The organism is Burkholderia sp. BCC0405 (assembly GCF_902833075.1).
In the GTDB taxonomy this organism is placed as follows: domain Bacteria; phylum Pseudomonadota; class Gammaproteobacteria; order Burkholderiales; family Burkholderiaceae; genus Burkholderia.
This window is the reverse complement of the sequence record NZ_CADFEO010000018.1, coordinates 10,823-68,493: the sequence shown is the minus strand read 5'-3', so window position 1 is coordinate 68,493 and position 57,671 is coordinate 10,823. Positions and strand designations below refer to the sequence as shown.

Below are 57,671 nucleotides of genomic sequence, written 5' to 3'. Positions count from 1 at the left end.
AGTTCGGGCGGGACGTGCTCGCGCGGCTGCTGTACGGGTTCCGGCTGTCGGTGCTGATGGCGTTCGCGCTGACCGTGTCGGGCGTGCTGGTGGGCGTGCTGACGGGCGCGCTGCAGGGCTTCTACGGCGGCCGCACCGATCTGGTCGGGCAGCGCCTGATCGAGATCTGGAGCGCGTTGCCCGACCTGTACCTGCTGATCATCTTCGCGTCGATCTTCACGCCGTCGCTGTGGCTGCTGTTCATCCTGCTGTCGATGTTCGGCTGGCTCGTGCTGTCCGACTACGTGCGCGCCGAATTCCTGCGCAATCGCGCGCTCGACTACGTGAAAGCGGCGCGCACGATGGGGCTGAGCAATGCGCAGATCATGTGGCGCCACGTGCTGCCGAACAGCCTCACGCCGGTGATCACGTTCCTGCCGTTCCGGATGAGCGCGGCGATCCTGTCGCTGACGAGCCTCGACTTCCTGGGCCTCGGCGTGCCGCCGCCGACGCCGAGCCTCGGCGAACTGCTGCAGGAGGGCAAGAACAACCTGGATGCATGGTGGATCTCGATCGCGGCGTTCGCGGCGCTGGTGGTGACGCTGCTGCTGCTCACCTTCATGGGCGATGCGCTGCGCAACGCGCTCGACACGCGCACGCGCGGTTCGGCATTCGGCGGAGGGCGGTGATGACGCGACCGTTGCTGCAGATCGACGGGTTTTCCGCGCATTTCGGCGCGAACGCGGCCGTCCAGGACCTGAGCCTGTCGATCGGCCGCGGCGAGCGCGTGGCGCTCGTCGGCGAGTCGGGGTCGGGAAAGAGCGTGACTGCGCTGGCGATCCTGCGGCTCGCGCAGCAGGCGACGCTGTCGGGGCGGATGCTGTTCGACGGCGAGGATCTGCTCGCGAAGACCGAGCAGCAGATGCGCGGGATTCGCGGCGCCGATATCGCGATGGTGTTCCAGGAGCCGATGACGGCGCTCAATCCGCTGTATACGATCGGCAAACAGATCGCCGAGAGCCTGCGGCTGCACGAAGGGTTGCGCCCCGGCGACGCGCGCGAGCGCGGGATCGCGCTGCTGCGGCGCACCGGGATTCCGGAGCCGGAGCGCCGCATCGACAGCTTCCCGCATCAACTGTCGGGCGGGCAGCGGCAACGCGCGATGATCGCGATGGCGCTGGCGTGCCGGCCGCGCTTGCTGCTGGCCGACGAGCCGACCACCGCGCTCGACGTGACGGTGCGCCAGCAGATCGTCGACCTGCTGATCGAACTGCAGGAGCAGGAGGCCGCCGCGCGCGGGATGGCGGTGCTGCTGATCACGCACGACCTGAACCTCGTGCGGCGCTTCGCGCAGCGCGTGGCCGTGATGGAGAAGGGCGTGCTGGTGGAGACCAACACGACCGCCGAGCTGTTCGCGGCGCCGCAGCACCCGTATACGCGCCGGCTGCTCGACAGCGCGCCGCAACGGGCGCTCGAGCCGGTCGCCGCCGGCGCGCAGACGATCCTCGACGTGCGGCATCTCGCCGTCGACTACCGGATCGCGGCAAAGGGCTGGCGCTCGGTGCTCGGCAAGACGACGTTTCGCGCCGTGCACGACGTGCAGCTGAGCCTGAAGCGCGGCGAAACGCTCGGGATCGTCGGCGAGTCGGGCTCGGGGAAATCGACGCTTGCGGCCGCCGTGCTCGGCCTGCAGCGGCCGGCGTCGGGCGGGATCGAGATCGACGGCATGCCGCTGGCGTCGCTGCGCACGACGCAGGGCCGGCGCACGCTGTACGGCCGCATGCAGGTGGTGTTCCAGGATCCGTTCGGCTCGCTGTCGCCGCGCATGACGGTCGAGCAGATCGTCGGCGAAGGGCTGGGCGTGCACCGGCCGCAGGTGGCCGGCGACGCGCGGCGGGCGCGGATCGCCGCGCTGCTGCAGGAGGTCGGCCTGCCGGCCGAGGCGATGCTGCGCTATCCGCACGAGTTTTCCGGCGGGCAGCGGCAGCGGATCGCGATCGCGCGGGCGCTGGCGGTGGAGCCGGAGCTGCTGGTGCTCGACGAGCCGACGAGCGCGCTCGACGTATCGATCCAGAAGCAGGTGCTGAATCTGCTGACGAATCTTCAAAAGAAGTACAAACTCAGCTACCTGTTCATCACGCACGATCTGGCGGTGATGCGCGCGATGGCCCACCGGGTCGTCGTGATGAAGGCGGGGCGCGTGGTCGAGGCGGGCGAGACGCTCGACGTGCTGCACGCGCCGTCCCATCCGTATACGCGGGCGTTGCTCGCGTCGTCCATGCTGGCGCCCGAGCGCGGCCCGCAGCAGAGGCAAGAGAGAACCGATGATTGACGAGAACCGGGCGCCGGGCGCCCGAGCCGTGCAGGCGGCGCAGGCGTTGCGCAGCGACGCCGATTTCTGGTCGCTGCGCATCGTCGACGAGACGATCGACGAACATGCGGTGCGCAACGACGTCGCGCAGCCGTTTTCTCGGACCCGCGAGCGCGGCGCGATGCTGACGGCCTGGGCCGGCGCGGGCGCGGGCTATGCGGCGACGCCCGACCTGTCCGCGGCCGGGCTGCAGGCGGCGCTCGACATCGCCACCGCGCGGGCGCGGGCCAGCGCGCCGTGGGCGCTGGTCGATCATCGTCAGGCTGCGCGCCCGCAGGCGAGCGGCACGTATGCGTCGCCGGATGTCGACGCGGCGCTGCCGTCGCGCGCGGAATGGATCGAGCGTCTCGCGCACGAATGCGCGGCGGCGAACCTCGGCGCACGCATCGTCGAGCGCGCGGCGAGCGTGATGATCGTGCACACCGAGCAGTGCTACGTGACGAGCGACGGCGTGCGGATCGACCAGCGCTTCCGCTTCCTGATGCCCGAACTGCAGGCCGTTGCCCATGGCGACGGCGACACGCAGACGCGCTCGCTCGGCCAATCGGGCACGCTCGCGCAGGGCGGCATCGACGTGCTGGCGCGCTACGGCTTCGACGGCGCCGGCGCTCGTGTTGCCGACGAGGCGCTGCAGTTGCTCGCCGCGCCGAACTGCCCGACCGGCCGGCGCGACCTGCTGCTGATGCCGGACCAGATGATGCTGCAGATCCACGAGTCGATCGGCCATCCGCTCGAGCTCGACCGGATTCTCGGCGACGAACGCAACTTCGCCGGATCGAGCTTCGTCAGGCCGGAGATGGTCGGCCACTATCAATACGGCTCGCCGCTGCTGAACGTCACGTTCGATCCGGAGCCGACGACCGAAGCCGCGTCGTACGCGTTCGACGACGACGGCACGCCGGCGCGCAAGCAATACCTGATCCGCAACGGCGTGCTCGAACGGCTGCTCGGCGGGGCGCTGTCGCAGCAGCGTGCGGGCCTGCCGGGCGTGGCCAACTCGCGCGCGTCGAGCTGGAACCGCGCGCCGATCGACCGGATGGCGAACCTGAACGTCGAGCCCGGCGACCAGTCGCTCGATGCGCTGGTCGCGGGCACCGAGCACGGGATCCTGATGCGGACCAACACGTCCTGGTCGATCGACGACCACCGCAACAAATTCCAGTTCGGCTGCGAATTCGGGCAACTGATCGAGAACGGCCGGCTCACGCAGGTCGTCAAGCGCCCGAACTACCGCGGCATCTCCGCCCAGTTCTGGCGCAGCCTGCGCGCGGTCGGCGATGCGAGCACGTTCGGCATCTACGGCACGCCGTACTGCGGGAAGGGCGAGCCTGCGCAGATCATCCGCGTCGGCCACGCCGCGCCGGCCTGCGTGTTCGCCGGCGTCGACGTATTCGGAGGCGCGTGATGACGGGATTCGATCCGATGGCACGCCGTGGCGGAATCGACTGGTACGCGTATTTCACGCGGCTCGCCGAGGACGCGCAACGGCTGACGACGCCGGCCGAAACCGTGCTGCTCGGCTTCTCCGGCGAAACGTCCGATTTCATCCGCTTCAATGGCGGCAGGATTCGCCAGACCGGGCGCGTCACGCAGGGGCGGCTGTCCGTGCGGCTCGTCGACGGGGCGCGACAGGCGCACTCGACGCTGACCGTCTGCGGCGATCCGGCGGCCGACCTGCGCGAACTGGCGGACGCGGTTGCCGTGTTGCGCGACGGCCTGCGCGATGCGCAGGACGACCCGCACCTGCTGTTCGATACCGCGTCGTGGGTGCAGGAAACGCGCCGCACCGGGCGCCTGCCGGATGCGGACGGGCTCGCGCGAATCGTGGCCGAATGCGCGCGCGGGCTCGACTTCGTCGGCTTTTACGCGGGCGGCACGCTGGCGCGCGGCTTCGCATCGTCGACCGGCAGCCGCGGCTGGTACGAGGTCGAGAATTTCAACTTCAGCTGGTCGCTGTACGACCCGAGCGGCCGCGCGATCAAGACTGTCTATGCGGGCGACGACTGGAGCGATGCGGCGTTCGCGGCCCGGGTCGAGGCGGCCGCCGCGCGGCTGCCCGTACTCGGCCGCACGCCGAAGGCGCTTGCGCCCGGGCGCTACCGCGCATATTTCGCGCCGGACGCCGTTCACGAGATGACGAGCCTGCTCGGCTGGAGCGGCTTCTCGGCGCGCGCCGTGGCGAGCGCCCGCAGCCCGCTGCATCGCCTGTACGCCGGCGAGGTCGCGCTCGATCCGCGCGTGTCGATCACCGAGGATTTCTCGCTGGGCATCGCGCCGGCGTTCAACGCGGACGGCTACCGGCGCGACAGCGTGCCGCTCGTCGTCGAAGGGCGGGGCGCCGGGCAGCTCGTATGCGCACGCACCGCGCGCGAGCACGGGCGCACGCCGAACGGCGCGGACAACGCCGAATCGCCGCAGTCGCTGACGATCGCGGGCGGCACGCTCGCCGATGCCGACGTGCTGGCCGCGCTCGATACGGGGCTCTACGTCGGCAACCTCTGGTACCTGAACTTCTCGGACCCGATCGCCTGCCGGATGACGGGGATGACGCGCTTCGCGACGTTCTGGGTCGAAGGCGGGCGCATCGTCGCGCCGGTCGACGCGATGCGGTTCGACGACAGCTTCTACCGGCTGTTCGGGTCGGCGCTCGAGCAGCTCGGCGCGGCGCCGGCGCTGCTCGCGAACGACGACACGTACGGCGAGCGGGCCACCGGAGGCGCGCAGCTGCCGGGGCTGCTCGCGCGTTCGTTCGAGCTCACGCTGTAGCGCGTTCGCCGACACTCGCCGATGCCGTCATTCTTCATCGACCGTCCGGTATTTGCGTGGATCGTCGCGCTCGCGATCGTCGTCGCGGGCGTGCTGGCCATTCCGCAGCTGCCGATCGCGCAGTATCCGCGCCTGGCGCCGCCGCGGGTCGTGATCACCGCGTCCTACCCGGGCGCGTCGACCGAGACGGTCGATGCGGACGTCGGCAGCATCATCGAGGAAAGCCTCGACGGCGCCGACGGCCTGCTGTACTACGAGACGAGCAGCGACGGCCACGGCAACCTCGAGATCGACGTGACGTTTTCGCCGGGCACCGATCCGAACATCGCGCTCGTCGACGTCAACAACCGGTTGAAGCAGGTCGAGCCGCGGCTGCCGCAGCAGGTCGTCCAGCAGGGGATCGGCGTGTTCAAGGCGGCGAACACGTTCCTGATGCTCGTCACGCTGACGTCGACCGACGGCACGCGCGATTCCGCGCAGCTCGGCGATTACCTGAACCGTTACGTCCTGCGCGAGCTCAAGCGTGCGCCGGGTGTCGGTGCGGCCGAGCTGTGGGATGCCGACGAGGCGCTGCGGGTCTGGCTCGATCCGGTCAAGTTGCGCGAGTACGCTCTCGGCGCCGATGACGTGATCGCGGCAATCGGCGCGCAGAACGCGACGGTCACGGCCGGCGCGATCGGCGACGCGCCGTTCGTGCGCGGCCAGCAGCTCACCGCGACAGTCGTGGTCAAGGGCCAGCTTACGTCGCCCGAGGAGTTCGGCCGGATCGTGCTGAAGTCGAAACAGGACGGCTCGGTGGTGCGCGTGGCCGACGTCGCGCGCGTCGAGATCGGCCGCGACGACTATTCGTTCTATTCGCGGCTGAACGGCCGGCCAGCCGCGACGGTCGGCATCCAGCTCGGCCCGCGCGGTAATGCGCTCGAAACGTCGAATGCGATCCGCGCGCGGCTCGCGGAACTTTCGCGGACGCTGCCGCCGGGCGTGGCGGTCGAGATTCCGTTCGACGGCGCGCACTTCGTCAAGATCGCGATCCACGAAGTCGTGCTGACGCTCGTCGAGGCCGTCGTGCTGGTGTTCTGCGTGATGTGGCTGTTCCTGCGCGACCTGCGCTACACGTTGGTGCCGACCGTCGTGATTCCGGTCACGCTGATGGGCGCGTTCGTCGCGATGTGGGCGTTCGGGCTGTCGATCAACGTGTTCACGATGTTCGGCCTCGTGCTGGCGATCGGCATCCTGGTCGACGATGCGATCGTCGTCGTCGAGAGCGTGCACCGGGTGATGGAGGGGGGCGTGCCACCGCGTGACGCCACGCGCCGGGCCATGAAGCGGATCGGCGGGGCGATCGTCGGCGTGACCGCGGTGCTGACCGCCGTGTTCGTGCCGATGGCGTTTTTCCCGGGCAGCGTGGGCGGCATCTACCGGCAGTTCGCGGTCGCGATGATCGCGTCGATGCTGGTGTCGTCGTTCATGGCGCTGTCGCTCACGCCCGCGCTGTGCGCGAACCTGCTGAAGCCGGTCGCACGACACGATGGCGGCGCCGGCCGTACGCGGCGACGCGGCATCGGCGCGCGCCTGGCCGACCGGTTCGGTGCGGCCTTCGCGCGTGCCGAAACCGGTTATCGCCGTGTCGCCGTGTTTGCCGTGCGCCGCACCGGCGTGGTCGTAGCCGTCTATGCGGCGCTCGTGATCGGATGCGGGCTGCTGTACTGGATGATGCCGGGCGGCTTCCTGCCGACCGAGGACCAGGGCCAACTGCAGGTGATGATCCAGTTGCCGGCGGGCGCCACGCAGGCGCGCACGCTCGCGGTCGTCGAGCGTGTGGAGGCCATCCTGCACGGGGAGCCGGCGATCGCGAACGTGACGAGCGTGATCGGCTGGAGTTTCGCGGGCAGCGGGCAGAACGTCGGGATGGCGTTCGTGGAACTGAAGGACTGGGCGAAGCGCGACGTCGACGCGACGGCGTTGCGCGACCGGCTCAACGCGCGTTTCGGTGCGATCCTCGACGGCGATGTCGAAGCGGCGCTGCCGCCTTCGGTGCGCGGCATCGGGCATTCGGACGGCTTCACGTTCCGGCTCGAGGATCGCGGCGGAGTCGGGCTCGACGCGTTGAAGGCGGCCCGCGAGCAGCTTGCCGAGCGCGCGAAGGCCGATCCGTTGCTGTCCGCCGTGCATTTCGAGGACCTGCCGGACGCGCCGCGCATCGAGCTCGATGTCGATCGTGCGAAGGCGTATGCGCTCGGCGTGCCGTTCGAGCGGATCGCGGGGCTGCTCGGCGGCACGTTCGGCTCGAACTACATCAACGACTTTCCGGCGTCGGGCCGGATGCGGCGGGTGATCATCGAGGCCGATCCGGAAGCGCGTGCGACCGATACGCAGCTGATGGCGCTGACCGTGCCGAACCGCACCGGCGACATGGTGCCGCTGTCGGCCATTGCCGCGCCGCACTGGACGATCGGGCCGGTGATGCTGAACCGGTACAACGGTTATCCGTCGCTCGACATCAGCGGCCGGGCGGCGACCGGCACGAGTTCCGGCGCGGCGATGGCGGAGATGGAGCGGCTTGCCGGTGCGCTGCCGGCCGGGATCGGCTTCGACTGGGTCGATGCGGCGCGCGAGGAGCAGATCGCCGCGCGGCAGACGCCGCTGCTCGTCGGGCTCTCCGTGCTCGCGGTTTTCATGGCGCTGGCCGCGCTGTACGAAAGCTGGACGATTCCGCTGTCCGTGCTGACGATCGTGCCGCTCGGCATGATCGGCGCGATCGCGGCGGCGCTCGCGCGCGGCATGCCGAACGACGTGTATTTCAAGGTCGGGATGATCACCGTGGTCGGGCTGGCGGCGAAGAACGCGATCCTGATCGTGCAGTACGCGCGTGACCTGGCCGGGCGCGGCGTGCCGTTGCGACAGGCGGTGGTCGATGCGGCCGCGGCGCGCTTCCGGCCGATCGTGATGACGTCGATGGCGTTCCTGCTCGGGGTCGTGCCGCTCGTGCTGGCGACGGGCGCGGGCGCGGAAAGCCGGCGGTCGATCGGCACGGGCGCCTTCGGGGGCGTGCTGGCGGCGACGATGTTCGGGCTCGTGTTCGCGCCGGTGGCGTTTCGGGTTGTCGCATCGGTGGGCCGACGTGGTCGGCGCGCGGGGACGGCCACGCACGATGCGCGTCGGGTGGAGACGGTTCGGGAGTGAGCGGGCGCGGTGGCGGCCGCGCTCCGTTAGTCTGCAGGAGGCTGCTTACGATCCAGCTTCGATGGATCGAGGTTCTCCGGCGTGCCGGAAACCGACCGCTGCAAACCAACGGAAGCACTGCGACGAAGTGTGGCGATCGTTGCGCGATCAGCGCCAGTATTGCTCGACCCACTGGCAAACCTGTTGCCACTCGGCGGATTTCATGTACGCCAGGGTTTCCTGCTCCAGCTCCGGCACCTTTTGCCAGTCGTCCAGCCCGATCGATTGACCGAGAACGAAATTGCCTCGCCGGTAGTGCGTATTCAGTATCTGCTCGGCCTGTCGTGCCGCGATCGTTGCCGTCGTATCCATCGTCATCCCGAGCAGCGCCGCTGCCGGCACGCCCCGGTATTCGAGCGGCCACAGCCAGGTCGAAATGCCCCAGTTCAACGGATTGCCGACCGCGTTCGGGAGAATGCCCTCGGGGCTGGTTCCGGTGCCGAGGGACAGCAGGCGCGCATCATCCAGATTGCTTGTGCGGCCGCTGGCCAGCGCCTCGGCAATGGCGGAGATGGAAGGATTGTTTGCAAATACGCCACCGTCGGCGAAATAGCCGAGCCCGGCGATTTCGTAAGGCGGGAAATACGTCGGCGCGGCCGATGTCGCCAGTGCGGCGTCGACGCCGCCGATGTTGCGATAGGCGTTGCCATTTCCGTTGGAGAAGGTACACGGAGCCCAGCTCTTGGTCTGCGGATCCCACAGGCGCGCCGAATTGATCGCGACGAAGCGGGACAGATCGGTCAGCTTGCGGTTTCCGAGCAGCGACCTGGCTATCTCCAGCAGCCCGGTGTTGACATACTGGCATGCGGTCAGGCCGGGTCCAGCCAGGACGGCAGTTTGTTCGAGCGCTTGCTGTTGCGCCAGCCACGCCGGGTTTTTCCGAAAGATCACCGGACCCTTCGTCCTGTAGATATCGACGATTTCGGAAATGGACGCGCCGCGCGCCAGCCCCAGGGCGATCAGGCCACCCGTGGAGGTACCGGCAAAGCCGTCCGCTCGCTCGATGATCCGGCTGCGCCGATCGAGGTCCTGGATGAGCAGGGCGGTGATCAATCCCCGGATACCGCCGCCATCGCAACTGAGAATCTTGAAAGTCATCGTGCTTCCCCTTTTGTGGTGGGATTGAAGATGAAAGCTCAGCCCGGCAGGCATCCCGCCCGGGCGGCGGAAAATGGCGCGGTATTGGCGAATTCGGAAAAGGTCCCGTGCGGCGTGTTTTCAATTGGATTGCGATTCATTTTTTCACCTTAACCTTGAAGAGGCTGGATGTTTCCCCGTGCCTTCGAATAACAGTCGCATGCGCTTCGGACGCATGGAGCACCGGCATCGTCAAAGGCCGCGATGCCGGCGAATTCCGTCGTTCTCCGATCCGGTCGGGCGATCGCAGATCGGCCGCGATGGTGCCTAGGCCGGACGCCGCCGCGTCGGCCGGGGCATGCCGGAACGTTGGTTCGTCGAATACCCGGTTTTTAATGGTTTACCGGAAACCGGGAGGCGTGAAATGTGCTGTCCGTGAAAAATTTCACCGTTTTTGATTTTTCGGGTTGGTCATGGGATTCCCGTCGAAGAATCAAAGGTCTTGCGTATCTTTTTTATTATCAATCGTTTTGACACTAGTGATTTATAGGAAATGGAATGGCGGATGACAAGGGATTTGAAGAAGGTTAAGTGAATGGCGCGTTGGCAACGCCGTGACAAATTTCACCGACCGGCTGCCGCCTCCGCAGCCGGTTCTCGCCCGCGATGCGCTCAAGGCCCCTTATATTTTTGACTTCCTTGGTCCGACCGAGAATGCCCAGGAGCGCGACGTCGAACGTGCGCTCACTCAGCACATTACAAGTTTCCTTCTTGAACTGGGCGCCGGGTTCGCATTCGTTGGACGTCAGTACGGGCTTGAGGTCGGCGGCGATGAGTTTTCATCGATCTGCTCTTCTGCCATCTAAAGCTTCGCTGCTATGTCGTCGAGCTGAAAACGACGCCGTTCCACCAAACATTACGCGGCCGAATTTCAGCGCAAACTGCACAGCTTGCTCGGCCATGAGCAGATCGTCACACAAGGCTACGGTCGGTACCTGCTGATCAAACGCCTCGATGATGAGGAATAGACTGTTGTGGCGCGCTTTGCCGAACTCGCCCGCAATCGTTATAGTGCCGCCTTTCGCAGCCACACTGGACGATGGGAGCCGCTGCCGGGCACAGGTTCGCTCGACGAGATGGCCGACGTCGTCGTCACGCTCCTGCAGCCTTATTTGCAGCCGGATAACTATTAAAGCTATTTGACGGATGTTGTACTAGCTCCGATACCAGATGGAGACGCGCCGAGCTGTCGCAAGCAACTCGTCGGTAGGGGGCGACGTTGGCCAGTCAAAATAGCACTTGACGTTCACTTTTTACGTTATATGCTTTCCAGTCGATGCGAGTAATTTGCATGGAAATAAGCAATCAGTTTGTCGATGATTTCTCGTATTGTTTCAGTTTTTGCGGGGCATACCTCGCGACGCTGCCTGCGATTAAATCGGTAGCATGATTTTTTATGAAATTTCACTTGAAAATCTCAGAAACTGCCCGAACAAGCGAGGCCGCCTCTCAGCTCGTTACTTTTCAACCTTTGGAGAGCCGACATGCCATCTATTGCCAAGATCCTCTTTCTGACTTTAATGGCCTGCCTTGTTTTTAACGGAGAAGCTGGCGCCGCTCAAAAGTCTTTCTGCTATTTCCACCACAATTGCCCCGCTGACGGAAAGCTGCCGAAAGGTCAACCGCCGGGGCAATACACCAAACAGCAGTGCAAGAATGGTGGAGGTAAGAGCTGGGGCGATGGCCCAACGAGCTGCGAGAACGTGAACAAATGAGAAGGTCGGAGCCCGGTGTCAATGAACAATGCGAGGGGTGGTTCTCGCTGCCGGATCTCCCTCTTGATTTTGCTGCGTTCTACCGGGGTAGACGGATCCCGGGCGGCAACGCTTGCCGCTCGCCCAAAACAGAGACTGTGCGATGTCGATCGCAACGGGGGTAAGCTTCATATGGGCCTTCGGCGTTGTCAGGTTGCATGACCCGCCGGATAAGATGGCGCGACGAAGAAATCGAAATCGCTCCATCACGGTCATCGTTTCCCGGCGGGTGTCATCGGCTGCGCTGTTCGATGGTATTTCCGCTTCTCGTTGAGCCCGCGCGACATCGAGGAATTGCTTTTCGAGCGCCGCGTGATCGTGACATACGAAACGATCCGATGCCGGTGCGACAAGTTTGGTACGAGTTCTGCTCATCGAGCGAAAGCGGTGCGACGCAAACCGGGAAGTACGTGGCAGCTCGACAAGTTGACGCTGCCGCCAGCGCTGCGTTAGCGGCTCAAGTGCCTACGCGCCAATGACGAGGCGCTGGCGTTCTATCGCGCGTACCTGCTCAGCGGCGTCAGCGCGCCTTCGCCGCCGAGGATGATCCACTTGACGAGATCCGGCAGCGATTGCGGAATCGAATCGGAGAACGGGTAGTTGTACGGCTGCGTGACGGGGCGTGACGGGGCGGGACAGCAGGGGCTTGCTGGGTGTCGAGGTCCAGACCTTGGGCCATGGGCACGTCGTGAACGGGAACCAGAGCGCTTCGAGCCGGCCCGCCCGATCGAGAAACGATGCGACGGTGCGCCGCTGCCCGGCGTTGGCCGAGAACAGTTCGGAGGCCAGAATGTCGATGTGGCTCTGGCAGCGCAGCCGCTGGATCGGTCCGGCCATCAGCGTGACCTCGACGACGAACGCCCGGCCGATGTGCGTGAGGAATGCACCAATGTCCGGATCGTTGCGCTGAGCACGTATTGCCGGCTGGCGGGATCGAACACGACTGCGGTCAGCGCGAGCACCAGGTTGCTCAGCGAACCGTAGGTGTGGCCGGGCTTCAGGGTTTCGCCGACCGCGGGCACGGGGTGCCGTGCGCGTCGATCGCGTGCGCGTCGCCAAGCGTAATGTCACCCGGCGCGGGCACGGCGACGAAGCCGAGCCCGTAATCCTCGAGCTTCGCGAGCAGCGTGTCCAGCGAGATGCCCGTTTGTGCGGTGACCCGCGCCGGGCGCGTCGACGTATCGACGGACACCGCGGTCAACGACTGCGCCGTGTCGGGCAGCACGACGTTGGCGGGGGCGGCGCCCGGATCGGGCGTCAGCGGCGACCCGTTGTGCATGTGGCCGCGCGGGCGTACCCGATAGCCGTTGGCGCGCGCCCAGTTGACCGTCGCAACGACATCGTTGGCGGAGCGGGGCGCGGCGGTCCACACGTCCTGCACGACGATCTCGCCGCTCCAGTTCCGGAATGCCTGCCTGTAGAGCGGGATGTCGGCGGGGAAGCCGGGCGGCGTTGCGCCGGCCGACGCCGCGTGCGCCGCAACCTGATAGATCGGCGTCCAGCCGGCAACGCCGCCGGCTGCCGCGAGCTTGGCTATGTCGGCGAGGAACGCACGACGCGGCGTGGTTTCGTCTCGGAAATGGTGATTCATGCTCTGCTCCAACGCTTGAAATGGTTCGAAGATCGAAGGCAATGCGTGGCGACCGCGAATGGCGCCGGTTCGGCGGAATGGATGCGCATGACGAATCGCGCGTTGACTGGCCGGGATTGAAAACAATGCATCCGTGAATATCTCGCGGCGCGTCGCCATGGTTGCCAATCCATAACCGGACGGTTGCCGTGACGTTTGGCTGGCGCGGGCGTGACGGTGCCATTTCCGGCGTTCGCCGGATAATGAAGTGTTGAAAATTCCTGGTTTCAGATTTTTGGATAATTAAATAAATTTCGAGCTATTTTCAAATAATCCAATGATTCCATGATTGCGGCGAGCAAAGGTTGGCAACTTGCATTCGTTGCAGCAAGCAATCTGGAGGCGGAATAAGGTCTCTCGTCGGTGGCGGATTGAAGTATCTACGATCGTGATTGTTGCGATTCCAGGAATATCCTGAGCAACCGTTTTCGATGCGCGCCATGAAATGGCGGTGTCATATTCATCGGAAATGCTGTCCACGTCGTCTCCTCGAGCTGGGGCGAGTGAGCGAATCCGCGCCGCTAGCCGTCTGGAATGCACATCCGGCGGCATGATGGATTGAAACGATCATTGAATGATGCGAAACAGTTGACCGAAAAACCCTGATTTTCCACGTTTCAGATAGTGCGCGGAAATGACGGCATTCGGCGATTACCGTGTCGAACCGCTCACTGTGGCGCGGATGGTCGCTCATCTGAGCTGCCGGATTTTACCGAATTCAATCGCGGGAAACGGAGGGTTTTCAAGTCCGAACGCAGTCAGGGCGCGCGCACGGCTTTCGGATTCTCGGAATTCGCCGGCCGGGTAGTTCCGTTGTATAAGGCTGGCGATTTGCCAAATGCAAAAATTAAAATTTTCGCTATCATGACCGACTGAGATGTGCGCAATTAAAATTTAATGAGAATAATTGTTTCGTTTTGCGGAGGCGATTTCCCCCTGGCTTGCCAGGTAGCGGCCGATCGGCAAAGCCCGGTGATGGAAGCGGTCGCGCCGGATTTTCGCGGCATTTGCCAGTAACGATCGTTGATCAATGCGACGCCATCTCCATGGCGTCGCCGAATACGGAGGAAACATCGTGTCTGCTTCACGCTTGTCATCGGGCTTGTCGATCGTCGATGACGGGGCCGCGGTCGCCGCGCCTGAAGATCGGTCGTACGCGCACGGCGTATTCTGGATCGCCGGATATGCACGCTTGAGCGACGGCGCTCGGCACGTCTCCGAGCATCTCGGCGCGGGCTGGCGCGTATGCGAGCTGGACGCCGATCCTGCGGGCAATCCATCGCTCGATATGCCGCCAACTGTCGAATGGCTCGCCACGCGCCTGCTCGAACGCATCGTCGCGCTCCAGCCGCGCGGGCCGTACCGGCTCGCGGGATGGGCCTCCGGCGGCCTGCTCGCCTACGAAGTGGCGACCCAGCTGACCGGGCGGGACGAGACCGTCGAGTTTCTCGGCATCGCCGATGCGTCGCTGGCTGCGGCGGCCGCGGCCGCCCGGCCAGGGCAGGCCGCCGATGCGGCGCCCGGCGTGCGTCTCGTCGAACTGGTGGCAAGCGGCTGCGGTGCGGCGCATGCGCGCGACCTGCGCCGGGCCGAATGGCTGCGGCTGTTCGACGGCGAAGCGGGCGCCGCCGCCGGCGCGCGCGCGATCGATCCGCGTGACCTGTTCGAGGACGCTGCCACGTCGGACTTTGCCGGGATCGCATCCCGGTGCCGCGACGCGGGGCTGCTGCCGGCCGGGTTGCGCGGCCTGAGCGATGCGCAGTTGCAGCGCTGGCTCGACCGCTGGGCGGCGCTCGATCACGCATTCGCGCACTACGAGCCGTTTTCGCTGCCCCTACCCGTTCACTGGTTCGAGCTGCGCAACGCCGGCGCGGACGCCGCGACGTTGCCGGATCGCGCGGACGGCTGGGCGGCGCGGCTCGAGCCCGGCATGTGCCGCGTCGTTGATGTGCCGGCACGGCACGTGGCGGCGGGCGGCGTCGCGCCGGCGCTCGGCCGTGCGATCGCGCATGCGCTGCAGTGCGAGCGCCACGCACAGCCGCTGCAGACGAGCTATCTCCCGCACCTGCCGATCCAGCGGGGGACGCCCGGTTACCCGCCCGTCGTGCTGATTCCGGGCGCGGGCGACAACGTCGCGACGTTCCTGCCGTTCGCGATCGCGGTGGAGCGGGGCTGGCCGATGCACGGCCTTCAGCCGCGCGGCCTCGACGGCGTGCTTGCGCCGCATGCGAGCGTCGCCGCGGCGGCGGCGGCGTACCTGCCGGTCGTCGAACGGCTGGCGGCCGACGCGCGCGAGCCGGTGCATCTGATCGGCCATTCGTTCGGCGGCTGGGTCGCGATGGAAATCGCGTGCCGGCTGCAGGCGGGCGGCCGCCCGCCCGCGTCGCTGACGATCGTCGACACCGAGGCGCCGGCGTCCGCCGGCCGGTTGGGTCGCCAGTACACGTTCGCGAGCGTCGTGTGGAATCTCGTGCATGCGCTCGAACAGGCCACCGGCCGCTCGCTCGGCATCGAGCGCGACGCGCTGTTTCGCGCGGACCGACGCGGGCAATGGGCGATGCTCCATCGCGGGATGGTCGACGCCCGCATCATCCGCGGCGGCTCCGGGCCGCGCGACGTGCAAGGCATCGTGCGCACCTACGGGACGGCGCTGCGCACCGCGTACCGTCCGGCCGGCGTCTATGCCGGGCGCGCGACGCTGGTTCTCGCCGCCGACTGCGACGACCCGGCGCGCAGTTTCGCGCCCGACGACGTGCTGTCCGGCTGGCGGCGCTTCGCGCCGCGGATGGCCCTGTGGCGCTGTCCCGGCAATCACTACACGATGATTCGGCCGCCGTATGTCGAGCGCTTCGCGCAGTGGTGGCAACAGGCGGTGCGCGGCGGCGCAACGGGTGCGGCTTGAGCTGCACCGGTGGCGCGCCGCTGCCTTCAGCATGCAATACAAGGAGGGCGTCAGATGGTCGAAGTCTTCGCGAACCTCGGCAAGGTGATTTCGAGCGCCGGCAGCGAGCGGTTCGCATCCGACATGCCGTGCTGCTGGCCGAGTCGATTCCGCTCGCGATCACCGGGATCACCGAATGGACGCTAAACGAGCCGGCGGGCAAGGTCGTCGACGTGCAATCGCTCGGCGCGTCCGGCGCGCCCCGCGACGACCTGCGGATGGTGCCGCCCGCGGAGCAGGTCGAGCGGGATCCGGCCGGGCATCCGCCGGTGAGCTGGATCGTGTCCGCCAGCGACCGTCAGTTGATTCACATCAACCCGCGCGCGCGGCGCGGCAACGTGTTGCCGCTGCGGCGGGGCGGGCGCGGGATTCCAGTGTCATCTCGTGTCGCGCAAGGCCAATCGCCGCTACGTGATCTCGCTGCATCGCACGTCGTCGCATCGCGACTTCTCGTTGCAGGAAATGTCGTTCCTGAAGAACTTCGCCGATACGCTGCTGCCGCTCGTCGAGTGGCATGCGTCGACGTGGCGGCATGGCGCGCTGGCATGCGTGGCGCCGCGCGATCCGGCGACAGGCGCGCCGGGGGGGGGCGAGACGCTGCGCCGCGAGTTCGAAGCGCGGCTCGCGCGCGTCGGTCGTGCTGTCGGCGCGCGAAAGCGAAGTGTGCCTCGGGCTCCTGACGGGCAAGATGCTGCGCGAGATGGCGGACGAGCTCGGCGTGAAGGAAGGCCCGGTCGAAACCTGCATCAAGCGCGCGGCGGTCAAGCTCGGCATCAGCGGGCGGCACGGGCTCACGAAATGGATGATCGACGATAGCGCGCCGTGCGCGTCGGCCGCCTGACGGACAACGGCGGCGCAAGCGCGCCGACGCGGCCAACGCCGCTCGGGGCGCGCGTTTTTGTCCCGGCTTTCCGTTGCAGACATCGCGGCGCAGCGGTGCTTCAATCGACTTGCCGGGCTGAGCGCCGGCATGCCTCTTCCATCATCGACCGCCTGGAATCCCTTCATGCACGACTCGACCGCTGCCGTACTGGACGACTCGACCCTCGACTTGCGCGTGTTCGGCACGATCCGCGCGTTCCGGCACCTCGCCACGAGCCTGCCGGGGCCTGTTTGCCTGTGTCTGTTCGACGATAGCGCGGATCGCCCGGCGTCGGGCGCGCACGACGCGCAGCGCATCGTCGCGCAGGCGTTCGCGCGCATCGGCGCGAGCGATGTGCGGTTCGATCCCGACGGCGCCGCGCGTCTTTCGTCGTTCGAACTGCTGATGAGCCGGCGCATCAGCGCGGCGTTCGATTACCGGTACGACCACTTCGGCACGCCGGAACGGCTGGCCGGCGCGCAGCGCGCCGCGGACGACTTCGATTTCGATGCGCTGAGCGCCGGTGTCGAGCGCGTGCGGATCGCACGCGAACCGGGCGTTGCGCTGTCCGCGTATGCGGGCTCGCGGCGCGACCGGTCCGCGGTCGTGCTCGCGTTGCCGTGCGGGATGCCGCTCGACCTGTGCCAGCGCTGGTTCGATGTGCTCGCCGAGCGCCACTTCGTGCTGACCTGGGAGACGCGCGCGCTGTTCGGCGCGTGCGACGCGTTCGACGCGGCCCGCACCGGCGTCGATGCACAGGTCGACGACCTGTTCGCGGTGATGGATCGCTTCGACGTCGACCGGGCGCACCTGATGGGCATCTGCGGCGGCGCCGTCGTCGCCCTGCAGGCGGCGCTCGCGCAGCCGGCGCGGACGGCGTCGCTGAGCCTGTGGTACGGCGACTACAACCTGTCGGACGACGCGCTGCGCACGAAACATCAGCGCAACTACGCGTGGCTGATGGAAGCCGCCGCGCAAGGGCGCGCCGTCGCACAGGATCTGCAACGCATGTTCGCCGATTCGTCGACGCTCGTGACCGTGGCCGCCGAGATCGCGCACGCGGCGCTCTATCCGTATACGAATGCGGAACTGATGTACCGGTATGCGAAGCTGAGCGATGCGCTCAACAAGGTCGACGCGCGTGCGCTGCTGCCGCGCGTCAGCGTGCCGACCCTCGTCGTCGCGGGTGAGGACGACGAGGTCGCGCATTGCGGCGGATCGGTGTTCGTCGCCGGCAGGATTCCGGGCGCGCGACTCGAGGTCGAGGTAGGCGGCAGCCATCCGAAGCTGTTCCGCGCGACGGCGCTGTCGGCGTCGCGCGCGCTGCAGTTTCTCGCGGACCACGCGTGACGCGCGAAGCGCGGCCCGTGGGCCGCATCGGTCGAAGCTGACAGGCACGACTCCGGGGTAACAGCCCCATAGCGCCTTTTGAACATCCTCTCAGGCGTCGATCAGCGGCGACGCGCGGTCGAGCCGGAGCAGGCCGTCGCCTGCCTCGTCGGGCATCCAGCGGGCGAGCCCGTGACGCCCGCCGAAGCCGAGCTTGACCGCCGCGCGCTTCAGGTAGGTCTCGACGGCGCTTTCGCGTAGCGCGAAGCGCCTGGCGATGGCGGCCGCCGAGTCGCCGGAGAGAAGCGCCGTGCAGCCTCGATCTCCCGCGTCGACAGCTTGACGCCGGCTTGCCGCAGGCGCTCGGCGAACCGTCGCGCGAGCCGCTCCCGGCCGGTTTGCGTCGCCGCGGGCGCGTCGGCGGTGGCGTGGGCGGCCGGCACGTCCGAATCGAGCGCCGCGACGTGGCTCGCGACGATCGGAAACCGCAACGAGCATGACGCGGCACCCGGCTCTGCCGGCGGCCTGCCGCACGACGGATGGGATGGATGGTCGGGCGAACGTGCGTGGCCAACGTGAACGGGCCCCGGCTGCCGATGTGATTCAAACACCCGGCCGCATCGGCGTCTGTAACGGATAGCCGGGACAGGCGCTGAATGACCGCCGGGCCGCCGGCACCCCGGCGACGGTTCCGCCGCGCGGGCAACTGTCCCAGTTTTCTGCGACAGACAGCGCGATGCTTCGATGTTCCAATCGACGCATCCGGTGCCTGATGCGGTCGCCCGTCCGGGCGATCCGCCGTTCGTTGAAAAGGGGGATCGCAGTGCAAGTTTCCGAATCGACCCGAGGCGACCATCGCGTTGCGGAGCGCCATTGTCCGGACGGCCGCTCGCTGCATCACGCATTCGGCCAGCGTGCGCGCGAATTCCCAACGCGCATCGCGGCGTCCGACGAGACGCGGCGGCTGACCTATGCGGAGCTGGACCATCTGGCGTCGGCGTTCGCGCGCGAGCTGCGTGAACGGGGCGTCGCGCGCGGCGCGCTCGTCGGCCTCTACATGACGCGCGGCGTCGACATGCTCGTCGCGCTGCTCGGCATCCTGAAGGCGGGCGGCGCATATCTGCCGATCGATCCGGCCTATCCGCGCGAACGTGTCGCGCACGTCGTCGCGGACAGCGGCGTGGAAGTCGTCGTCTGCACGTCCGATACGCTCGAGCCGCTGCCCGGCGAGCACCAGGCGAACGTGCGCGCGCTCGCGATCGACGCGATGCTGCCCGCGCTCGCGGCGACGGCGCCCGAGGACGGCTACGTCGAACCGGAGTCGAGCCCGGACGATCTCGCCTATGTGATCTACACGTCGGGTTCGACCGGCAAGCCGAAGGGCGTGATGGTCGAGCATCGCAACGTGCTGCACCTGATCGAGCAAGCCCGCGCGTGGTTCGAATTCGACGCGTCCGACGTGTGGTCGCTGTTCCACTCGATCGGCTTCGACTTCTCGGTATGGGAAGTGTGGGGGGCGTGGCTAACCGGCGCGCAAGTCGCCGTCGTGCCGTTCCCGGTGTCGCGGGAACCGGCCGCGTTCCACCGCTGGCTCGCGCACCACCGCGTGACGATCCTCAACCAGACCCCGTCGGCGTTTCGGCAACTCGAAGCGGTCGATCGCGGCGCGTCGCTCCCGCTCGCGCTGCGCTACGTGATCTTCGGCGGCGAAGCGCTGCCGCCGTCGCTGGTCGCGCCGTGGATCGCGCGCCATGGCGACGCGCGTCCGCGGCTCATCAACATGTACGGCATCACCGAGACGACCGTGCACGTGTCGTTCAAGCGGATCACGCAACGCGACACGCAGGCGGCGGCGAGCCCGATCGGCGTGCCGCTGCCGCACCTGCGGCTGCACCTGCTCGACGAGCATGGGCGGCACGTTGCCGACGGCGCGACGGGCGAGATCTATGTCGCGGGCAAGGGCGTCGCGCGCGGCTATCGGAACCGGCCCGAACTGACCGCGGCGCGCTTTGTGCAGTTGCGCTGCCCGCAAACGGGCGAATCGGTGCGTGCGTACCGGACGGGCGACCTCGCGCGTCGTGGAGAGGACGGCGAATACGTGTACGTCGGCCGCGCCGACGAGCAGCTGAAGATTCGCGGCTTCCGGATCGAGCCCGGCGAGATCGAGGCGACGCTGATGCAGGACGGGTGGCTGGACGCGTGCCACGTGTGCGGCCACGACTATGGCGAAGGCGATTGCCGGCTCGTCGCGTACGTCGTGCCGGCGCACGACGCGCGGCGCGCGACCGACGCGACGATCGCCGGCCTGAAGGCGCGCGCGGCCGCGCATCTGCCGGATCACATGCGGCCGTCGGCCTACGTCGTGCTTGCCGCGCTGCCGCTGACCGCGCACGGCAAGACCGACAAGCGCGCGCTGCCCGCGCCGGAAACGGCGGCGTGGGCGCCGGCCGCGGAACCGGACGCAGGCGCGCCGCGCACCGACGAGCTGGCCGCCGTGCTGCAGGTGTGGCGCGAGCGGCTCGGGCTCAAGGGCATCGGGCCGGATGACGATTTCTTCGCGTTCGGCGGCACGTCGCTCGCGCTGATTCGTTCGTTCGTCGAACTGAAATCGACGTATGGCGTCGAGTTCGAGCTCGGCGCGCTCAAGCGCGGCGCGACGGCGGCGGCGCTCGCGGGCTTCATCCGGTCGCGTCGCGCCGATGCGCCTGCTCAAGCTTGCTGACGTGCGCGCGGCGTCGCGTGCGCCGCTCGTTGCGCTGCTCGTCGTCCTGCCCGGCTGCATGCTCGGGCCGGCCTACCGGCCGCCCGACGCAGCGTCGCTGAAGATCCCTGCCGCGTGGCGCGCGACGCTGCCGCACGACGGCAGCGTCGTCGCGCTCGCGCGCTGGTGGGGGCAGTTCGACGATCCGGCGCTGTCGTCGCTGATCGACGCGGCGCAGGCGGACAGCCCGACGATCGACGCGGCGCTCGCGCGGATGCGGCAGGCGCGGGCGAGCCGCGCGACCAGCGTGGCCGGCCTGCTGCCGAAACTCGACGGCATCGCGTCGTTCAACCGGTCGAACGCGAACACGCAGGCGGTGACGTCGAACGACGTGAGCCAGTCGACGTCGGTTCAGAGCGGCGAGCTCGACACGTCGCGCGCGGGCCTGCAGGCGTCGTGGGAACTCGATCTGTTCGGCAAGGCGCGGCGCGCTTTGCAGGCCGACGATGCGCGCGTCGAATCGCGCGTCGACGAATGGCATGACGCGCGCGTGAGCGTCGCGGCCGACGTGGCCGACGCGTATTTCCGCACGCGCGCATGCGAATCGCTCGTCACCGCGCAGGAGGACGAGCAGCGCTCGCGGAACGCGACGGACACGGTGACGCGGCAGCGCGTCGCGGCGGGCTTCCTGTCTCCGTCGGACGCGACGCTGCCGCAGGCGTCGCTGGCGGAAGGCGAAGACGTGCTGGCGCGCCAGCGCGCCGAGTGCGAGGCGGACCGCAACGAGCTCGTCGCGTTGACCGGCCTGGCACGCGATGCGCTCGACACGCGGCTCGCGGCGGGCTACGCGCGGGTGCCCGAGCCGCACGGCGGCGCGCTCGACGCGCTACCGGCGCGCACGATCGAGCAACGGCCCGACGTGCGCGCGTCGGAGCGCACGCTCGCCGCAGCCAATGCGGAGATCGGCGCGGCGATCGCGGCGCGCCTGCCGTCGGTGTCGCTGTCCGGCTCGATCGAGATCGACCGGTACCAGGCCGGCGGCGGGCAGTCCTTGACGCTGCGGCCGTGGATGTTCGGCCCGACGCTCACGGTGCCGCTGTTCGACGGCGGCAGCGGCGCGGCGCGCGTCGAAGGTGCGCGCGGGCGTTACGACGAGGCGCTCGCGAACTACAAACGAATGGTCAGGCAGGCGGTGATGGAAGTCGAAAACGCGTTGGTACGGGTCGATGCATCGGTCGGGCGGGAACGGGCCGCGCTCGTCGCGCAGGAGAACTACAAGCGCTACGCGCAGACCGTCGAGCGGCGGTTTCGCGTGGGCTCGAGCGACGTGCTCGAGGTCGAGACCGCGCGCCGGCAGTACGTGACGAGCCGGCAGTCGGTCGCGTCCGCGCGGCTCGAGCGCGCGCAGGCCTGGGTGGCGCTGTACCGCGCGGTCGGCGGCGGCTGGCAGGAGGGGAGCGCGGCGGGCGACGGGCAGGCCCGGACGGATGCGGCAAGCGGTGCGCAGGCGGCGACGGATATGCACGCTGCGAACGACGCGCCGGCGGCGAGCGGCACGCGGATCGTGAGCGAGGCGGCGCGATGAACGGCGGGCACACCACGCGCACGGCGCGGTGCGCGGCGGGACTGGCCATCGTTGCCGCGATGCTCGCGGGCGGGTGCGGGCCGTCGCAGCCGTCCGCGCCGTCGGCCGATTCGGCCGCGAACCCGCGCACGAGTCAGACCGCGAACGCGACCACGAACCCGGCCGCGCCCCGCACCGGCGATGCCGCCACCGCCGGCCACGCCGCGCTCGGCGTGACCGTCGTCGCGCCCGAAGTACGGGACTGGGAGACGCGCGAGCAGGCGAGCGGCGCCATTGCCGCCTATGACGAGATCGAACTGACGGCGCCTGGCGAGCTGCCGCTCGCGACCGTCGACGCGCGTGTCGGCGACCGGGTCCGCAAAGGGCAGGTGCTGGCGCGGTTCGACACGGCCGGCCTCGCGGTGAAGCGTGCCGACGCCGACGCGGCCGTCGCCGAGGCGAATGCGCGGCTCGCGCAGGCGAGCGCGCAGCTCGACGGCGCCAGGACGCTCGACGAAACCGGCTCGATCAGCCGGCAGGAACTGATCAAGGCGCAAACGCAGCAGAAGGTGAGCGTCGCCCAGATGGCCGGCGCACGCGCGCGTCTCGCGGGCGTCGAGCTGCAGCTGCGCCGCGCGATCGTGCGGGCGCCCGACGATGGCGTGATCGCGGCCAGCAAGGCGATCGAGGGCGCGGTGCCCGCCGCCGGCGCGACGCTGTTCACGCTGATCCGCGGCGGCCGGCTCGAATGGCGTGCGCAGCTGGGCGCGAGCGCGCTCGTCGCGGTCCGCCCGGGGCAGGCCGTCGAACTCGCACGCGCGGACGGCGGCACCGCGCGCGGCGTCGTGCGCCAGGTGGCGCCCGTGCTCGACAAGGCGACGCTCGCGGGCATCGTCTACGTCGACCTGCCGGCGGACGCCGGCTTGCAGGCGGGCGGCTTCGCGTCCGGCGCGATCGTGACGGGGCGCACGCGCGCGCTCACGCTGCCCGAGGCGGCGGTGGTCGCGCGCGACGGCTTTCATTACGCGTGGACGGTCGACGCGCGCCAGCGCGTCCACCCGGTCAAGCTGGTGCGCGGCCGCGCGCAGGACGGGCGCGTCGAGGTGCTCGCGGGCTTGCGGCCGGATGCGCGCGTCGTCGCGTCGGGTGCGGGCCTGCTCGACGAAGGCGACGCGGTGACGATCGTCGCGGGGGGCGACGCCGCCGCGCATGGCGCGCCGGTCGCCGCAAGCGCGCCCGCATCCGCATCAGCATCCGTGCGCGTCGCGGGAAACGAGGGCACGCCGTGAACTTTCTTGAATGGTCGGTGCGCCGGCCGCTGCCGACGATCCTGCTGTTCGCGCTGCTGTGCATCGGCGGCGCGCTCGGCTTTCGCGCGTTGCCGGTCGCCGAGCTGCCGAGCGTCGATGCGCCCGTCATCGCGATCGACGCGAGCCTGCCCAGCGCGACGCCGTCGCAGCTCGAGCGCGACGTGACGCGACCGATCGAGCAGGGTGTGGCCGGGCTCGGCGCGGTCAAGCGCGTGCTGTCGCGCGTGACGGATGGCCGCTCGCACACGACGGTCCAGTTCGCGCTCGAGGCCGATCCGCGCGACGCGCTCGAGCGCGTGCGCGCTGCCGTCGGCCGCGTGCGCGGCCGGCTGCCGCCGGACCTGCCGGAGCCGATCGTCGCGCAAGAGCGCATCGAGCGCGTGCTGCTCGTCTATGCGGTGTCGTCGACGCGGCTCGATCCGGTGGATCTGTCGTGGTTCGTCGATTCGACGCTCGCCAAGGCGCTGCTCGCGGTGCCGGGCGTTGCTCGGGTCGTGCGGCAGGGCGGCGTGGACCGGCAGATCGACGTCGCGTTGAATCCCGTCGCGCTGCAGGGGTTGCGCATCGATGCGGGCGACGTCGCGAAGCAGGTGCGTGCGCGGCTCGCGGATGCGCCTGCCGCGCGCGTCGATATCGACGGCCGCGCGCAGTCGGTGCGGATGGCGCAGGCGGCCGCGGGCGTCGCGGCGCTCGGCGCGTTCGACCTGGCGCTGGGCGACGGCCGGCGCGCGACGCTCGCCGATCTCGCGACGATCCGCGACGCGACCGCGAGCCCGACGCAGGACGCGCGCCTCGACGGCCGGCCGGTGGTCGGCGTGCAGGTGATGCAGGCACCGGGCGCGGACGAAGTGCGTGTCGCGCAGGGCGTGCGCGACGCGATCGAACGGCTGCGGCGCGCGCACCCGGGCGTCGAGGTGCGCGGCGTGGCGGACTACGTCGAGCCGATCCAGCGCGTGTTCGACGGCGCGATGTCCGCGCTGTACGAAGGCTGCGTGCTCGCCGTCGTGATCGTGTGGCTGTTCCTGCGTGACTGGCGCGCGACGCTCGTGTCGGCGTCGGCGCTGCCGCTGTCGATTCTGCCCGCGTTTCTCGCGATGGCGTGGTTCGGCTTCTCGCTCAACCAGCTCACGATGCTCGCGCTGATTCTCGTGATCGGCGTGCTCGTCGACGACGCGATCGTCGAAGTCGAGAACATCGCGCGCCACCTCGGCGACGGCAAGCCGCCGCGCGTCGCCGCGCTCGACGGCGCGCGCGAAATCGGCGTCGCGGTGATCGCGACGTCGCTCACGCTCGTCGCGGTGTTCCTGCCGACCGCGTTCATGAACGGCGCGATCGGCCGCTACTTCAAGCAGTTCGGCTGGACCGCGGCGGCGGCCGTGCTCGCGTCGCTGGCGGTTGCGCGGATGCTCACGCCGATGATGGCCGCGTACTGGCTGCGCCGCGCCGCGCCGCCGCACGACGACGGTCGGGTGATGCGCGGCTATCTCGCGTGCGTGCGGTGGTGCGTCGCGCGGCCGTGGCGCTGCCTGCTGGTCGGCGCGGCGTTCGTCTGCGCGTCGGTAGTGGCGCTCGCGGCGCTGCCGAAGGCGTTCCTGCCGGCGCAAGATCGCGCGGAGATCGTCGTCGGCGTGCAGGCGCCGCCCGGCAGCGATCTCGATGCGACGCGCGTCGCCGTTGAGGCCGCACGGCGCGCAGCCGTGGGCGTGGCCGAGATCGCGTCGGTGTACGCGACGATCGGCGAGCGCGGCGCGGCGGGCGACGCGACCGATTCGGCCGTGCTGACGTTCGCGCTGACGCCGCCCGCGTCGCGCGCGCGCTCGCAGGCGCAGGTCGAGGCCGAGCTGGCGCGCCGCTTCGCCGCGGTGCCGGGCGTGCGCTTCACGGTCGGCGACAAGCAGACGGACAAGGTGGTGTCGATCGTGCTGTCGAGCCGCGACGGCGGCCTGCTCGACGACATCGCGCGCCGCGTCGAGCGGGCGCTGCGCGCGGCGCCCGGGCTCGGCGCGGTCGCATCGACGGCGGCTTCGCGCCGGCCGGCGCTCGCGGTCGTGCTCGACGGGCCGCGCGCCGCCGCGCTCGGGGTCACGCGCGAAGCGGCGGCGGACGCGCTGCGGGTGGCGACCGCGGGCGATGCGCCCGAGCGCCTGCCGCGGCTCGACGTCGGCGGCAGGCAGGTGCCGGTGCGCGTGCATGCGGCGGACGGCGCCGGCGACTGGCTGTCCCGGCTGCCGGTGCCGGGGCGCGACGGCAGCGTGCCGCTGGCGAGCGTCGCGCGGCTCGTCGAAGACAGCGAGCCCGCGCAGATCGATCGTCGCGACGGCGAGCGCTATGTGACGCTCGACGTCGGGATCGCCGACCGCCCGCTCGGCGACGTGATCGCGCAGGTCGACCGGCTGCCGGCGCTGCGCGACCTGCCGGCCGGCGTGCGGCGCAGCGCAAGCGGCGACGCGGAATCGCTCGACGAGCTGTTCGGCGGCTTCTATTACGCGATGCTGTTCGGCCTCGCGTGCGTGTACGGCATCCTCGTGCTGCTGTTCGGCGGCTTCGTGCTGCCGGCGACGGTGCTGGTCGCGCTGCCGCTGTCGCTCGGCGGCGCGGCCGCGATGCTCGCGCTGAGCGGGCTCAGCCTGTCGCTGGCGTCGCTCGTCGGCCTGCTGATGCTGATGGGCCTGTGCACGAAGAACTCGATCCTGCTCGTGCAGTACGTGCTCGTCGCGCGCGAACGGCAGCGGCTGTCGCGCGTCGACGCGATCGTCGACGCCTGCCGCAAGCGCGCGCGGCCGATCGCGATGACGACGTTCGCGATGATGGGCGGGCTGCTGCCGCTCGCGTTCGATGCGCAGGGCGACGTGTTCCGTTCCGCGATGGCGATCACCGTGATCGGCGGCCTCGTTACGTCGACCGCGCTGAGCCTGCTGCTCGTGCCCGTCGCGTTCGTACTGCTCGATGCGCTGCAGGCGCGGCTCGCACGGCGGCTTGCGTCGCGCGCGGGCGACACGGCGCATGACGAGGGTCGCGAGGGCCCGGACGAGCGCGGCGCGGCCGCCGAACGCGCCCGCGAGGCGGTCGATTGCTGAATCGCTGTTTCTGCGTGGCGGAATCATTCAATCCAGCGGCGAGGACATCGTGAACCATCCGATCCCGAAAACGCTTCATCAGATCTGGTATCAAGGCGAGCATCTGCTGCCGGGCAAGTACCGTCGCTACCGCGCGTCGTGGCAACGGCATCATCCGGACTGGACGCTGCGCGTGTGGGATGCGGGCACGCTGCGCGCGCACGTCGCCCGCCACCAGCGCTGGTTCCTGCCGCGCTACGATGCGTTCGCGCACGACATCCAGCGCATCGACAGCGCGCGCTACTGCGTGCTCGACACGTTCGGCGGCGTATATGCCGACATGGATATCGAAAGCCTGCGGCCCGTCGATGCGCTGCTCGACGGCCGTGCCCTCGTGCTGTCGGCCACGCGCGGCTTTAACAACGCGCTGATCGGCAGCGCGCCCGGCCATCCGCTGTGGCACACCGTGCTCGACGCGCTGCGCGACGGCGCGACCGCGCAGCTCGACGACCTGCCGGCGCGCCTGCGCGCGAGCGCGGCGGCGCAGATCGCGGCGACGACGGGGCCGCGCTTCTTCACGATGTGCATCGAGCGCAGCGGCGTGGCCGCCTGGCCGTCGACGCTGTGCTGCCCCGGCCACGTGTTCGAGCCCGATGGGCCGTCCGCGCAGGCGGCGGCCGACGCGGGCGCGTACGCCCGTCACGACATGGACCTGAACTGGCAGCCGCCGCACGTGCGACTGCTGTCGCGGTTGACGCGCGCGCTGTTCGCCGCGCAGGCCAGGGTGCGCGGCGCGCGGCGCTGACCGCGCGGACGCGGCCGGCGGCGCGCCGCCGCGGGTTCGCTCAGTAGGTATGGACCTCGGCGGGGAACGTGACGGTGCGCGACGGATCGCGCTTGAAATCGAACAGCAGCACGACCCGCGTTTTCGTGCCGCGATTCCATGCTTCGTGCTCGGTGGTGTCGTCGAACACGAGACACGATCCCGCGCTCCAGCCGCGCACGTCCGGGCCGACGCGGATCGCGCAGTTCTCGGACGGCTTCAGGCCGATATGGCAGCGCAGCACCTCGTTCGTGTAGCCGTAGTGCGGGCCGATGTAGGTGCCCGGCGCGAGCGACGAGAAGCCGGCGTTCACTAGGCCGGGCACCGTTTCGAGCAGGCGCGCCGTCTCCGGGCACAGCAGGCAGTTCTGCTCGACGCGCTGCTCGAGCTTGAACAGCGGAAAGACTGTCCAGTTGCCATCGTAGATGTTCGTCTCGGGCCACTTCATGAAGGCGGCCTGCGCGAGCCCGTCGAGCTCGTGCAGGATGGTTTCCCAGCCCTGTGCGACAGCTTGAAGCGCAGGGAACCGCTCGGGCGGAAAGAACATGGGCGTTGCTCCTCGGCGTTGAAAAATGCGTGAAAGGATCAGCTTGCGTCGTTGCGTGGCGCGGGGCATACGCGGGCGGCGTCGAGCGCCGCGTCGATGCGCGCGGCGATCGCGGCGGCGAGCGGGGCCAGGTGCGCGTCGCGCACCATGCTCAGGTGGTCGCCCGCCGCGCGATGGAGCGAGACGCCCGCCGCCGTGTGCGCCGCCCAGCCGAGATCCGCGCCGCCGCCGGCCGGGTGCGCGCCGCCGTCGCTGACCCAGACGGCGACCGGCACGCCGATCGGCGTGGGCGCCGGGAGGTTCGCGAGCGCCTTGTCGGCGGCGAGGTTCGCGCGGTACACGTCGATCATCCGCGCGATCCGGCTCGCGAGCACGTCGGGCGGCACGACGCCGCTCGCCTTGAGCCGTTCGGCGAATGCGCCGATCCGCTCGGCGTGCGTGAGCGGCGCGAGCGCGGCCGCGTCGATCCGCAGGTCGCGGCCGAGCGATTCGGCGAGCGCGGTCGTCATGTATTCGAGCAGGCCCGGCTCGTCGGCGGGCAGCTGCGCGGCGAAGGCGGTGTCGCTCGCGGGCGGCGCGTCGAGCGCGATGACGAGGCACGGCGGCGTGCCGTCGCGTTCGAGCTCGCGCGCGACCCACGCGGCGACGCTCGCTCCCCACGAATAGCCGACGAGGACGAGCGGCGCCTGGGTCGCGCCCGCATCGGCGAGCGTGCGTGCATGCGCGGCGGCGATCGCGCCGACGTCGGCGAGCGGCGTCGTGTGTTCGTCGAGCCCGGCCGCCTGCAACCCGAGCACGCGATAGCGCGCGCCGAGCGCGGCGGCGAGCGGCACGAGCGACACGACGAGCCCGGAAATGTCGGGCAGCAGTGCAATCGTCGCGCGGTGTGCATGCGTGTCGCCGCCGAGCGGGATCACCGCGGCGCCGGACGCGATGTCCGCGCGCACGGGCGTCGCGTGCGACGCATGCACGGCGCGATCGACGGCCGCGGCGAGCGCCGCGACGCCCGCGTGCGAAAACAGCGTGGCGAGCGGCAGCGCGACGCCGAAGCGGCGCTCGATCTGCGCGGCCAGCTTGACGGCGAGCAGCGAATCGCCGCCGAGCGTGAAGAAGTCCGCGTGCAGCGAGTCGACCGGGCGGCCGAGCATGTCCTCCCACAGCGCGCGCAGCGCGGCCTCGGTCGGGTTGCCGGCTTCGTCCCGGGCAGCGGCGCGCGACTGCTCGGGCGCGGGCAGGCGGTCGCGGTCGAGCTTGCCGTTCGCGTTGACGGGCAGTGCGTCGATCGCGAGCACCCGCGCCGGCACGATGGCGGCGGGCAGGTGCGCGGCGAGATGCGCACGCAATATTTCAGTTGCGTCGTGCGTGCCGGCGTCGTCCGTCAGCACCGCATAGGCGATCAGCTCCTGGCGGTCGTCGTCGTGCGCGACGACGCGCGCGGCCGCCTGCCGGACCCACGGATGCGACGCGAGGCATGCGTCGATCTCGGTCAGCTCGACGCGGATGCCGCGCAGCTTGACCTGGGCATCGCGCCGGCCGACGAAGTCGAGCGTGCCGTCGCGCCGCCAGCGGACCCGGTCGCCGGTGCGGTACAGCCGTTCGCCGTGCGCGAACGGGTCCGGCACGAAGCGCGCGGCGGTGAGCCCGGGGCGGCCGAGGTAGCCGCGCGCGACGCCGGCGCCGCCGATGTAGAGCTCGCCTTCGACGCCGACGGGCACGAGTTCGCCGCGCGCGTCGAGCACGACGAGGCGGCTGCCGGCGATCGGCGCGCCGATCGGCGCGGCGCCGGCCGGCGTGCGGCTCACGAACTGCACGCTGGCCCAGACGGTCGCCTCGGTCGGGCCGTATTCGTTCGCGAGCAGGCACGCGGGGCCGTGCCGGTAGTGTGCGTCGACGACGTTCGCGGTCAGCGTCTCGCCCGCGAGCACCACGACTTCGAGCGGCGCGAGCGCCGCCGCGCACAGGTCCACCGCGAGCTTGTACAGCGACGGCACGCCGAGCCAGCCCGCGACGCGGCCGCGCTCGACCACGGCGGCGAGCGCACGCGGGTCGCGCGCGCCGTCGGCATCGGGAAGGTGCAGCGTGCCGCCGCTCGCGAGCATCCAGAACAGCGTCGCGATCGAGCTGTCGAACGCGAGCGACGGCACGAGCAGCATGCTCGCCACGCGCGGGTATGCGGCGAGCCGCGCCGCCGTCGACGCGGCGAGGCTGCGATGGCTGATCGCGACGCCCTTCGGCACGCCGGTCGAGCCGGATGTGAAGAGGGCGTAGGCCAGCGCGTCCGGATGCACCGGCGCATCGACGGGCGATGCGTCGCGCATGGCGATGTCGGCCGCGTCGCGATCGACGAGCACCACCGCGCGGGCCGCGTCGGCAAAGCGTGGCGCGAGCGCGGCGCGCGTGATCACGAGCGCGGGCCGCGCCTCGCCGAGGATCGTCGCCGCGCGTGCGAGCGGCTGCTCCGGATCGACCGGCACGTACACGCCGCCCGCGCGCAGGATCGCGACGAGCGCGACGATGGCGTCGATCGAGCGTTCGAGCGCGACGGCGACGACGGTCTCCGCGCCGACGCCCAGCGCGCGCAACTGGCGCGCGAGCCGGTTCGCGGCGGCGTCGAGTTCGGCGTAGCCGAGCGTGCGATCGGCGGCGACGAGCGCCGGATGGTCGGGCGTGGCGCGCGCGTGGCGCGCGATGGCGTCGTGCACGAGCGGCGCGTCGAGCCGCGCCGCGCGCCGGTCGCCGAACGCGAGCAGTCGTGCGCGCGCCGCGTCGTCGAGGCCGTCGAGCCGTGCGAGCGGCGCGTCGGGCACGCGCGCGATCTCGGCGTACAGCCGGCGCAGCCGCGCGCCCAGCGCGTCGATCGTGTCGCGATCGAACAGGTCCGCATCGTATTGCCAGTCGAGCCGCAGTTGCCCGGACGACGTGTCCTCGTGCGCGAACAGGGTCAACTCGAACTGCGCGGCTGTCTCGTCGTCGTCGAACGCGTCGATCGCGAGCCCCGGCAGCCGCATCGCGTGCTGCGGCGCGCTCTGCAGCACCAGCATCGCCTGGAACAGCGGCGTGCGATCGAGCGTGCGCGCGTGGCCCGACGCAGCGACGATCGTCTCGAACGGCACGTCCTGCCATTCGAACGCGTCGAGCACGACATCGCGCAGCCGGGCGAGCGCATCGCGCGCGCTCGGCCCGCCGCGGAAGTCGCAGCGCAGCGGCAGCGTGTTCAGGAAGCAGCCGATCATGCGCTCGGCGTCGCGCGACGGCCGCTGCGCGATCGGGCTGCCGATCACGACTTCATCCTGGCCCGCGTCGCGCGCGAGCAGCCACGCGTAGCCCGCGAGCAACACGACGAACAGCGTCGTGTCGGCCTGCCGCGCGAGCGCGCGCAGCGCGGCCGTTTCGGTAGCGTCCAGCGTGAACGACACCTTGCCGCCCGCGTGGCTGCGCTGCACGCGCCGCGGGCGGTCGGTCGGGAGCGCGAGCGCTTCGGGCGCACCCGCGAGCCGCTGCCGCCAGCGCTCGAGCGCCGCGTCGAGGCGTGCGCCGGACGCCGCTGCGCGCTGGCGCGACGCGTAGTCGGCATAGCCGAACGGCAGCGGGTCGAGCGGCGCGTCGTGCGCATAGCCGTGCGCGAACTCGCGTGCGAACAGGCCGAGCGACCAGCCGTCGCAGACGATGTGATGCATCGCGACGACGAGCAGCGCGTCGTGCGCGCCGAGCGTCAGCAGGCCGACGCGCAGCGGCGGCGCGGCGGCGAGATCGAAGCGCTCGCGGGCGAAGCGCCGGGCGGCGTCGCGCACGGCCGCGTCGTCCGCGCCGGCGAGATCGACGACGCGCAGTTCGGGGCGCCAGTCGGCATGCACGCGCTGGCGCGGCGCGTCGTCTTCCAGCGCGAACGTCGTGCGCAGGCTGTCGTGGCGCGCGACGATCGCGTCGATCGCGCGCCGCGCGGCGGCGACGTCGAGCGGCCCGCGCAGGCGCAGCGCGGACGCGATGTGGTAGAGCGCGCTGTCGCCGCCCGCGAGGCGGTCGAGGAACCAGAAGCGTTGCTGCGCGAACGACAGCGGCGCGGCGGGGCCGGTGGTGGCGGGCGTTGCCGCGTTCGTGTTCGCGTTCGCGCGCGCAGGCGACGGTGAGGCGGCGCGCGCGCTTGCCGGTGACGCGCTCGGCCGTTCACCCGGCGGCTCGCTGCCCGGGGCGGCCGGCCGTTGCGCGCCGTCCGCTTCGACCGCATGCGCGGCCGCATCGATGGCCGCTGCAAGGCCCTGCACGGTCGGATGGTCGAAGATCGTCCGCAGCCGCAGGTCGATGCCGTGTTCGTCGCGCAGCCGCGCGGCCACCTGCGTCGCGAGCAGCGAATGGCCGCCGAGTTCGAAGAAGTGGCCGGCGCGGCCCACGCGCACGATGCCGAGCACTTCCGCATAGACCGATGCGACCACCCGCTCGGTCGCGGTCGCCGGGTCGCGCGTGTCGTCGGTTGCCGGCGCCGCGACGGCCGCCGCCTGCTGCGCGGACGGCAGGGCGGCGCGGTCGAGCTTGCCGTTCGTCGTGAGCGGCAGACGGTCGAGCAGCACCACGGCGGCCGGCACCATGTGCGCAGGCAGGCGCTTTTGCAGATGCGCGCGCAACGTGCGCGGCAGGTCGTCGGCCTGGCGGAACGGCACGTTGAAGAAGCGCAGCAGATCGTCGTCGGTGGAAAGCGGCGCGGCGCTCGTGCCGGGCGCCGCCGATGCGCCGGATGCGGCATCGAGCGGTCCGACGAACGCGTCGAACGCGCCGTACGCGTCATTCGGCGACCAGCGCAGCCGGCACGCCGCACCCGCCGCCGCCGCCGCCGCGTCGACGGCGGCGGGATCGACCGCGTCGGCGTGCGCGGTCGTCGCGACGTGCTCGGGCAGCGGCGCGCCGTCGTCGTCGGCGTCGAGCCACGCGACGAACGCATTCGCCTGCGCGACGCGGGCATTCGGAATCCGCCGGACGACGAGCCCCGCTTCGGCGCGCAGCGCGTCGCTGCACAGCGCGCGGAGATCGGCCACGGCCGCGGCGCCGGCGTCGCGCGGCGCGGCGCCCGCGATCGTCTCGCCGCCCGTCTTCGTGATGATCGCGTCGTAGCGGAACGACGCCAGTTCGTTGCCGCTCGCGAAGTGCTTCAGCCGCACGTCGACGTCGGTCACGTCGTCGCGCCGGCTGGCGAGCGCATCGAACAGCGCCGGATCGAACAGCAGCTCGGGCTCCTGCTCGACGAGCCGGTTCAATTGCGCGCGCAGCGTTGCGCGCTCGCGCGCGCCGTCCGTCCGGCGCAGCAGCTTCGTCGCGTGGAACTGGCGCAGCAGCGGCAGGCTGCGCAGGTCGCCGACGATCAGCCGGCCGCCCGGCGCGAGATGGTCGAGCGCGCGTTCGATGACGCGCAGCGCATACGCGGCGTCAGGAAAGTACTGCGCGACCGAGTTGATGACGATCGTGTCGAAATCGGCATCGAGGCCGTCGAGCGCGGCGGCCTCCCGCTCGACCAGTGTCACCGTGCGCAGCCCGCGCCGCTCGACGACGCGGCCGAGCCGCGCGATCGCTTGCGCGGAGAAGTCGAGCCCGACGAAGCGCTCGCACGACGCGGCGAGCGGCAGCAGCAGCATGCCGCTGCCGCAGCCGATCTCGAGCACGCGGCGCGGCGGCCGCTCGCGGATGCGCGCGAGCATTTCGTCGCGCCACATCCGCATCTCGTCGCGCGGGATCGGAGCGCCGTCGTAGCTGTCGGTCCAGCCGACGATGTCGAGCAGCTCGTCGTCGGCCGCGCCGGCGCTGTAGATCATGTCGAAGCTGTCGCGCCAGCCGGGCGCGGTGTCGGGCGCTGCTTGCCGCGTGCCGGCGCCGCTGTCGCCGTCGCGCGGCACCGCGTACGCGGCGAGCTGTGCGGCGTCGCCCGCGCCCGTCACGACGATCGCGCAATCTGCGACGGCCGGATGCTCGCGCAGCGCCGCGTCGATGTCGCCGAGCTCGATCCGGAACCCGCGCAGCTTGACCTGCTGGTCCGCACGGCCCCGGTATTCGAGCCGGCCGTGCGCGTCGATGCGGCCGAGGTCGCCGCTGCGGTAGAGCCGGTTGCCGGCGGCGTCGACGATGAAGCGCTCGGCCGTCAGCGCGTCGCGGCCGAGATAGCCGCGCGCCACGCCCGCGCCGCCTACCAGGATCTCGCCGACCATGCCGGGCGGCACCGGCTGCAGGTGCGGGTCGACGAGCCTGATCGTCATGTCCGGCAGCGGCTCGCCGATCAGGCTGCCGTTGCGCCCGCGTACATCGGCGAGCGTGATGCGCCGGTAGGTGACGTGCACGGTCGTCTCGGTGATGCCGTACATGTTGACGAGCACCGGCGCGTCGTCGCCGTGGCGGTCGATCCAGCCGCGCAGGCTCGACAGCTCCAGCGCCTCGCCGCCGAAGATCACGTGACGCAGCGCGAGCGCCGCCTCGCGGCCGTTGCGTTCCTCCTCGGCGATCAGCTGGCGGAACGCCGACGGCGTCTGGTTCAGCACGGTCACGCGCGCGTCGCACAGCAGGTCGTAGAACGCGTCGGCCGTGCGGCGCACCGCCTCGGGCACGATCACGAGCTCGCCGCCGTGCACGAGCGCGCCCCAGATCTCCCACACCGAGAAATCGAAGGCGCTCGAATGAAACAGCGTCCACACGTCGGTCTCGTCGAAGCCGAACAGGGGCGCCGTGGACGTGAAGAGCCGCGCGAGGTTATCGGCCGTCACGCACACGCCCTTCGGGCGGCCCGTCGAGCCCGACGTGAAGATCACGTACGCGAGCGCGTCGGGGTCGGGCGCGGGAAGCGGTCGCGGCGCGACGGGCGGCGCGCACGCGACGTCGTCGTCGATCGACCAGACCGCCGGGTTCGCGTGCGCGGCGGCGGGCAGCGTCGCCGCGAGCGCGCGCTCGGTGAGCACGACGGCGGGCCGCGCGTCTTCGAGCAGCGTCAGCACGCGCGCTTCCGGATAGCCGGGATCGAGCGGAACGTACGCGGCGCCCGCGCGCAGCACGGCGAGCATCGCGACGATCGTGTCGAAGCCGGGCCGGAACCACAGGCCGACGCGCGTGCCGGGGCCGAAGCCGGCGTCGACGAGCCGGTGCGCGAGCGCGTCGGCGCGTGCGTCGAGCGCGCCGTAATCGAGCGTCGCGTCGCCGAACCGCAGCGCGATGGCGTCGGGCCGGGCGAGCGCGTGCGCACGTACGCGCTCGTACACGGGCTCGAAGCGTGCATCGGGGCAGGCGGCGTGCGGCGCTTCGCCGGTCGCCGGCTCGCTCGACAGCGCGAGCCTCGACACCGGCAGATCGGGTGCTCGCGCCGCGTGTTCGAGCAGCGTGCCGAACTGCGCGGCCAGCCGCTCGACCGACGCGCGCTCGAACAGGTCCGCGTCGAACGACAGCGCGAGCGCAAGCCCGTCGCCGTCGCGCGCGAAGAACAGTTCGAGATCGAAGCGCGACGCTTCCTGCGCGACGATCGGCTCGACCGTCAGGCCGCCGAGCGCGAAGGTTGCGTCGGGCGCCTGGTCGAGCATCGTGACCGCGACCTGGAACAGCGGGTTGCGGCCCGCTTCGCGCGGTACGCGCAGCTCGTCGACGAGCTTGTCGTACGGCAGCGCCGCATGGCTCATCGCGTCGCGGATCACGGCCGTCTGTCGGCGCGTCAGCTCGCGCAGGCCAGGGTCGCCGGACAGGTCGCCGCGCAGCACGACCATGTTCGCGAAGAAGCCGACCAGCGCCTGTGTCTCGATGCGATCGCGCCCGGACACCGACGTGCCGATCACGACGTCGTCCTGTCTCGCATGTCGCGCAAGCAGCGCCATCAGGCCCGCGACGAGCACGGCGAACAGCGTCGTGCGCTCGTCGCGCGCGATGCGTTCGAGCGCCGCCACGGTGCCGGCGGGAATCGCGGCCGACAGCAGCCGCACGGCCGGCGCCGCGTAACGCCGCCGGACGGGGCGGGCGCCGCGCGCGCCGTCGAGCGGCAGCTCCAGCGGCGTGGCGCCCGCGAGCTGGGTGCGCCAGTACGCGCGCTCGCGCGCCCAGTCCTCGCCGCCCGCGCGCTGCCATGCGGCGAAGTCGCCATAAGTGATGCCGAGCGGCGGCAGCGCGTGCGGGCGGCCCGCGCGCCGCGCATCGTACAGCCCGATCAGCTCGCGCAGCAGGATGCTCATCGACGTCGCGTCGCCGAACAGATGATCGAGATGCATCAGCACCGCATGCTCGTGCGCCGACAGCCGCACGATGCGCAGCCGGAACGGGCGTCCGGCCGCGAGATCGAACGGCATCGCGAACAGCGCGCGCGCCGCGTCGACGAGCGTCGCGTGCCGCGCGGCGTCGGCGCGGCCGGTCCAGTCCTCGATCGCGAGGTCGGCGCTGCCGGGCGCGCACACGTGCTGCTCGGGCACGCCGTCGCGGATGCGGATCGCCGTGCGCAACGCGTCGTGGCGGCGCACCAGTTCGTCGACGCATTCGACGAACAGCGCCTCGTCGAGCGCGCCGCGCAGCCGGAACGCGCTGCCGATCGTGTAGCCGCTGCCGCTTTCGTTCAGCGCGTGCAGGAACCACAGGCGCTGCTGCGCGAACGACAGCGGCGCGGCCGCGCCGGGCGGCCTGCGCGGGATCGCGCGGTCGGGGGCCAGCGCGGCGACGTCGTCGCCCGCGAGGGATTTCAGCAGCGCAAGATCGAGATCGAAATCGAGATCAAGATCGGTTTCGTGGTTCATGAACGCTCCGTCGCTCTGTCGGTTTGGCATGGGGATCGGCAGGGCGGCGCTTACGACTGCGACTGCGCTTGTTCGAGGAAGCGCCGCAGGCTGAGCGGGCGCATGTCGGTCCACACCGCGTCGACGTACGCGATGCATTCGTCCTCGGTGCCGGTCTTGCCGGCTTCGCGCCAGCCGGCGGGCACAGGCCGGTAGGTCGGCCAGATCGAATACTGTTCTTCGTCGTTGATGACGACCGTGTAGACGGTGTCGTGATCGAGGTCTGCCATTTGTGTTCTCCTGGTTGAATCCAATAATCCGTTATCCGAAACGAAAGACGAGCCGGCGCTCAGCCGAACGCGGCGCCGCCGTCGATCGCGAGCGTGCGGCCGACGTACGCGTCGCATTCGATGATGAAACGCAGCCCGAGCCAGATCTCGTCGGTCGACACCATCCGCTTGAGCGGCATCTCGTCGATCAGCCGCGCGCGGGTCGCGGCGTCGAGCGTGGCCGCCATCGGCGTGTCGGTGAGGCCGGGCGCGAGGCCCGCGACGCGCACGCGGTGCTCGGCAAGCTCGAGCGCCCAGGTGCGGGTCAGCGCGTCGAGGCCCGCCTTCGCGGCCGCGTAGTTCGACTGTCCCGCGTTGCCGGCGCTGCTGACCGACGAGATGTTGACGATCAGGCCGTCGCTTGTCGCGCCGGCTTCGAGCCGCGCCGCGACGAACTCGCGCGCGAGCAGGAACGGCCCCGTCAGATTGATGCCGAGCACGCTGCCCCACTGCGCGGTCGGCAGCTTGCGCGCGTAGCGGTGCGCGTCGAGCGTCGCGAGCCGGCCGTCGCGCAGCACGCCTGCGTTGTTGACGAGCAGGTCGGGCACTGCGTCGGCGTCGACGAGCTCGGCCATCGCGGCCGCGACCGCGCGTTCCTGGCTGACGTCGACCGCCATCGTGCGCAGCCGCGCGGGGGCATGGCGCGTGTGAAGCGCGTCGGCGAGCGCGCGCAGGCCGGGCGCATGATGGTCGAGCGCGATCACGCGCGCCGCGCCCGCCGCGAGCAGCGCCTCGCAGAAGCGCTTGCCGATGCCGCTGGCAGCGCCCGTGACGAGCGCCGTGGTTCCTTCAATTCGCATCGCCGATCTCCTCGTTGATGACGTCGGTTGCGGGTTGCGCCGCCGCTGGCGGCGTCTGCTTCCGGCGCAGCGCGTCGCGTTCGGCGGGCGTCATGTCGCGCAGCCGCAGCCATGCGGCCGCGACTTTCGCCGTCGCGCCCGGCGACGTTTCGTGGCGCTCGATCAGCGCGGCCATGTCGGCCGGGGTGCGGCTCGCGAGCATGTCGCCGAGCGGCGGCTCGACACCGAACAGCTGGATCACGCGCGCGTGGATGCGGGTGAGCAGCAGCGAATTGCCGCCGAGTTCGAAGAAGTCGCTGTCGGGCGCGATCGATGTGTCGTCGAACACGCGCCGCCACAGCGCGCACACCATGTCCTCGAGCGCGTTGACGGCCGGGCGCGCCGGGGCGGCGGTGTGCGGCCGCGCGGGGGCCGCGGCCGCCGCGAGCGCGCGGCGGTCGAGCTTGCCGTTCGCGGTGCGCGGCAGCGCGTCGTGCAGCGCGAACATCTGCGGGACCATGTACGCGGGCAGTCGGCGGGCGAGCGCGTCGCGCAGCGGCGCGTCGTCGAACGGCCGCGCCGGGTCGCGCAGCACCAGATGCGCCTCGAGCCCCCACGCGCGGCCGTCGAGCCCGCGCCGCACCGTCGCGGCCGCGTCGGCGACGTTGTCGAGCGCGCGCAGGTGGGCTTCGACGTCGCCGAGCTCGATCCGGTAGCCGTTGATCTTCACCTGGTCGTCCGCGCGGCCGAGCAGCAGCAGCGTGCCGTCTTCGCCGCGCACCGCGAGGTCGCCCGTCGCATACAGGCGCGCGCCGGGTTCGGGCGACAGCGGATCGGGGCGGAAGCTGCGCGCGGTGCGGCCCGGCGCGCGCGTATAGCCCTGCGCGAGGCCCGCGCCCGCGATCGTCAGCTCGCCGACCACGCCGGGCGGCGTTTCGTGGCCGTCCGCATCGACGACGCGCAGCCGCGTCGCGTCGAGCGCGCCGCCGATGCGCGCGGCGGCGGCCGCGTCGGCGACAGGTTGAGCCGCCGACCAGATCGTCGTCTCGGTCGGCCCGTACACGTTCAGCAGCGCGACGCCGCGTGCGAGCAACGCGCCGGCCAGATCGGCCGGCAGCGCCTCGCCGCCGCACCACGCATGGAAGCCCGGCTGCGGACGCCAGTCGGCGGACAGCAGCAGGCGCCACGTGAGCGGGGTCGCCTGCAGCACGGTGGTCCGCTGGTCGGCGAGCGCGCGTGCGAGCGCAACGCCGTTCGCGGCCGTTTCGGCGGACGCGATCGCGAGGTGCGCGCGGGTCACGAGCGGCAGGAAGAGTTCCAGCGCCGCGATGTCGAACGACACCGTCGTCACGCTCGTCAGCACGTCGTCCGCGCCGAGCGGGAAGCGCGCGGCGAAGCTGCGCAGCAGGTTGACGAGGCCGCCGCGGCGCACGTCGACGCCTTTCGGGCGGCCGGTGCTGCCCGACGTGAATATCGTGTACGCGAGCGCGTCCGGATGCAGGCGTCGCGCGCGGGCAAGCGCGGCGCGGGCGGCAGTCGCGATGTCGTTCGCGGAAGGGGCGGCGGCGCCCGCCGGCGCGACGACCGGCACGCCCGCCGCTCCGAAGCCGCCATCCGGATGCGCGACGATCGCGACCGGTTTCGCATCGGCGAGCATCATCGCGCGCCGCTCGGCGGGCAGCAGCGGGTCGATCGGCACATAGGCGGCGCCGGCGAGCAGCGTGCCGACGAGCGCGGCGAGCAGATCGACTCCGCGTGGCAGGCAGACGGCGACCGTCGCGCCGGGACCGGCGCCGGCCGCCGCGAGCCGCTCGGCGAGCGCGCCCGCCTCGACGAACAGCGCGGCGCGCGCGACCGTGCGGTCCGGGCCGCGAACCTCGCTGGCCGGCGCGGCGTCGAGCGCCTCGGCGAACAGGTCGATCAGCTTGTCGGTGTCGACGAGCGGCGCAGCCGCGGCCGGCACGACTTCGGACGCATGAGAGGCGAGTGCGCCGATCGTGTCGCCGCGCCCATCCGCGATGCCGGCGGCCAGCTCGACGAGCGCGTCGACCAGCGCGTTCGCGCGCGCGGCGGGTAGCCGCGCCGCGTCGTGCACGGCATCGATGACGAGGCCGTCCGCGTTCGGCTTCACGTACAGCATCAGCGGATAGTTCGACGCCTCGTTCGCTTCGATCGCGCCGATTCGCAGGCCGCCCGCGTGCGCGCCCGCCTCGCGGTCGAGCGGATAGTTCTCGTAGACGAACACGCTGTCGAACAGCGGCTGCTGCGCGCTCGCGCCGCTCCACCGCTGGACGTCGACGAGGCTGCAGTGCTCGTGTCGCGCCACCGCCGACTGCGCGGCGAACAGCTGGCGCAGGAACGTGCCGACGGGCAGCGCGGGTCGGCAGTCGACGCGCACGGGCAGCGTAGAGATCAGCGCGCCGACCATGCGCTCGACGTCGGGCACGTCGGCGCCGCGCCCGGCGAACGTGACGCCGAACGTGACGTCGCGGGTGCGCGCGAGCCGCGACAGCAGCAGCGCATACGCGCCCTCGACCACCGTGTTGAGCGTCACGCGCTCGCGCGCGGCGACGGCGTTCAGCGCAGCCGTCATCCCCGACGACAGCCGGCGGCGCACCGCGCCCGGCTGCGTTGCGTGGACGGCCGAGCCGGCGGCGGGCGCCAGGCCGAGATCGAGCGGCGTGTGGCGCGGGCCGAGCGTCGCGCGCCAGAATGCCTCGGCGTCGCGCAGATCCTGCTGCGCGCGCAGCCGTGCGGCGACGAAGCGCCCATACGACGGCGCGGCGGGCAGCGACGGCGTGCGGCCGGCCGCGTCCGCCGCATAGCAGTGCGCGACTTCGCCGAGCAGGATCGCCATCGACCAGCCGTCGAGCAGCGCGTGATGATGGGTCCACACGAGACGCCACGGTGCGCCGTCGCGGCGCAGCAGCGTGATGCGCATCAGCGGCGGCCGCGCGAGATCGACGCCGCGGGCGCGATCCTCGGCGAGGAACGCGGCGAGGGCCTGCTCGGGATCGTCATGCGCGCCGATCTCGCGGATGTCGAGCGCGAGCGGCTGCGGCGCGTGCACGCGCTGCACCGGCTCGTCGAGATCGCGCCACGCGAAGCTCACGCGCAGCGCGTCGTGCCGCGCATAAACGTGCGACCACGCGCGAGCGAGGCGCGCCGGGTCGCACTCGCCGTCGACCGCCGCGACGATCTGCTCCAGGTAGACGCCTGCCGTCGCGTCGGCGGCGCGCGCGTGATACAGCATCCCTTGCTGGGTCGACGTCAGGCTCCAGATGTCGACGACCGGCGGCTCGGCGTCGAGCAGCGCCGGCAGCGCATCCGCGGGCACGCGAGCGAGCGGGAAATCGCTCGGCGCCGCTGCCGGGCGCGCGTCGCTCGCGGCGAGCAGCGCGTGCAGCTCGGCCTGCGCGCGATTGGCCATGGCACGCGCCGCGTCGTCGTCGAAGCGCCGCGCGTCGTAGTTCCAGCGCACGACGAGCCGGCCGTTCGCGACGAACGACACCACGTCGAGCGCGAAGCCGCGATCGTTGTCGTCGGCGGCGATCGGGCCGCAGTCTTCGTCGGCGAGCCGGATGCGCGACGCGGTGGGCAGCGCGCCGTCGGTCTGGCCGAGATAGTTGAAGCAGACGTCGGGCAGCGCGCTCGTCGCGAGCGGATCGTCCGGCCGGGCCGCATCGCGCAGCCGTCCGTAGCCGCGGCCGTGCGCGGGCACCGCGCGCAGCGCGTCCTTCGCCGCGCGCAGGCGCGCGAACGGCGACGGCGCGTCGAGCTGCTCGACGGCGAGCGGGTAGAGCGTCGTGAACCAGCCGAGCGCGCGTACGAGCGCCGCGTCCGAGCCGTCGCCGCGGCCGTGGTGCTCGACCGTCACGCCGATGCTGTTCGTGCGGGCTGCTTCGGCGAGCGCCGTCGCGAGCGCGGCGAGCAGGAGTTCCTGCGCGCTGGCGTGCAGCCGCGTCGCGGCGTGCTGCAGCAGGCGCGTCGTCGCGTCCGCGTCGAGCGCGTGCTCGACGGTGCGCAGGTCCGCGTAGCGTGCCGCACCCGCCGGCGCGAGCCGGCCCGCGCGCGCGACGCGCGGCGCGGCCTCGCGCCAGTAGCGCCGTTCGGCGTCATCGAGCGCGATCGACGCCTGCGCGCGCGCCCAGGCGACGAAGCCGGACGGGGGCGCGGCGACGGGCCGCGCGTGCAGCGCGTCGTGCAGGTCGCTCGTCAGCACGCGCCACGACACGCCGTCGACGATCAGGTGGTGCATCACGAGCAGCAGGCGCGCGGAGCCGTCCGCGAAGCCGCGCACGTGGAGCGCGCGGAACAGCGGCGGCGCGGCGAGGTCGAGGCTGCGCTGGGCGTCGCGGGCCAGCGCGGCGAGCGCGGCGGCGGCGCCGTCGGCCGGCACGCGCGCGGTGTGGAACCATGCGTCCGGCGCAACCGTGTCGGCCAGCAGTTCCTGCGCGACGCCGGCGTCGCCGACCGTGAAGCGCACGCGAAACACGTCGTGCGCGGCGACGACGGCGGCGAGCGCGTCGCGCACCGCGTCGCCGGTGAATTCTCCCGGCACGTCGAGCATCAGCGCCTGGTTCCAGTGCGCGGGCGCCGGCTGGCGCAGCGCGAAGAAGCGCGCCTGCGCGGGCGTGAGCGGCACCGGGCCGGGCTGCGCGGCGGCCCCGGTCTCGGCGCCGACCCGCACCGCGATGCGCGCGAGCGCGGCGATCGTCGGGTGCTCGAACACGTCGCGCGGCGAGACCTGCCAGCCGCGCTGGCGGGCGCGCGCGCTCACCTGCAGGCTGACGATCGAGTCGCCGCCGAGCGCGAGGAAGTCGTCGTCGACGCCGATCGCCGCGCGGCCGGGCAGCAGCTCGCGCCAGATGTCGGCGAGCATCCGCTCGACCGGCGTCGCCGGCGCGCGCGACGGCGCTGCGCGGCCGGCCGGATCGCCCGCCGGATCGACGGACGGAAAACCGTTGCGGTCGGTCTTGCCGTTCGGCAGCAACGGCCAGTCGGCGGTTTCGACGAACGCGCCCGGCACGAGCGATGCGGGCAACCGGTCGCCGAGGAAGCCGCGGTAGTCGGCCGGCGCGGTATCGCCGGCGTCGCCGGCGTGCCGTTCGATCCAGGCGACGAGCCGCACGCTGCCGTCCGGCATCGCGCGCGGCAGCACCGCGCAGCGCCGCACGGCGGGGTGCGTCGCGAGCAGGCTTTCGATTTCGCCCGGCTCGACACGCGAGCCGCGCAGCTTCAACTGGTGATCGCCGCGGCCGAGATAGTCGAGCCGGCCGTCGGGCAGGCGGCGCGCGAGGTCGCCGGTGCGGTACAGGCGGCCGCCGGCCGCGCCCGGCAGCGGGTCGGGCAGGAAGCGCCGCGCGGTTTCGCCGGGGCGGCCGTGATAGCCGCGCGCGAGCCCCGCGCCGCCGATCCAGATCTCGCCCGCGACGCCCGCCGGCACGGGCTCCATTTGCGCGTCGAGGATGAATACGTCGACGTTGTCGATCGGCGTGCCGAGCGACGGCGGCACGTCGTTTGCACCGTCGCGATCGACGACGACGCAGCTCGTCGCGTCGACGGTCGTCTCGGCCGGGCCGTACAGGTTGATCAGCTGCGCGCGCCATGCCTGCCGGAAGCGCTCGGCCGTCGCGCCGCGCAGCGCTTCGCCGCCGACGAACACGCGCGTCACGCGCCGCAGACGGGCGAGCGCGGCCGGATCGTCGAGAATCACGTCGAGCAGGCTCGGCACGAGCTGCACGACCGTCGCGCCGCTGCGCTCGGCCGCGTCGGCGAGCGCGTTCACGTCGCGCGACGCGTCGGCGGGCGCGAGTGCGAGCGTCGCGCCGCTCACGAGCGGCGCCCAGAATTCCCACACCGATGCGTCGAAGCTCACCGGCGTTTTCTGCAGCACGACGTCGGTTGCGTCGAGCGGGAAGCGGCGTGCCATCCAGTGCATGTGGTTCGCGAGCGCGCCGCGCGACACGGCGATCGGCTTCGGCCGTCCGGTCGAGCCCGACGTGAAGACGAGGTACGCGAGCGCGGCGTCGGGCACGTCGCGCGCGATCGGCGCGGCGCCGGCCTGCGCGGCGCCGGCGCGGAAGTCGTCGAGCAGCAGCAGGTCGGCACTCGGCGCCGGCAACTGCGCGGCCGTGGCTTCGGTCGCGACGACGAGCACGGGTCGCGCATCGTCGAGCGTCATCTGCAGCCGCGCGGCCGGCAGGCGGCCGACGTCGAGCAGGCAAGACGCGCCGCCCGCCTTCAACACGCCGACGAGCGCGACCGCGAGCCGCACGTCGCCCGGCGCGAGCGCGATCGCGACGACCGCGTCCGCGCCGATGCCGCGCGCGATCAGGCGCGCGGCGAGCGCGTCCGACGCTGCGTCGAGCGCGGCGAAGTCGAGTTCATCCGCTACGCCGCGCACCGCGCAGCGCCGCGGATGCGCGTGTGCGGCAGCGCGCACGCGCGCGAGCAGGTCGCCCGCCGGCACGTCGGCGGGCTCGCCGCGCGACGCGCGCAGCGCGGCGTCGTCGGCCGCGGCGAAGCGCGTGCCGGCATCGTCCGGCCGCGCCGCGAAATGCCCGGCCGCCTGCACGTAGCAATCCGCGAGCCACGCGATCTGCGCATCGGAGAACGCATCGCGGTCATAGGACAGCGACACCGTCATCCCGCGCGCGCCGTCGTTCGTGCGCGTGACCGCAAACGTCGTCGCGCACGGAATCTCGACCGCCTCGTGGCTGCGCGCCTCGAGGACGGTCAGCGCGCCGTCGCGCCGCAGCGCGTCGTACGCATGGAAATCGACGAAATTGAACGACGTGTCGAACAGCGCCGCGCCGTCGCCCGCCGCGCGCAGGCCCGCGATCGCGGCCATCGGATAGCGGCGATGCGCGAACACGTCGGCTTCGGCGGCGGCGACCGCGCGCGCGAGCGCCGTCCAGTCGCGCGCATCGACGGCGAGCCGGAACGGCAGCGTGTTGAGGAACAGGCCGACCATCGCCGCGCCGTCGGCCTGCGCCGGGCGGCCGTTCGACACGAGGCCCGTCACGACGTCGCGCGCGCCGCTCGCGAGCGACAGCACCTGCAGATGGATCGCGAGCAGCAGCGCCTTGAGCGGCAGCCCGTTGCGCGCCGCATGCGCACGCAGCGCGGCGACGGTCGAATCCGGCAGCGCGCGATCGTGCCGGCCTGCGCGCCGCGTCCGCGGATCGCGCGCCGTGTGCGGCCAGCGCGGCAGCGCGGTCGACGGCGCGCCGGCCAGCCGTTCGGTCCAGAAGCGGCGCGTATCGGCATCGTCGAGCGCGGCTTGCTCCAGCCGCACGAATTCGCGATACGGCGTGGCCGGCGCGACGAGCTCGCCGCCGCCGACGAGCGTCGCGAAATCGGTGAGCAGCCGCGCGAGGCTCCAGCCGTCGAGGATCGCGTGATGGAACGCGATGCCGATCTGCCAATCGTCGCCGCCGAGCGCCTGCAGCACGATGCGCAGCGGCGACGGCTGCCGCGGATCGCAGCGTTCGGCGCGCAGCCGCTCGAGCAGGCCGGTGAAGCGGCGTTCGCGTTCGAGCGGGTCGAGCGCGCTCAGGTCCTCGAGGTCCGAGCGCGGCGTCGCGCGCGCATGGACGAGCTGCAGCGGCCGCTCGACGCCGTCGAGCAGGAAGCGCGTGCGCAGCACCGGATGCGCGGCGGCGAGCGCGTCGAGCGCGGCGGGAACGCGCTCGACGTCGATGCGGGCCCGCACGTGGAAGCACATCGCGTCGTAGTACAGGTCCCGCTCGTCGCCCGATTCGGCGTGGTGCAGCATGCCCGCCTGCAGGCGCGCGAGCGGATACGCATCCTCGACGTCCGCCGGCAGGCGGCGGCGCTCGTCGTCGCGGATCAGCGAGAACGGCGCGGTGGACGGCGCACCGTCGCGCGGCGCGGGCGCGTCTTGCCCGTCGCGCGGCTTCGCGGCCAGCAGCGCTTCGATCGTCCGGTGCCGGAACAGGTCCGCGATGTCGATCTCGAAGCCGCGCTCGCGCGCGAGGCCGGCGACGCGGATGCTGCGGATCGAATCGCCGCCGAGCGCGAAATAGTCGTCGCGCACGCCGACCGCGTCGACGCCGAGCGCTTCGCGCCAGACGGCCGCGAGCGCTGCCTCGTCGGCGTTGCGCGGTGCGATGTGCGCGTCCGCCGCGCGGGCCGGCGCGGGCAGTGCGTGCCGGTCGAGCTTGCCGTTCGACGTCAGCGCGAACGCGGGCGTCGCGATCAGGAACGACGGCACTTCGTGCGCGGGCAGCCGCGCTTCGAGATGGCGGCGCAGCGCGTCGACGTCGACCGGGACGCCGGGGCGCGCGACGAACCACGCGCACAGGCGCGCGTCCTGTGCCGCCGCTTCGCCCCGCTCGGCCGCGACGAATGCGTCGGCGACGCCCGGATGCGCGAGCAGCGCCGCGCGGACTTCGTTCGGCTCGATCCGGTGGCCGCGGATCTTGAGCGCATCGTCGCCGCGGCCGACGTACACGAGCTCGCCGTGCGCGTCGCGCCGCGCGAGATCGCCGGAATGGTAGACGCGCTCCGCGCCGACGCCCGTGAAGCGCTGCGCGGTGAGTTCGGGCCGGTTCAGGTAGCCGAGCGCGACGCCCGCGCCGCCGACCAGGATCTCGCCCGTCGCGCCGTCGGGCACGTCGTGACCGCACGCGTCGACGACGCGGATCGTCAGGTCCGCGAGCGGCTCGCCGATCGGCGACGCGTCGGCGTCCACGTCCTGCACGCGCATCGTGCGCAGCGTCGCGTGCACGGTGATCTCGGTGATCCCGTACAGGTTGTTCAGGCGCGGCGTCGCGTCGCCGCGCCGCGCGATCCAGCCGGCGAGGTCGCGCGGATGGAGCGCCTCGCCGCCGAACACGACGTGGCGCAGCGCGAGCGCGAGCCGCAGCTGCGCGTCGGCCGCGTCGAGCATCCTGAACGATGACGGCGTCTGGCTCAGCATCGTCACGCGCTCGGCGTCGAGCAGCGCGAGCAGCGCGTACGGATCGCGTGCGGTCTCCCGCGACGCGATCGCGACGCGCCCGCCGTGCAGCAGCGCGCCCCACAGCTCCCAGACGGAGAAGTCGAACGCGAACGAATGCGTGCAGCTCCACGTGTCGTGCGGGCCGAAGCCGAAGTGCGCGCGCGTCACGGCGAACAGGCGGCTCACGTTGTCGTGGCTCACGAGCACGCCTTTCGGCTGGCCGGTCGAGCCCGACGTGTAGATCACGTAGGCCGGCTGGTCGCGCTCGACCGGCTCGAACGCGGTGTCGGCGGCCGGCGCCGGCCAGCTGTCGAGGTCGTCGATCAGCAGCAGGTCGCAGCCTTGCGGGGCACGCGCGGCGGTCGAACGCACGGCAAGCAGTTGACGCGCGCCGCTGTCGGCGACGAGGTACGCGAGCCGTTCGTCCGGATGCGTGCTGTCGAGCGGCACGTAGCAGCCGCCCGCGAGCAGCACGCCGAGCATCGCGGCGACGGCGGACGCATCGCGTTCGAGCAGCAGCGCCACGCGATCGCCGCGCGCGAGGCCGGCCGCGCGCAGCCGCGCGGCGATCGCGCGGGCGTGCGCGGCGAGCTGCGCGTAGGATGCGCGGCCGCCCGGATGCGTGACGGCGATGCGCTCGCCGGCGTCGGCGGCGAGCTCGAGAAACCGTTGCGCGAGGCCGGGAGCGGGCGCCTGGCGTTCGGCGGCCGGCGGCAACAACGGCGCCGCCGGCCGTTCCGGCCGCAGGCCGACGTCGCGCAGCGGCGCCGCCGCATCCTCGACGAACGCGTGCACGACATGCAGCACGGCGTCGAGCACGCCTTGAGCCGCGTGTGCGTCGATGCGCGCCTCGTCGAAGCCGAGCTTCACGCCGATGCTGTCCGGCCCCGGCGCGAAGCTCAGCGTCAGTGGCAGGTGCGTGTGCTCTTCCTGCCGGACCTCCGAGATCCGGAAGCCGACGTCGGCCGATTCGAGCGCGTCCTGCAGCGGGAAGTTGTCGACCGCGACCAGGCATTCGAACAGCGGCCGGTCCGGTGCGACGCCGGCCGCGTCGCGCACGTCGGGCAGCGCGCAGTGCGCGAGCCGCAGCAGGCCATGCTGGCCGCGCTGCACGTCGGCGAGCCACTCGGCGACGCAGCGTGCGTCCGGCACCGCGACCCGGAACGGCACGGTGTTCGCGAGCAGCCCGACCATCTGCTGGATGCCGTCGACGGGCGCGGTGCGGCCCGACAGCACGAGCCCGAACACGGCTTCGCCGGCGCGCGCGAGGCGGCTCAGCACGAGCGCGCACGCGCCGATCAGCACGGTGCCGGCCGTCACACGTGCTGCCGCCGCGAGCCGCGCAACGTCCGCCGCGGGCAGCGCGGCACGCAGCGCGCGCATGCGCCGGCCGTCCTCGCCGGGCCGCGCCGCGCGATCGACGCCGAGCGGCATCGGCAGGCTCGCGCCGTCGAGCAGCGTGCGCCACGCGTCGACGTCCCGTGCGCGATCCTGCGCGCCGAGCCAGTCGACGTAATCGGCGAAGCGGGCGCTGGCGGGCAGGGCCGCGTGCGCCGGATGTGCGTAGAGCGCGAAGAAATCCTTCAGCACGAGCGGCAGCGACCAGCCGTCGATGATCACGTGATGGTGGGTCCAGACCAGTGTCCAGCGCGCGTCGTCGTCGCGGATCAGCGCGACGCGCATCAGCGGCGGACGGTTCAGCCGGAAGCCCTGCCGGCGCTGTTCGTCGGCGAAGCGGGCGAGCGCGTCGGCGCGTGCGGCGGCGGGGCGCTCGCGCCAGTCCTCGACGGTCAGCGGCACCGTCGCATCGGTGAACACGACCTGCCGGGGCTCCGACTGGCCGCGCGTGACGAATGCGCTGCGCAGCGTCTCGTGACGGCGCACGAGCGCCGCGAGCGCGGTGCGGAAGCGCTCGGGATCGACGTCGCCGTCGAGCCGGCAGACGATCTGCTCGAGATACGCGGGGCTGTCGGGGGCCGCGAGTGCGTGGAACAGCATGCCGCGTTGCAGCGGCGACAGCCCGATGATGCGCTCCACGGCGGGAACGGATCGCGGGTCGGAAACGGCGGGGCGGTTCTGAGCTTGGCTCATTCTGTATCCGTGAGGTCGAGAAGCAGGGCATCGAGTTCGGCGGGCTGCAACTGCTCGCCGCCCGGAAGCGGCGACGAAGCAGGCGATGCGTCAGGGTCCGTGGCGGCTTGCGCCGCGAGATGCGCGCACAGCGCGCGCAGCGCGTCGCCGGTCAGCGCGGCGAGGCGTTCGACGTCGGGGGCTGCGCCGCCGGTCGGCGCGCCGCTGTACGCGAAGCGGATCGACAGCGCGCCGGCCGCGATTGCCGCGTCGATCGCGAGCGGATGCAGCACCGGGTCGTCGGGCGCGCGGCCGTCGGGCAGGCCGCCCGCCGCGATACGCGCGCCAAGTTCGGGCAGCGCGCCGGCGTCGCCGTCGGCGGCCGTGCCGAGATAGTTCCAACTGACCGCGCGCGGATGCGCATCGGCGAGCGTGCCGTGCCGCGTCAGCACGCCGAAGCCGATGCCGCCGTCGGGCGCCGCGCGCAGCAGCGCCTTCGCGCGGGCGATCGCGGCGTCCCAGTCGTCGTCGGATTCGATGCGCAGCGGGTAGACGCAGGTGAACCAGCCGACCGTTTGCGACACGTCGGCGTCGATGCCGGCCGGCGCCTGCCGGCCGTGGCCTTCGACGTCGACCTGCAATGCGGCGCCGTCGGTCCAGCGGCGCCATGCGCGCGCGAGCGCGGCCAGCAACAGCTCGTGCGTGCGGGTGTCGCGCACGCGATTGAGCGGGCCGTTCAGCCGGGCGGTGAATTCGGCGTCGAACGCGAGCCGTACGGTGTCGAGCGCATCGACGCGGCCAGGTGCGCCGAGCGTGTCGGCGGCGTCGCGCGACGTCGCGGCCAGCATCGCTTCCCAGAAGCCGCGCTCGGTCTCGCGGGCGGCGGCGGTCGCGGCGAGCGCGTCGTTCCAGCGGCGGTAGCTCGTCGAGCGCGGCGCGGCCGGCATCGGTTCGCCGCGCCGTGCGGCGCCATAGCATGCGTCGAGATCGGCGAGCAGGATGCGCCACGACGCGACGTCCATCACCAGATGATGGGCGACGACGATCAGCTCCGGCGCGCCGCTCGGGCCCTGCGGCACGTACGCGGCATGCGCGACGGGGCCCTGCACCGGATCGAGCGTCGTCTGCAGCGCGGCCGCGTACGCGCCGAGCGCTGTGTCGTCGGCGAGCGCGGCGGGCGCGATCGCGAGCGGCAGCAGCGCGGCGCCGTCGCGCGGCGCATAGCGTTGCCGCCAGCCGCCCGCGCCCCGTTCGACGCGCAGCCGCAGCGCGTCGTGACGCAGTGCGAGCGCGGCCAGCGCGCGGGCGAGCGCGTCGGGTTCGAGCGGCGCCGCGAGCGCGAGCCGCACGTCGATCGTGAAGCGTCGCGGCGCGTCGATGCAGGCCGCGCCGCGTTCGAGGAACCAGCGCTGGATCGGCGCGAGCGGCACGTCGGCCGCGTCGGGTTCCGGCTCGGCCGCGCGCGCCGGCGCATGCGCCGCGTCGCGCGTGCGGCAGAGGTCGGCGATCGCGCGCGGCGTGCGCAGCTCCAGCACCTCGCCCGCGCCGATCCTGATGCCGTGCCGCAGCAGCGTCACGCCGACCTGCAGCGCGAGGATCGAGTCGCCGCCGAGCGCGAAGTAATCGTCGTCGACGCGTGCATCGGGTACGCCGAGCACCTGGCGGAACGCGTCGCGCACCCAGCGCTCGACGTCGTCGCGCGGCGCGTCGGCCACCGGGTCGTCGGCCGGGCGCGGAGCGGGGGCATGCGCATCGCGCAGCGCCGCGCGGTCGATCTTGCCCGACGACGTGAGCGGCCACGCCGTCACGGCGACGAAGCGCGCCGGCACCTCGTGCAGCGCGAGCGAATGCGCCGCCCGCGCGCGCAGCGCGTCGGCGTCGAACTCGGCGGCGTCGCGCGGAATCACGAACGCGGTCAGCTCCGGGCGGCGCCCGGCTTCGGTCACGTCGACCAGCGCCTCGCGCACCGCCGGATCGCGCAGCAGTACGCCCGCGATGCCGTCCGGATCGATCCGGTAGCCGCGCAGCTTCACGTGGCCGCCCGCGCGGCCGAGATAGCGGATCGAACCGTCGGCGAGCATGACGCCGCGGTCGCCGGTCCGGTACAGGCGCGCGCCGGGCACGGCCGACGCCGGGTCCGGCACGAAGCTCGCGGCGGTGAGCCCGGGGCGGCCGAGATAGCCGCGCGCGAGCGCGGGCCCGCCGACGCAGATCTCGCCCGCGACGCCGATCGGCGCCACGCCGAGCCATTCGTCGAGCACGACGGTCCGCACGCCTTCGATGCCTGCGCCGATCGGCGGCAGCGGCTCGTGCGCGTCGCATACGTGCAGGCTCGCGCAGACGGTCGCTTCGCTCGGCCCATATGCATTGACGACGCGCCGGCCGCGCGCCCAGCGCGCGAGCAGCCCGGCGGGCGCGGCCTCGCCGGCGGCGACGATCGTCCCGACTCCCGCGAGCGCGGCGTCGTCGAGCGCCGCGAGGAGCGACGGCGGCAACGTAACGTGCGTGACGCGCCCCGCGCGGGCGGCGTCGAGCAGCGCGTCCGACGTGCCGCTTTGTTTCGCGCCTTCGGGCGGCAGCACGAGCGCGGCGCCGCTCGACAGCGCCGTGAAGATCTCCGCGACCGAGGCATCGAACGTGAGCGGCGGGAACAGGAAGATCCGGCTGTGCGGATCGACCGCGAACCCCGCGTGCATCGCGTGGCACATGTTCGCGATGCCCGCGTGCGTGACGCCGACGCCTTTCGGCTCGCCGGTCGAGCCCGACGTGTAGATCACGTACGCGAGGCTCGACGCCGGCGGTGGCGGCGCGGCCGCTTCCGACACGTCGCCGGTTGCTTCGAGCAGGCCGGCGACGCGCAGCGCGACGACGCCGTCGGCGTCGGGCGGCGTTGCGTCGTCCGGGACGATCACGAAGCGCGCGCCGGCGTCGCGCAGCATGTAGCTGACCCGCGCAGCGGGGTAGTGCGGATCGAGAGGCAGGTACGCGGCGCCCGCCTTCAGGATGCCAAGGAGCGCCGCGATCGCGTTCGCGCCGCGCGGCAGCATCATCCCGACGACCGTTTCCGGTCCGGCACCGAGCTGGCGCAGGTGCGCGGCGACCGTGTCGGCGCGGCGCGCGAGCGCCGCGTAGGTCAGCGTGGCCGTCGGCGTGATCAGCGCGGGCGCGTCGGGCCGGCGCGCGGCGGTGCGCTCGAACAGGGCGTGCGCGAGCGGCGCGTCGTGCGTGGCGCCATCGGCCCCGGCGGGTGCGGCGCCGGACCGCGCGGCCGGCTCGTCGCCGATTTCGGCCAGCGTCGCGCCGGGCGTCGCGGCGAACCGCTCGACGAGCCGCGCGAGCCGTTCGACGAGCGCCGCCGCCTGCGTGTCCGGATAGCGGTTCGCATCGTATTCGAGCCGCAGCGCGAAGCGCTCGCCGGGAATGATCGCGAGCGTGACCGGGTAGTTTGTGTGCTCGTGATAATCGGGCCGGGCGAACACGAGGCCGTCGGGCGCGGCGAAGTCGCCTTCGACCGGATAGTTCTCGAACACGACGAGCGTATCGAACAGCTCGTTCGTTTCCGCGCCGGCCGTGCGCAGGATGTCGGACAGGCGCTCGTGCTCGCTCGCGTGCAGCTCGGCGAGCGCCTGCTGCACGCGGGCGAGCAGCGCACGCACGGTCTGCGCCGGCGCGAGCGTCACGCGCAGCGGCAGCGTGTTGATGAACAGGCCGATCATCGCGTCGGCGCCCGGCGCGCCGCTCGAGCGGCCCGACAGCGTGACGCCGAACGCGACGTCGGCGCCGACGCCGCTGCGCGCGAGCAGCAGCGCCCACGCGGCGTCGAACACGGTGCTCGGCGTCACGCCTGCGTCGCGCGCGAGCTGCTCGATCGCGTCGCTCGCTTCGCGCGTCAGCACGATGTCGTGGCGCGCCTGGCGTGCCGGCCCTCGCGCGGGCGCGGCGAGGCGTGCGGGCGCGAGCCCCGCGAGGCGGGCGCGCCACGCGTCGGGCGTCGCGCCCGGCGCGCGCAGCGCGAGCCACGCGAGATGGTCGGCGAACCGGCGGGGCGCGGGCAGCGCCGCGTCGCGCCCCGTATACATTGCGATCAGCTCGCGGAAGAACACCGGAATCGACCAGCCGTCGAGCAGGATGTGATGGAAGCTCCACAGCCAGCGATGCCGCTGCGGGCCGAGCGTCGCGATCGTCAGCCGCATCAGCGGCGGGCGCGCGAGGTCGAACGGCTGCGCGGCGTCGTCGCGCAGCCATTGCGCGAGTCGTGCGTCCTGCTCGGCGGGCGTGGCGGCGTCGGACCAGTCGAGCCACGCGACGGGCAGCGTCGGCTGCGCGTCGACGAACTGGATCGGCCGGCCACCCGCGCGCGCGACGAAGCCCGCGCGCAGCGCGTCGTGCCGCGCGAGCATCGCCTGCCATGCGGCCGCGAAGCGCGGCAGGTCGAGCGGGCCGTCGACGACCGCCGTGATCTGCTCGTGGAACGCGGTCGAGTCGCGGTGAACGCTCGTCTCGAACAGCATGCCTTCCTGCAGCGGCGTGAGGCTTGCAAGCATCGCCGCGTCGGTGACCTCGGGCGCAAGCTCGTCCATCTCGCGTTGCGCGACGCGCGCGAGCGGATGGTCGGCCGCGAGCTGCAGCGCGGCGGCGATCGCGTCGAGCAGCGCGTCGAGACGCGCGATCCAGCGCTGCGCCGCGTCGTGCACGCACTGCGGATCGAGCACCTGCGGCGCATAGCGCCAGTCCATCCGCAGCTCGCCGTCGATCACGCTCGCGACCACGTCGAGCGTGAAGCTGCGGCGATTCGCGGCGCCGCGCTCGCCGGCGATCAGGTCCGGGCGCAATGCGAACGTGCCGTTCGCCGGGCGGCCGATCACGCCGAGGAAGTTGAAGCTGATCTCCGGCAGGCCGGCGGCGTCGAGCCGCTGCCGCGCGTCGTGCGACGCGCCGAGCCAGCGCACGAGGCCGTATTCGTGGCGGCGCGGCGCGAGCGCGGCGAGCGTGTGGGCGGCGCGCGCGAGCAGGTCGAGCGGCGCGTCGTCCCGCAGGCAGCCGTCGAGCACGAGCGGGCTGAGCGCGGTGAACCAGCCGACGAGCGACGACGTGTCGACGCCGAATTCGCCGTCCCGGCCGTGATGTTCGAGCGTGAGCGCGACGCGCTCGCTGTCAAGCGCGGGTGCGAGCGCCGCGCACAGCGACGCGATCAGGATCGCCTGGGTGCGCGAACGGCGGCCGGCCGGGCCGGAGTCGAGCAGGCGCGCGGTCTGTCGCGGCGACAGCCGCCACGTGTCGACCCGCGTGTCGGCTTCGAGGCCCGGGGCCGGCGCGCGCAGCGGCAGCGCAGCGAAGCCGCCTTCGGCGAGCGCGAGCCACGGTGCGGGGTCGGCCGCCAGCGCGGCGGCGCTCGTCGCGCGATGCCAGTCCGCGAGCAACGCGGCCGGCGCGGGCGGTGGTGCGTCGCCCGCGAGCGACGCGGCGAGCTGGTGCAGCAGCACCGACCACGAGAACGCGTCGACGGCGACGTGATGCACGGCGAGCGCGAGCAGCGCGGGCGCGCCGTCGCGGTGGATCAGCGCGGCGCGCGCGAGCGGGCCGTTCAGCAGGTCGAGCCGCGCGGCGAGCGACGCGATATGCGCGCGCGCCTCGTCGTCGTTCGCGGCCGTGCGGACGTCGAGCGGAAAGCGCTCCGGCGCCGGCGCGGCAGGCCCGTCGCCGTCCGCCGGCGCGAACGCGACGCTCGCGCGGCCCGCGTCGAGCGTCACGCGCTGGCGTAGCGCCGCGTGCCGCGCGGCCAGTTGCCGCAAGGCGTCGCGCAGCGGCTCCGGCGCGATCGCGCGGGTCGTCTCGACGACGATCGTCTGCGCCCAGTGATTCGGCTCGGCAAGGCCGAGCTGCGCGAACCACGCGACGATCGGCGTCGGCGGCAGTGGGGCATCCGCGTGCGGCTCGCCAGCCGCGCGCGGTGCGGCCAGCGGCGCGTGGGCATGCGGCGCGCGATCCAGTTCCGCCGCGAGCGCGCGCAGGCTGGTGCCGCCGAGCATCTGGCCCGGCGTCAGGTGCAGCCCCTTGCCGCGCGCCTCGACGATCGCGCGCAGCGCGCTCAGGCTGTCGCCGCCGAGCGAGAAGAAGCTGTCGTCGCGGCCGGGCTCGCGGCCGAGGATGCGCGCCCAGACCTCGGCGAGCGCCTGCTCGGTCGGGGTGGCCGGTGGCGTGGGGGGCGCGTCGGCGTGGCTGTCGGCCGTGTTTGCGGGTGCCGTTGCGCCGGTGGCCGGTTGCGGCGCAGCGAGCCCCGGCAGCGGCAACCGCGCGATCGGCGCGAGCGGGTCGCGCAGCGCCGCGTCGAGCAGGTCGGCGAAACTCGCGAGCCAGGTGTCGGCGGTCGGCGCATCGAGCACGTCGCAGCGATGCTCGAGCGCCGCATGCAGCGCGTCCGCGCGCGGCTCCAGCATCATCGTCAGGTCGAACTTCGCGGCGGCCGGATACACGGGCACGACGTCGAGCGACAACGCGCCGAGCTTCGGCGCGCGCAGCGGCGCGCTCTGCAGCGCGAACAGCGCGTGGAACAGCGGCGTGTCGATCGCGTCGCGCGCATGCCGTCGCGCGACCTCGTCGAACGGCGCGCGCGAATGCGCGAACGCTTCCAGCACGACGCCGCGGCAGCGCGCGACCAGCGTCGCGAAATCGGGCTCGCCCGACACGTCGAAGTCGAGTACGAGCGTATTCGCGAAGAAGCCGATCATCGGCTCGAACTCCGGGCGCAGCCGGTTCGCGACCGGCGTGCCGATCGCGAGCCGCGTCGCGTCGCTCGCGCGATGCAGCAGCGCGGCGAACGCGGCGAGCAGCACGACGAACGGCGTCGTGTCCGCTTCGCGCGCATATTGCTCGACACGCCTGGCGTGCAGCGCGGCGAGCGGGCGCTGTGTCGTGCGTCCCGGCGCCGCACGCCGCGCGGCCGGTGCGGCCGCGTGCGGGAACGGCAACGGCGTGAGCGGTGCGAGCCGGCTTGCCCAGAAATCGACGTCGGCGGTCAACGCGTCGCCGGCTTCTGCTTCCCAGGCCGCGTAGTCGCCGTACTGGAGCTCAGGCGCATCGGGCGCGCTTGCCGCGACGCCGGTTTCGAACGCGTATTGCGCATCGAGCTCGCCGACGATCCGGTCGAGCGACCAGCCGTCGCACGCGATGTGATGGATCACGAGCGACAGCACGTGCTCGTCCGGCGCGAGCGCGAACAGCGCCGCGCGCAGCATCTGCGGGCGGCGCAGGTCGAACGGCGTCGCCGCTTCGCCGGCGAGGCGCGCGTGCAGCGCGTCGCGCGCGAGCGGTTCGCGCACCAGCTCGAAAGGGGCGTTCGGATGAACGAACTGCATCGGCTTGCCGTCGACCGCGCCGTAACTCGTGCGCAGGATTTCGTGGCGGCGCACGAGCGCGTCGAGGCTGCGCGCGAGCGCGCCGGCGTCGAGCGCACCGACGATGCGCAGCGCGAGCGGGATCGCGTACGCGGTCGAGTCCGGGTCGAGTTGCGCCAGCATCCACAGGCGCCGCTGCGCGCGCGATTGCGGAAAGACGAAGACGTCGTGCGTGTCGAGCGGATCGCGGTTCGTTTGCGTCATGTCAAAGGGCTTTGTCGAGAGTCGTGAGGTGCGAGCCGTCCGGCCCGGCGGAAATCCGTGCGCGGACACGTGCCGCGCGGCGCACCGGCGTGGGCGTCGCCGCACCCGCTGCGCGCGCGTCGGCCGCGAGCGCATCGATCCACGCGGCGAGCGCGTGCAGCGTCGGCTGCGTGAACATCCCTTGCAGCGGCAGATCGAGGCCCGTCGCGAGACGCGCCGCGTTCAGCGCCTTGAGCGACGCGATGCTGTCGCCGCCGAGCGCGAAGAAGCTGTCGTGCCGGGCGGGTTCGCGGCCGAGGACGCGGGCCCAGATGTCGGCGAGCAGGCGCTCGGTGGGTGTCGCGGGCGGTTCGCGGCCGGCGTCGTCGGCCATGGCTTCGGGCCTGGGCAGCGCGCGGCGGTCGAGCTTGCCGTTGACGGTGAGCGGCAGCGCGTCGAGGACGACGACGTGCGCGGGAATCATGTGGGCCGGCAGGCGCGCGGCGAGGTGCGCGCGCAGCGCGGCGGGGTCGGGTGCGTCGTTCGCGGCGCTTGCGTAGGCGACGAGTCGCGCATGGCCGTGCGCGTCGTCGTCGGCGACCACGGCCGCATCGCGCACGTCCGGGTGATCGCGCAGCGCGGCCTCGATCTCGCCCGGTTCGATCCGGAAGCCGCGAATCTTGATCTGCTGGTCGGCACGGCCGAGATAGACGATCTCGCCGTCGGCGCGGCGTCGCGCGAGGTCGCCCGCGCGATAACGCCGCGCGCCGGGCTCGCCGTCCGGATCGGGGAGGAAGCGGGCGGCGGTGAGCCCGGGGCGGTTCAGATAGCCGCGCGCGACGCCGGCGCCGCCAACGTGAATCTCGCCGGCGACGCCGTCGAGCACGGGCTCGCCGTGACGATCGAGGAGCTGCAGCGAGAGATCGGCCAGCGGCGCGCCGATCGGGCTGAGCGGCGCGTCGGCATCGGCGCGGCGCAGCGTGCGCGCGGTGACGTGGACGGTGGTCTCGGTGATGCCGTACATGTTGACGAGACGAGGGCGCTCGTCGCCGTAGCGATCGAACCAGTCGCGCAGCGCGGCGGGGTCGAGCGCTTCGCCGCCGAACACGACCAGGCGCAGCGCGGGAAGCGAGCCGGGCTGCCGGTCGAGCAGGCGGAAGGCCGAAGGCGTCTGGCTGAGGACGGACACGCGCTGCGCGCGCAGGAAATCGGCGAACGCGAGCGGATCGCGGCTCGTCTCGAAGG

General features: G+C 71.9%; 24 protein-coding genes and 4 pseudogenes (1 of these 28 cut by a window edge). 17 read left to right on the top strand and 11 right to left on the bottom strand.

What is annotated here, in order from left to right; genetic code table 11:
- The 5 genes in view from HWX36_RS26345 to HWX36_RS26325 are tightly spaced (at most 21 nt apart) and all read left to right on the top strand, a layout consistent with a single transcriptional unit that may run on beyond the window.
- A protein-coding gene (locus HWX36_RS26345) for an ABC transporter permease (protein WP_175956101.1) crosses the window boundary here: on the top strand, positions 1 to 668 show its 3' portion. Its footprint begins 445 nt before the window's first position; the window shows 668 of its 1,113 coding nt (coding positions 446-1,113); its start codon lies beyond the left edge, outside the window; the stop codon is at positions 666 to 668.
- Positions 668 to 2,311 carry a dipeptide ABC transporter ATP-binding protein gene (locus HWX36_RS26340; protein WP_175956099.1) on the top strand — a complete coding sequence of 548 codons (1,644 nt, stop codon included), beginning with the start codon at positions 668 to 670 and terminating at the stop codon, positions 2,309 to 2,311. The genes HWX36_RS26345 and HWX36_RS26340 overlap by 1 nt, the downstream gene beginning before the upstream one ends.
- Entirely contained in the window at positions 2,304 to 3,755 is a 1,452-nt protein-coding gene (locus HWX36_RS26335; protein ID WP_175956097.1) for a TldD/PmbA family protein, read from the top strand. Before HWX36_RS26340 ends, HWX36_RS26335 begins: the two co-directional genes overlap by 8 nt.
- Positions 3,755 to 5,116, top strand: a complete 1,362-nt coding sequence (locus tag HWX36_RS26330; protein ID WP_175956095.1) for a metallopeptidase TldD-related protein — start codon at positions 3,755 to 3,757, stop codon at positions 5,114 to 5,116. The genes HWX36_RS26335 and HWX36_RS26330 overlap by 1 nt, the downstream gene beginning before the upstream one ends.
- A gap of 21 nt (positions 5,117 to 5,137) precedes the next feature.
- Positions 5,138 to 8,299: a multidrug efflux RND transporter permease subunit gene (locus HWX36_RS26325; protein WP_175956093.1), complete on the top strand. Its 3,162-nt coding sequence runs from the start codon at positions 5,138 to 5,140 to the stop codon at positions 8,297 to 8,299.
- A 147-nt stretch (positions 8,300 to 8,446) separates the two neighbouring features.
- Here the strand turns inward: HWX36_RS26325 and HWX36_RS26320 are convergent, their stop codons facing one another.
- Complete coding sequence (locus HWX36_RS26320) at positions 8,447 to 9,436, bottom strand: patatin-like phospholipase family protein (protein ID WP_175956091.1); 990 nt, start codon at positions 9,434 to 9,436, stop codon at positions 8,447 to 8,449.
- A gap of 578 nt (positions 9,437 to 10,014) precedes the next feature.
- Here HWX36_RS26320 and HWX36_RS26315 point away from each other — a divergent pair.
- The 4 genes and pseudogenes from HWX36_RS26315 to HWX36_RS37355 all read left to right on the top strand — a co-directional run.
- A pseudogene (locus HWX36_RS26315) lies at positions 10,015 to 10,322 on the top strand (PDDEXK nuclease domain-containing protein); the annotation flags it as partial.
- 127 nt (positions 10,323 to 10,449) lie between these two features.
- Positions 10,450 to 10,608, top strand: coding sequence for a hypothetical protein (locus tag HWX36_RS37360; RefSeq protein WP_244136519.1), 159 nt, complete (start codon positions 10,450 to 10,452; stop codon positions 10,606 to 10,608).
- A 351-nt stretch (positions 10,609 to 10,959) separates the two neighbouring features.
- Positions 10,960 to 11,190, top strand: a complete 231-nt coding sequence (locus HWX36_RS26305) for a hypothetical protein (protein ID WP_175956089.1) — start codon at positions 10,960 to 10,962, stop codon at positions 11,188 to 11,190.
- Positions 11,191 to 11,463: 273 nt separating this feature from the next.
- Positions 11,464 to 11,565, top strand: a pseudogene (locus HWX36_RS37355) (IS6 family transposase); the annotation flags it as partial.
- Between the two features lie 176 nt (positions 11,566 to 11,741).
- Here HWX36_RS37355 and HWX36_RS26300 read toward each other — a convergent pair.
- A pseudogene (locus HWX36_RS26300) lies at positions 11,742 to 12,820 on the bottom strand (cholesterol oxidase substrate-binding domain-containing protein); the annotation flags it as partial.
- Between the two features lie 282 nt (positions 12,821 to 13,102).
- Positions 13,103 to 13,339 carry a hypothetical protein gene (locus HWX36_RS26295; RefSeq protein WP_175956087.1) on the bottom strand — a complete coding sequence of 79 codons (237 nt, stop codon included), beginning with the start codon at positions 13,337 to 13,339 and terminating at the stop codon, positions 13,103 to 13,105.
- A gap of 595 nt (positions 13,340 to 13,934) precedes the next feature.
- Between HWX36_RS26295 and HWX36_RS26290 the strand changes: the two genes are divergently transcribed.
- The 3 genes and pseudogenes from HWX36_RS26290 to HWX36_RS26280 all read left to right on the top strand — a co-directional run bounded on the left by HWX36_RS26290 (position 13,935) and on the right by HWX36_RS26280 (position 18,012).
- Positions 13,935 to 15,761, top strand: a complete 1,827-nt coding sequence (locus HWX36_RS26290; RefSeq protein WP_244136518.1) for an alpha/beta fold hydrolase — start codon at positions 13,935 to 13,937, stop codon at positions 15,759 to 15,761.
- A 54-nt stretch (positions 15,762 to 15,815) separates the two neighbouring features.
- Positions 15,816 to 16,641: pseudogene (locus HWX36_RS26285) on the top strand (LuxR C-terminal-related transcriptional regulator).
- A gap of 165 nt (positions 16,642 to 16,806) precedes the next feature.
- Complete coding sequence (locus HWX36_RS26280; protein WP_175956085.1) at positions 16,807 to 18,012, top strand: alpha/beta hydrolase; 1,206 nt, start codon at positions 16,807 to 16,809, stop codon at positions 18,010 to 18,012.
- 90 nt (positions 18,013 to 18,102) lie between these two features.
- Here HWX36_RS26280 and HWX36_RS26275 read toward each other — a convergent pair whose 3' ends face one another.
- Positions 18,103 to 18,489 carry a hypothetical protein gene (locus tag HWX36_RS26275; RefSeq protein ID WP_244136517.1) on the bottom strand — a complete coding sequence of 129 codons (387 nt, stop codon included), beginning with the start codon at positions 18,487 to 18,489 and terminating at the stop codon, positions 18,103 to 18,105.
- Between the two features lie 325 nt (positions 18,490 to 18,814).
- Between HWX36_RS26275 and HWX36_RS26270 the strand changes: the two genes are divergently transcribed.
- From HWX36_RS26270 to HWX36_RS26250, 5 genes are read left to right on the top strand one after another with little or no spacing between them, the layout of a single operon-like run.
- Positions 18,815 to 20,713, top strand: coding sequence for an amino acid adenylation domain-containing protein (locus tag HWX36_RS26270; RefSeq protein WP_244136516.1), 1,899 nt, complete (start codon positions 18,815 to 18,817; stop codon positions 20,711 to 20,713).
- Complete coding sequence (locus tag HWX36_RS26265; protein WP_175956081.1) at positions 20,691 to 22,277, top strand: efflux transporter outer membrane subunit; 1,587 nt, start codon at positions 20,691 to 20,693, stop codon at positions 22,275 to 22,277. Before HWX36_RS26270 ends, HWX36_RS26265 begins: the two co-directional genes overlap by 23 nt.
- A complete protein-coding gene (locus tag HWX36_RS26260) occupies positions 22,274 to 23,545 on the top strand; it encodes an efflux RND transporter periplasmic adaptor subunit (protein WP_175956079.1) in 1,272 nt (423 codons plus the stop codon). Before HWX36_RS26265 ends, HWX36_RS26260 begins: the two co-directional genes overlap by 4 nt.
- Positions 23,542 to 26,643 carry an efflux RND transporter permease subunit gene (locus HWX36_RS26255; RefSeq protein ID WP_175956076.1) on the top strand — a complete coding sequence of 1,034 codons (3,102 nt, stop codon included), beginning with the start codon at positions 23,542 to 23,544 and terminating at the stop codon, positions 26,641 to 26,643. The genes HWX36_RS26260 and HWX36_RS26255 overlap by 4 nt, the downstream gene beginning before the upstream one ends.
- A gap of 49 nt (positions 26,644 to 26,692) precedes the next feature.
- Entirely contained in the window at positions 26,693 to 27,427 is a 735-nt protein-coding gene (locus HWX36_RS26250; protein ID WP_244136515.1) for a glycosyltransferase, read from the top strand.
- 40 nt (positions 27,428 to 27,467) lie between these two features.
- On the opposite strand, the gene HWX36_RS26245 is transcribed toward HWX36_RS26250, so the two are convergent.
- The 7 genes from HWX36_RS26245 to HWX36_RS26215 all read right to left on the bottom strand — a co-directional run.
- Positions 27,468 to 27,992, bottom strand: coding sequence for an aspartyl/asparaginyl beta-hydroxylase domain-containing protein (locus HWX36_RS26245; protein ID WP_175956071.1), 525 nt, complete (start codon positions 27,990 to 27,992; stop codon positions 27,468 to 27,470).
- Positions 27,993 to 28,030: 38 nt separating this feature from the next.
- Positions 28,031 to 36,724, bottom strand: coding sequence for a non-ribosomal peptide synthetase (locus tag HWX36_RS26240; RefSeq protein ID WP_175956069.1), 8,694 nt, complete (start codon positions 36,722 to 36,724; stop codon positions 28,031 to 28,033).
- A gap of 50 nt (positions 36,725 to 36,774) precedes the next feature.
- Positions 36,775 to 36,993 carry an MbtH family protein gene (locus HWX36_RS26235; RefSeq protein ID WP_175956066.1) on the bottom strand — a complete coding sequence of 73 codons (219 nt, stop codon included), beginning with the start codon at positions 36,991 to 36,993 and terminating at the stop codon, positions 36,775 to 36,777.
- 59 nt (positions 36,994 to 37,052) lie between these two features.
- A complete protein-coding gene (locus tag HWX36_RS26230) occupies positions 37,053 to 37,832 on the bottom strand; it encodes an SDR family NAD(P)-dependent oxidoreductase (protein WP_175956062.1) in 780 nt (259 codons plus the stop codon).
- Positions 37,822 to 48,870, bottom strand: coding sequence for a non-ribosomal peptide synthetase (locus HWX36_RS26225; RefSeq protein WP_175956061.1), 11,049 nt, complete (start codon positions 48,868 to 48,870; stop codon positions 37,822 to 37,824). The genes HWX36_RS26230 and HWX36_RS26225 overlap by 11 nt, the downstream gene beginning before the upstream one ends.
- On the bottom strand, positions 48,867 to 56,447 hold the full coding sequence (locus tag HWX36_RS26220) for a non-ribosomal peptide synthetase (protein ID WP_175956060.1): 7,581 nt from the start codon (positions 56,445 to 56,447) through the stop codon (positions 48,867 to 48,869). The genes HWX36_RS26225 and HWX36_RS26220 overlap by 4 nt, the downstream gene beginning before the upstream one ends.
- A gap of 1 nt (position 56,448) precedes the next feature.
- Positions 56,449 to 57,671, bottom strand: a 1,223-nt coding sequence (locus tag HWX36_RS26215) for a non-ribosomal peptide synthetase (RefSeq protein ID WP_175956059.1), incomplete at its 5' end; no start/stop codon positions are given.

Excerpts from the sequence above, each read along its gene's own strand:
- HWX36_RS26340 (WP_175956099.1), top strand. The coding sequence starts at position 668 with ATGACGCGACCGTTGCTGCAGATCGACGGGTTTTCCGCGCATTTCGGC.
- HWX36_RS26335 (WP_175956097.1), top strand. The coding sequence starts at position 2,304 with ATGATTGACGAGAACCGGGCGCCGGGCGCCCGAGCCGTGCAGGCGGCG.
- HWX36_RS26330 (WP_175956095.1), top strand. The coding sequence starts at position 3,755 with ATGACGGGATTCGATCCGATGGCACGCCGTGGCGGAATCGACTGGTAC.
- HWX36_RS26325 (WP_175956093.1), top strand. The coding sequence starts at position 5,138 with ATGCCGTCATTCTTCATCGACCGTCCGGTATTTGCGTGGATCGTCGCG.
- HWX36_RS26320 (WP_175956091.1), bottom strand. The coding sequence starts at position 9,436 with ATGACTTTCAAGATTCTCAGTTGCGATGGCGGCGGTATCCGGGGATTG.
- HWX36_RS26305 (WP_175956089.1), top strand. The coding sequence starts at position 10,960 with ATGCCATCTATTGCCAAGATCCTCTTTCTGACTTTAATGGCCTGCCTT.
- HWX36_RS26280 (WP_175956085.1), top strand. The coding sequence starts at position 16,807 with ATGCACGACTCGACCGCTGCCGTACTGGACGACTCGACCCTCGACTTG.
- HWX36_RS26275 (WP_244136517.1), bottom strand. The coding sequence starts at position 18,489 with ATGCTCGTTGCGGTTTCCGATCGTCGCGAGCCACGTCGCGGCGCTCGA.
- HWX36_RS26265 (WP_175956081.1), top strand. The coding sequence starts at position 20,691 with ATGCGCCTGCTCAAGCTTGCTGACGTGCGCGCGGCGTCGCGTGCGCCG.
- HWX36_RS26260 (WP_175956079.1), top strand. The coding sequence starts at position 22,274 with ATGAACGGCGGGCACACCACGCGCACGGCGCGGTGCGCGGCGGGACTG.
- HWX36_RS26245 (WP_175956071.1), bottom strand. The coding sequence starts at position 27,992 with ATGTTCTTTCCGCCCGAGCGGTTCCCTGCGCTTCAAGCTGTCGCACAG.
- HWX36_RS26240 (WP_175956069.1), bottom strand. The coding sequence starts at position 36,724 with ATGAACCACGAAACCGATCTTGATCTCGATTTCGATCTCGATCTTGCG.
- HWX36_RS26235 (WP_175956066.1), bottom strand. The coding sequence starts at position 36,993 with ATGGCAGACCTCGATCACGACACCGTCTACACGGTCGTCATCAACGAC.
- HWX36_RS26230 (WP_175956062.1), bottom strand. The coding sequence starts at position 37,832 with ATGCGAATTGAAGGAACCACGGCGCTCGTCACGGGCGCTGCCAGCGGC.
- HWX36_RS26225 (WP_175956061.1), bottom strand. The coding sequence starts at position 48,870 with ATGAGCCAAGCTCAGAACCGCCCCGCCGTTTCCGACCCGCGATCCGTT.
- HWX36_RS26220 (WP_175956060.1), bottom strand. The coding sequence starts at position 56,447 with ATGACGCAAACGAACCGCGATCCGCTCGACACGCACGACGTCTTCGTC.